The organism is Streptomyces sp. NPDC020884, from assembly GCF_044333935.1.
GTDB lineage: Bacteria > Actinomycetota > Actinomycetes > Streptomycetales > Streptomycetaceae > Streptomyces.
This window is the reverse complement of sequence record NZ_JBIRRY010000014.1, coordinates 114,808-172,478: the sequence shown is the minus strand read 5'-3', so window position 1 is coordinate 172,478 and position 57,671 is coordinate 114,808. Positions and strand designations below refer to the sequence as shown.

48 protein-coding genes (2 of these 48 only partly in view) are annotated in these 57,671 nt (G+C 71.8%); 30 read left to right on the top strand and 18 right to left on the bottom strand.

The genetic code is table 11. The features are described 5' to 3' along the window. The 9 genes from ACH4UK_RS34940 to ACH4UK_RS34900 all read right to left on the bottom strand — a co-directional run. Positions 1–535: the 5' portion of a hypothetical protein gene (locus ACH4UK_RS34940; RefSeq protein ID WP_398362972.1), read on the bottom strand. Its footprint begins 113 nt before the window's first position; only the first 535 of its 648 coding nucleotides appear in the window; its start codon is at positions 533–535; the stop codon falls past the left edge of the window. A 214-nt stretch (positions 536–749) separates the two neighbouring features. Then, positions 750–1,193 (bottom strand): rhodanese-like domain-containing protein, encoded by a 444-nt coding sequence (locus tag ACH4UK_RS34935; protein ID WP_398362970.1) that lies wholly within the window; start codon positions 1,191–1,193, stop codon positions 750–752. Further along, positions 1,190–1,771 carry a cysteine dioxygenase gene (locus tag ACH4UK_RS34930; protein ID WP_398362969.1) on the bottom strand — a complete coding sequence of 194 codons (582 nt, stop codon included), beginning with the start codon at positions 1,769–1,771 and terminating at the stop codon, positions 1,190–1,192. Before ACH4UK_RS34930 ends, ACH4UK_RS34935 begins: the two co-directional genes overlap by 4 nt. Before the next feature lie 73 nt (positions 1,772–1,844). After that, on the bottom strand, positions 1,845–1,931 hold the full coding sequence (locus ACH4UK_RS34925) for a putative leader peptide (RefSeq protein ID WP_311605579.1): 87 nt from the start codon (positions 1,929–1,931) through the stop codon (positions 1,845–1,847). A 32-nt stretch (positions 1,932–1,963) separates the two neighbouring features. After that, the gene (locus tag ACH4UK_RS34920; RefSeq protein ID WP_398362967.1) at positions 1,964–3,667 is read right to left on the bottom strand and encodes an FAD-dependent monooxygenase; all 1,704 of its coding nucleotides are present in this window, start codon (positions 3,665–3,667) and stop codon (positions 1,964–1,966) included. A gap of 166 nt (positions 3,668–3,833) precedes the next feature. After that, a complete protein-coding gene (locus ACH4UK_RS34915; protein ID WP_398362965.1) occupies positions 3,834–4,775 on the bottom strand; it encodes an amino acid ABC transporter permease in 942 nt (313 codons plus the stop codon). After that, entirely contained in the window at positions 4,772–5,419 is a 648-nt protein-coding gene (locus tag ACH4UK_RS34910) for an amino acid ABC transporter permease (protein WP_398362963.1), read from the bottom strand. Before ACH4UK_RS34910 ends, ACH4UK_RS34915 begins: the two co-directional genes overlap by 4 nt. Before the next feature lie 185 nt (positions 5,420–5,604). Further along, positions 5,605–6,528 (bottom strand): glutamate ABC transporter substrate-binding protein, encoded by a 924-nt coding sequence (locus tag ACH4UK_RS34905; RefSeq protein WP_398362962.1) that lies wholly within the window; start codon positions 6,526–6,528, stop codon positions 5,605–5,607. Positions 6,529–6,560: 32 nt separating this feature from the next. Then, positions 6,561–7,346: an amino acid ABC transporter ATP-binding protein gene (locus ACH4UK_RS34900; RefSeq protein WP_398362960.1), complete on the bottom strand. Its 786-nt coding sequence runs from the start codon at positions 7,344–7,346 to the stop codon at positions 6,561–6,563. Between the two features lie 402 nt (positions 7,347–7,748). Here ACH4UK_RS34900 and ACH4UK_RS34895 point away from each other — a divergent pair, with 402 nt between their 5' ends. Both ACH4UK_RS34895 and ACH4UK_RS34890 read left to right on the top strand, forming a co-directional pair. Next, a complete protein-coding gene (locus ACH4UK_RS34895) occupies positions 7,749–8,441 on the top strand; it encodes a response regulator transcription factor (protein WP_398362958.1) in 693 nt (230 codons plus the stop codon). Between the two features lie 20 nt (positions 8,442–8,461). Beyond that, the gene (locus tag ACH4UK_RS34890; protein WP_398362957.1) at positions 8,462–9,859 is read left to right on the top strand and encodes a sensor histidine kinase; all 1,398 of its coding nucleotides are present in this window, start codon (positions 8,462–8,464) and stop codon (positions 9,857–9,859) included. 91 nt (positions 9,860–9,950) lie between these two features. Here the strand turns inward: ACH4UK_RS34890 and ACH4UK_RS34885 are convergent, their stop codons facing one another. Next, a complete protein-coding gene (locus ACH4UK_RS34885; protein WP_398362955.1) occupies positions 9,951–10,952 on the bottom strand; it encodes a TAXI family TRAP transporter solute-binding subunit in 1,002 nt (333 codons plus the stop codon). A gap of 117 nt (positions 10,953–11,069) precedes the next feature. On the opposite strand from ACH4UK_RS34885, the gene miaB reads away from it, so the two are divergent. Together miaB and ACH4UK_RS34875 are read left to right on the top strand one after the other, a co-directional pair. Continuing rightward, positions 11,070–12,590: a tRNA (N6-isopentenyl adenosine(37)-C2)-methylthiotransferase MiaB gene (gene miaB / locus ACH4UK_RS34880; protein ID WP_398362953.1), complete on the top strand. Its 1,521-nt coding sequence runs from the start codon at positions 11,070–11,072 to the stop codon at positions 12,588–12,590. Positions 12,591–12,832: 242 nt separating this feature from the next. Next, positions 12,833–13,552 carry a class III extradiol dioxygenase subunit B-like domain-containing protein gene (locus tag ACH4UK_RS34875; protein WP_398362951.1) on the top strand — a complete coding sequence of 240 codons (720 nt, stop codon included), beginning with the start codon at positions 12,833–12,835 and terminating at the stop codon, positions 13,550–13,552. 64 nt (positions 13,553–13,616) lie between these two features. On the opposite strand, the gene ACH4UK_RS34870 is transcribed toward ACH4UK_RS34875, so the two are convergent. Continuing rightward, positions 13,617–13,862 (bottom strand): antitoxin, encoded by a 246-nt coding sequence (locus ACH4UK_RS34870; protein WP_030080154.1) that lies wholly within the window; start codon positions 13,860–13,862, stop codon positions 13,617–13,619. Between the two features lie 202 nt (positions 13,863–14,064). Here ACH4UK_RS34870 and miaA point away from each other — a divergent pair, with 202 nt between their 5' ends. The 6 genes from miaA to hflX all read left to right on the top strand — a co-directional run bounded on the left by miaA (position 14,065) and on the right by hflX (position 22,144). Beyond that, positions 14,065–15,003 (top strand): tRNA (adenosine(37)-N6)-dimethylallyltransferase MiaA, encoded by a 939-nt coding sequence (gene miaA / locus ACH4UK_RS34865; RefSeq protein ID WP_398362950.1) that lies wholly within the window; start codon positions 14,065–14,067, stop codon positions 15,001–15,003. A gap of 107 nt (positions 15,004–15,110) precedes the next feature. Further along, positions 15,111–15,563, top strand: coding sequence for a hypothetical protein (locus ACH4UK_RS34860; RefSeq protein WP_398362949.1), 453 nt, complete (start codon positions 15,111–15,113; stop codon positions 15,561–15,563). Positions 15,564–15,665: 102 nt separating this feature from the next. Next, on the top strand, positions 15,666–16,538 hold the full coding sequence (gene dapF / locus ACH4UK_RS34855) for a diaminopimelate epimerase (RefSeq protein ID WP_398362948.1): 873 nt from the start codon (positions 15,666–15,668) through the stop codon (positions 16,536–16,538). 206 nt (positions 16,539–16,744) lie between these two features. After that, positions 16,745–18,922, top strand: a complete 2,178-nt coding sequence (locus tag ACH4UK_RS34850) for a RelA/SpoT family protein (protein WP_398362947.1) — start codon at positions 16,745–16,747, stop codon at positions 18,920–18,922. 124 nt (positions 18,923–19,046) lie between these two features. Next, the gene (locus ACH4UK_RS34845; protein WP_398362946.1) at positions 19,047–20,492 is read left to right on the top strand and encodes a M1 family metallopeptidase; all 1,446 of its coding nucleotides are present in this window, start codon (positions 19,047–19,049) and stop codon (positions 20,490–20,492) included. A gap of 131 nt (positions 20,493–20,623) precedes the next feature. Continuing rightward, on the top strand, positions 20,624–22,144 hold the full coding sequence (gene hflX / locus ACH4UK_RS34840) for a GTPase HflX (protein ID WP_398362944.1): 1,521 nt from the start codon (positions 20,624–20,626) through the stop codon (positions 22,142–22,144). Between the two features lie 76 nt (positions 22,145–22,220). Here the strand turns inward: hflX and ACH4UK_RS34835 are convergent, their stop codons facing one another. Both ACH4UK_RS34835 and ACH4UK_RS34830 read right to left on the bottom strand, forming a co-directional pair. Continuing rightward, the gene (locus ACH4UK_RS34835; RefSeq protein ID WP_398362943.1) at positions 22,221–23,393 is read right to left on the bottom strand and encodes a trypsin-like serine peptidase; all 1,173 of its coding nucleotides are present in this window, start codon (positions 23,391–23,393) and stop codon (positions 22,221–22,223) included. 183 nt (positions 23,394–23,576) lie between these two features. Beyond that, on the bottom strand, positions 23,577–24,746 hold the full coding sequence (locus tag ACH4UK_RS34830; protein WP_398362941.1) for a trypsin-like serine peptidase: 1,170 nt from the start codon (positions 24,744–24,746) through the stop codon (positions 23,577–23,579). Between the two features lie 355 nt (positions 24,747–25,101). Here ACH4UK_RS34830 and ACH4UK_RS34825 point away from each other — a divergent pair, with 355 nt between their 5' ends. From ACH4UK_RS34825 to ACH4UK_RS34805, 5 genes are all read left to right on the top strand, one after another. Further along, a complete protein-coding gene (locus tag ACH4UK_RS34825) occupies positions 25,102–26,496 on the top strand; it encodes a diaminobutyrate--2-oxoglutarate transaminase family protein (protein WP_398362939.1) in 1,395 nt (464 codons plus the stop codon). A 28-nt stretch (positions 26,497–26,524) separates the two neighbouring features. Further along, positions 26,525–28,447, top strand: coding sequence for an IucA/IucC family protein (locus tag ACH4UK_RS34820; protein ID WP_398362938.1), 1,923 nt, complete (start codon positions 26,525–26,527; stop codon positions 28,445–28,447). Positions 28,448–28,529: 82 nt separating this feature from the next. Next, the gene (locus tag ACH4UK_RS34815) at positions 28,530–29,330 is read left to right on the top strand and encodes a GNAT family N-acetyltransferase (RefSeq protein WP_398362937.1); all 801 of its coding nucleotides are present in this window, start codon (positions 28,530–28,532) and stop codon (positions 29,328–29,330) included. A 60-nt stretch (positions 29,331–29,390) separates the two neighbouring features. Then, positions 29,391–31,325: an IucA/IucC family protein gene (locus ACH4UK_RS34810; protein WP_398362935.1), complete on the top strand. Its 1,935-nt coding sequence runs from the start codon at positions 29,391–29,393 to the stop codon at positions 31,323–31,325. A gap of 38 nt (positions 31,326–31,363) precedes the next feature. Beyond that, positions 31,364–33,334, top strand: coding sequence for an ATP-dependent DNA helicase (locus tag ACH4UK_RS34805; RefSeq protein WP_398362933.1), 1,971 nt, complete (start codon positions 31,364–31,366; stop codon positions 33,332–33,334). A gap of 109 nt (positions 33,335–33,443) precedes the next feature. Here ACH4UK_RS34805 and lexA read toward each other — a convergent pair whose 3' ends face one another. Then, the gene (lexA, locus tag ACH4UK_RS34800) at positions 33,444–34,241 is read right to left on the bottom strand and encodes a transcriptional repressor LexA (protein WP_365005187.1); all 798 of its coding nucleotides are present in this window, start codon (positions 34,239–34,241) and stop codon (positions 33,444–33,446) included. A 491-nt stretch (positions 34,242–34,732) separates the two neighbouring features. Here lexA and nrdR point away from each other — a divergent pair, with 491 nt between their 5' ends. Both nrdR and ACH4UK_RS34790 read left to right on the top strand, forming a co-directional pair. Further along, positions 34,733–35,245 (top strand): transcriptional regulator NrdR, encoded by a 513-nt coding sequence (nrdR, locus tag ACH4UK_RS34795; protein ID WP_382776207.1) that lies wholly within the window; start codon positions 34,733–34,735, stop codon positions 35,243–35,245. Between the two features lie 175 nt (positions 35,246–35,420). Beyond that, a complete protein-coding gene (locus tag ACH4UK_RS34790) occupies positions 35,421–38,318 on the top strand; it encodes a vitamin B12-dependent ribonucleotide reductase (RefSeq protein ID WP_398362931.1) in 2,898 nt (965 codons plus the stop codon). A 210-nt stretch (positions 38,319–38,528) separates the two neighbouring features. Here ACH4UK_RS34790 and ACH4UK_RS34785 read toward each other — a convergent pair whose 3' ends face one another. Continuing rightward, a complete protein-coding gene (locus ACH4UK_RS34785) occupies positions 38,529–39,065 on the bottom strand; it encodes a TerD family protein (protein ID WP_398362929.1) in 537 nt (178 codons plus the stop codon). A gap of 247 nt (positions 39,066–39,312) precedes the next feature. Between ACH4UK_RS34785 and ACH4UK_RS34780 the strand changes: the two genes are divergently transcribed. The 6 genes from ACH4UK_RS34780 (at position 39,313) to ACH4UK_RS34755 (ending at position 45,115) form a co-directional block, all read left to right on the top strand. Next, on the top strand, positions 39,313–39,918 hold the full coding sequence (locus ACH4UK_RS34780) for a YdbC family protein (RefSeq protein ID WP_398362928.1): 606 nt from the start codon (positions 39,313–39,315) through the stop codon (positions 39,916–39,918). Between the two features lie 108 nt (positions 39,919–40,026). Continuing rightward, positions 40,027–40,686, top strand: a complete 660-nt coding sequence (locus ACH4UK_RS34775; protein ID WP_398362926.1) for a histidine phosphatase family protein — start codon at positions 40,027–40,029, stop codon at positions 40,684–40,686. A gap of 12 nt (positions 40,687–40,698) precedes the next feature. Then, entirely contained in the window at positions 40,699–41,607 is a 909-nt protein-coding gene (locus ACH4UK_RS34770; RefSeq protein WP_398362925.1) for an ADP-ribosylglycohydrolase family protein, read from the top strand. A 221-nt stretch (positions 41,608–41,828) separates the two neighbouring features. Further along, positions 41,829–43,544, top strand: coding sequence for a DUF4153 domain-containing protein (locus ACH4UK_RS34765; protein WP_398362923.1), 1,716 nt, complete (start codon positions 41,829–41,831; stop codon positions 43,542–43,544). 168 nt (positions 43,545–43,712) lie between these two features. Next, positions 43,713–44,423 (top strand): ribonuclease HII, encoded by a 711-nt coding sequence (locus ACH4UK_RS34760; RefSeq protein WP_398362922.1) that lies wholly within the window; start codon positions 43,713–43,715, stop codon positions 44,421–44,423. Between the two features lie 62 nt (positions 44,424–44,485). Continuing rightward, positions 44,486–45,115, top strand: coding sequence for a hypothetical protein (locus tag ACH4UK_RS34755; protein WP_398362920.1), 630 nt, complete (start codon positions 44,486–44,488; stop codon positions 45,113–45,115). Between the two features lie 136 nt (positions 45,116–45,251). Here the strand turns inward: ACH4UK_RS34755 and ACH4UK_RS34750 are convergent, their stop codons facing one another. Beyond that, positions 45,252–45,893 carry a hypothetical protein gene (locus ACH4UK_RS34750; protein WP_398362918.1) on the bottom strand — a complete coding sequence of 214 codons (642 nt, stop codon included), beginning with the start codon at positions 45,891–45,893 and terminating at the stop codon, positions 45,252–45,254. A 216-nt stretch (positions 45,894–46,109) separates the two neighbouring features. Continuing rightward, complete coding sequence (locus tag ACH4UK_RS34745; RefSeq protein WP_398362917.1) at positions 46,110–48,281, bottom strand: RecQ family ATP-dependent DNA helicase; 2,172 nt, start codon at positions 48,279–48,281, stop codon at positions 46,110–46,112. A gap of 110 nt (positions 48,282–48,391) precedes the next feature. Here ACH4UK_RS34745 and ACH4UK_RS34740 point away from each other — a divergent pair, with 110 nt between their 5' ends. The 6 genes from ACH4UK_RS34740 to ACH4UK_RS34715 all read left to right on the top strand — a co-directional run bounded on the left by ACH4UK_RS34740 (position 48,392) and on the right by ACH4UK_RS34715 (position 56,424). Further along, on the top strand, positions 48,392–49,771 hold the full coding sequence (locus ACH4UK_RS34740; RefSeq protein WP_398362915.1) for a DUF4192 domain-containing protein: 1,380 nt from the start codon (positions 48,392–48,394) through the stop codon (positions 49,769–49,771). Between the two features lie 127 nt (positions 49,772–49,898). After that, positions 49,899–50,657: an NUDIX domain-containing protein gene (locus ACH4UK_RS34735; RefSeq protein WP_398362913.1), complete on the top strand. Its 759-nt coding sequence runs from the start codon at positions 49,899–49,901 to the stop codon at positions 50,655–50,657. Positions 50,658–50,802: 145 nt separating this feature from the next. Then, positions 50,803–52,539 carry an ATP-binding cassette domain-containing protein gene (locus tag ACH4UK_RS34730; protein WP_398362911.1) on the top strand — a complete coding sequence of 579 codons (1,737 nt, stop codon included), beginning with the start codon at positions 50,803–50,805 and terminating at the stop codon, positions 52,537–52,539. 181 nt (positions 52,540–52,720) lie between these two features. Next, positions 52,721–53,587 (top strand): FadR/GntR family transcriptional regulator, encoded by an 867-nt coding sequence (locus ACH4UK_RS34725; RefSeq protein WP_398363020.1) that lies wholly within the window; start codon positions 52,721–52,723, stop codon positions 53,585–53,587. A 323-nt stretch (positions 53,588–53,910) separates the two neighbouring features. Further along, the gene (locus ACH4UK_RS34720) at positions 53,911–55,458 is read left to right on the top strand and encodes an RNA polymerase sigma factor (protein ID WP_398362909.1); all 1,548 of its coding nucleotides are present in this window, start codon (positions 53,911–53,913) and stop codon (positions 55,456–55,458) included. A 135-nt stretch (positions 55,459–55,593) separates the two neighbouring features. Then, complete coding sequence (locus ACH4UK_RS34715) at positions 55,594–56,424, top strand: S1 family peptidase (RefSeq protein WP_398362907.1); 831 nt, start codon at positions 55,594–55,596, stop codon at positions 56,422–56,424. Between the two features lie 121 nt (positions 56,425–56,545). Here the strand turns inward: ACH4UK_RS34715 and ACH4UK_RS34710 are convergent, their stop codons facing one another. Continuing rightward, entirely contained in the window at positions 56,546–56,779 is a 234-nt protein-coding gene (locus tag ACH4UK_RS34710; protein ID WP_007449803.1) for a hypothetical protein, read from the bottom strand. Positions 56,780–57,225: 446 nt separating this feature from the next. Between ACH4UK_RS34710 and ACH4UK_RS34705 the strand changes: the two genes are divergently transcribed. Continuing rightward, positions 57,226–57,671, top strand: partial view of a type IIA DNA topoisomerase subunit B gene (locus tag ACH4UK_RS34705; protein WP_398362905.1) — the start only. Its footprint extends 1,681 nt past the window's final position; the window shows 446 of its 2,127 coding nt (coding positions 1–446); it begins with the start codon at positions 57,226–57,228; its stop codon lies beyond the right edge, outside the window.

Sequence of the window (57,671 nt, the reverse complement as noted above, 5' to 3'; positions counted from 1 at the left end):
GCGCGCGCAGCTCCGTGATCAACCAGGCGCCGGCCCGGTCCACGGTGTCGAGGGAGCCGTAGCCGAGGCGGTGTGCGGAGATCAGGGCGCCGCAGAGGCAGCGTGCGCCCCGGATGTTCCGCAGCCGGTACGGAGTGTTCTGCCAGCCCCACTCGACCAGGATCTGCCGTGCGTAACCGAGGTGGGTCGAGGGCCGCAGGTCGCCCTGCCCGACCCGCCGCCACAGGTGGACGCGGTCGGGCAGCATCGCACCCAGCCGACCGGGCAGGGGACGCTCGTGCGGGGATGCCGCGGGCAGTGACCGCAGGGTGTCGTCGACCAGTCGGTCCACGGGCACGGACAGCAGATCCCGCCAGTCGGAAGGCTCTGCGGGAGAGGGCCGTGCGAGCGCGGGCTCCCTCGGTGTCGCCGGGGTGAGCGCGGGCTCGGGGGTGGTGTGCTCCCAGCCGGTGACGATCTGCTGCCACGCCTGGGTGTCGTGCAGTCGCGAGGCCTGGCCGTCGAGCTGTTCGGGGGTGAGGACAGCGATCACCATGAATGCGTCATCTCCGTACATTTCGGTCCTCTGTGTGAGGCGAATGTCGGTCACGCACGGCGATTGCTCTAGTGGAACGTGGCGTTCGGGTGTGTGGGCAGGCGTCGGAGAACGGCTGGACGTCGAGATCATGGGGGGCCGGTGACCTGACACCCGACGTCAGGTCACCGGCCTCAGGCCGCGGCAGGCATCAAAGCCTCAAGGCCTCAAGGCCTCATGCCTCGGACGCAGAGGCGACCGGGAGTCCCGCGGCGCGCCACGCCTGGAAGCCGCCGATCAGGTCGGTGGCCCGGTGCAGTCCCAGCTGTCGCAGCGAGGCGACCGCGAGGCTGGAGGCGTATCCCTCGTTGCAGATGACCACGACGTGGAGGTCATGGCCGACCGCCTCGGCGGCGCGGTGGCTGCCTCGGGGGTCGAGCCGCCATTCCAGCTCGTTGCGTTCGACGACCAGCGCGCCCGGGATCAGCCCGTCCCGGTCGCGGAGCGCCGCGTACCGGATGTCCACCAACAGGGCCCCGGACTCCGCCGCCGCGGCAGCCTCGAGCGGGCCGATCCGGTCGTAGCCGGACCTGACCCGCTCCAGCAGTTCGTCGATGCCCACGGGCGGCGGGTCGTCCGTCACGGCCTCGCTCCGGTTCCTGCTCGGGTCCTCGCTCACTGCCAGTCCTCCGGGCTCTCGGTCTGCTCCAGCCGGAGCACCGGGCCGGTGCGGCTGAACCGGCGGATCCGCGGCAGAGGCGGGTAGTAGGCGTGGACGGAGACGGCGTGCACGCCCTCGGACTCGTTGAGGACCTCATGGACGTGGTGCTGCCCGAAGGCCCTGCCCTGACCGGTCGTCAACTCTCTCGACCGGTCCACCCCCTCCGTCAGCTCCAGCGTCCGCCAGCCGTCGGTGGGCAGCCGCACGGCCAGCGAGTGCTCCTTGAGGGCGCCGGCCGCCGTGGTGAACGCGCCGAACGAGTCGGCGTGGTCGTGCCAGCCCGTGCCGGTGCCCGGCGGCCAGCCGATCAGCCAGGCCTCGCTGCCGCCCGGACCGTCGAGCCGGATCCAGGTGCGGCCCTCCGGATCGAGGGGGAGCGAGGCGATGAGCGCCTCGTCCCGGGCCGTACGGCGGACGAAGTCCAGCAGCTCCGCGACCGTCGGCGCGGCGGAGGACGGAGCGGAGACCCCGGCCACGGGGGCGGCGGGGGAGGGAACGGAAGCAGCCGTGGGCACGGCGGAGTGAGGGAAAGACACGAGGACCGTCCTGAGAGTTCGCGCGGGGCTCCGGCCGTGCGGAAAGCGGCACGGACCGGCAGAGGGAGGCGATTCAGCAGGACGGGCGACACACGCAGCCCGCGTAACGGACGAGGTCCATATGGACCCTCCGCCACAGGCGCACATCGGTGTCGGTCATGATCTGGAGTACACCATGTGCGCCCGTGGCGGTCAATTGATCCCGGCGGTCCCGTCGGCGTGGACCCGGGCCCGGGGCCGCTGCTCGCGCCCCGCGCCCTGCTCGCCCCCGCGCTCCGTCGGCTCCACGGGCTCCCGCTCACCGCCGGGCGCACCGCCCAGCGCGGCCCGTGCCGCGGTGAACAGCTCCGCGGGCCGTACGCCGCCGAAGGCCGCCACCAGATGCCCGTCCGGCCTGACCAGCAGGACGGTATGGGCCGAGGCCCCCGGGTAGCTCTCGGTGACCAGCAGCTCCGTCGTACCGGGGAGCGCCGCCACGGCCTCGGTGAGGCGGGGCATCACGCCCGCGGTCTGCCAGTGCCGCCGGTCCCAGACGCCGGTCCCCGGCGCGACCAGGACCACCAGCGGATGACCCTGCCCGAGCCGCTCCCGCAGCCGCGCCGTCGTTCCGTCCGGCGCGGTCACCGTCACATCGGCTACCGGCGCACCGGGGGGCGTACCGACCGCGGTGTGCGCCTCCGCGTGTGGCGGTGCAAGGGGGGAGTGCGAGTACGAGGGCGGCGCACCGAGTGCTCCGCAGCCCAGATGACCGTCGGAGAGCAGGGTGTCGTGTCCGCGTGCGGAGCCCGGGACCAGGGTCCGCAGGCCGCCTCCGCCGCGCAGTATCGGCAGCGACTGGTCGGCGGCGCGCAGCCGGGCGGCCACCGCTGCCCGGCGCTCGGCCTGGTAGCTGTCGAGCAGCCGGTCGGCGGGGCCGTGGTGCCAGGCGTGGGCCAGCTTCCAGGCGAGGTTCTCGGCGTCCCGGAGGCCCTCGTCGAGCCCCTGCGTGCCCAGCGCGCCCAGCAGGTGCGCCGCGTCCCCCGCCAGGAAGGAGCGCTGCTTGCGCCAGCGCCGGGCGAGCCGGTGGTGGAGCGTGTGGACGCCGGTGTCCAGCAGTTCGTACGCCGGGGTCTCGCCGCACCAGCCGGCCAAGGTGTCCCGGATACGGGCGATCAGGGCTTCGGGGGTGACCAGCTCACCGCCCGCCGGCAGGAGCCAGTCCAGCCGCCAGACGCCGTCCGGCAGCGGCCGGGCGGAGACCTCGGCCCCGCCGGTCCGCCAGGGGGGCTGCCGGTGCAGGACGGCCTGGTCGGGCCAGGGCAGTTCGGCCCGGAGGGCGGCGACGGCGTGCCGCTCCACCGCCGTACGGCCGGGGAATCTGATGTCCAGCAGCTTGCGCACGGTCGACCGGGCGCCGTCGCAGCCGACCAGATAACTCCCGCGCCACCAGGTCGATCCCGGCCCCCTGGTGTGCACGGTGATGCCGTCGGGGTCCTGCTCCAGCGTGTCGATCCGGCTCACCGGCACCAGCTGGATCAGCGGCGCCCGGTCCACCGCCGCCCGCAGGGCAGCGCTCAGAGCGTGCTGCGGAAGATGGAGCGGCGCGGGAAGCAGCCCGGGGAGCGGGGCCCCGTCCTCATCCGTCCGGCCCTCGCCCAGCGGGACGTTCCGGACCAGCTGCTTCCGGCGCATCGAGCGCCAGCCCGCCCAGCGAAGACCGACGCGGTCCAGCTCCCGGCAGCCCAGGCGGCCCACCAGGTCGGCGGTGTCCTCGCGCAGCACGACCGTGCGGGCGGGACGGGGCTCCTCCGCGCCGGGGCCCTCGTCGAGGACCACCGAGGGGACGCCCTGGGCGGCGAGGGCCAGTGACAGCGTCAGGCCGACGGGCCCGGCGCCGACGACGATCACCGGGTCCACGGCGCGTACCCTCCGGCCCGTACGGTCATGCGGAGCGTGGCTGGGGAAGCCGGGTGCGTGATCACAGAACGTATGCAACCCACTGGTGGTGCTTGCGTCAAGTGACCGAGGCAGCGACGCGTGCGCCGCTGCCTCGAATGCTCCTGCCGGGAACGTCCCGGGGAGGTCAGTCCTTCGTCACCCCGGCCCCACCGGCACCGTCGGCCGTCGAGCCCGCGCCCCCTGCGCCCCCCGCGTCGGGGGCCGTCATGGCCTCCACCGTGGGGATGCCGGCGGCCGGGGCGCCGGGCGCCACCTTGATGCCGGTCTTGGCGCGGCGGCCGCGCTTCTCGATCCACGTCGCCAGTGCCGAGAGCAGCAGGCACATGGTGATGTAGATCGTGCCGATGACGGCGATCGTCGAGACGTACGGGTACTGGCCGTTCACCTGGGTGTTGGAGGCGATCAGACGCGCGGTCTGCAGCAGCTCCGGGTACAGGATGATGAACCCGAGCGAGGTGTCCTTGAGGGTCACCACGAGCTGACCGATGATCGTCGGCAGCATGGACCGGACGGCCTGCGGCATCAGGACGCTGACCATGACCTGCGTCTTGCTCATGCCGAGCGCGTACGCCGCTTCGCTCTGTCCCTTGGGCACCGAGTTGATGCCGGCCCGCAGCACCTCGGCCTGGACGCAGCCGTTGTAGACGGACAGGCCCGCCGCCAGCGCCCACATCGAGTAGTCGGTGAGGAAGCCGACCCAGATGGCGTAGATGGTGATCAGGAGCGGGAGCGAGCGGAACAACTCGATGAAGGTGGTCGCCGCCCAGCGCACCGGCTTGTGGTCGGAGAGCCGGCCCACCACCAGGAGCACACCGAGGACGAGCGAGCCGATCGCGGCCAGCCCGAACGCCTTGAGCGTGGCGACCAGGGCGTCGGCGATGTTCTGCCGGATCCCCGTGTAGTTGAAGATGTCCCACATCTCGGGGGCGAGGTGCCCCTTGTCGGCGAGCCGCACGATGCTGACGGCGATCAGCGCCGCGATGGCGAGCGTGCCGACGACGGCGTAGATCCGGTTGCGGACGACGGCCTTGGGACCCGGGGCGTCGTAGAGAACGCTGGCGCTCATCGGGCGACCTCCATGCGACGCTCCAGCAGCCGGAAGAGGCCGCTGATGGTAAAGGTGACGACCAGATAGCCGAGGGCCACCCAGATGAAGACGGGGACGATGTCGTAGCCCTTGTCGCTCATCAGCTTCTGCCAGCCGAACAGCTCGGCGACGCTGAAGGCGCCGGCGATCGCGGAGTTCTTGGTCAGCGCGATGATGATGCTGCTCAGCGGCGGGATCACGGTCCGGGTCGCCTGGGGGAGCACCACGATCTGGAGCGTCTGCGCGAACGTCATGCCGATCGAGCGCGCGGCCTCGGCCTGTCCCAGCGGCACGGTGTTGATGCCGGAGCGGACGGCTTCGCACACGAAGGAGGAGGTGTAGAAACCGAGCGCCAGCGAGCCGAGCACGAACGGGCTCATCCCCGGGAAGAGGATCTCGGGCACGACGAAGAAGAAGATCAGGAAGAGCAGCGTCAGAGGGGTGTTGCGCATGAGCGTCACCCAGGCGGTGCCGAAGTACCGCAGCGGCGGCACCGGCGAGACGCGGAATCCGGCGATGACGACACCGAGGACCAGGGCGATAACCGAGCTGATGGCGGTGATCGACACGGTTCCTATGAAGCCGTCGCGGAACTCTGGAAAATTGTCGAGCAGTACGTTCATGAGGTCTCCGCGTCGGCGGTCAGCGGCATCAGGGCAGGGGAAGGGGCGCCCCGTACGGCCGCCGTACCCGAGGACTCCGGGACAGCGGCGGCGTACGGGACGCCTGGGTCACGCGGGGCGTCGGTGACGGAGTGCGTCGGCCGGCGGACGGCGGGCGTGAGCCGGCCGTCCGACGGCAGGCTGCGTCAGTAGCGCTCGATGGCCGGCGGGTCGACGTACGCCGAACCCGACAGGCCCAGCGTGGCCTCGTAGATCTTCTTGTACGTGCCGTCCTTGACGCGCTCCTCCAGCGACTTGCTGATGGCCTCGCGGAGCACCTTGTCGCCCTTGTCCAGGCCGACGCCGTAGGGCTCCTCGGTGAACGGCTCGCCGACGACGTGGAGCTTGCCGGAGTTGGCGGCCGCGTAGCCCTTGAGGATCGAGTCGTCCGTGGTGACGGCGTCGATCTGCTTGGTCAGCAGCTGCTGCACGCAGTCGGAGTACTTCGCCAGCTCGACGACGCTCGCGCCGTACTCGGGCTTCTTGATCTCCTGGAGCGGCGTGGAGCCGACGATCGAGCAGACCTTCTTGCCCTTCACCGACTCCTTGCCGGTGATCGACTTGTCGTCCTTGCGCACCAGGAGGGCCGCGCCGGCCTTGTAGTACGGCCCGGCGAAGCCGACCTGCTTCTTGCGCTCGTCGTTGATCGTGTAGGTGCCGACGTAGTAGTCGACCTGGCCCTTGGAGATGGCCGTCTCACGGACACCGGAGTCGACGGTCTTCCACTCGATCTGCTTCTCCGTGAAGCCGAGGTCCGCCGCGACCATTCTCGCGACCTCGATGTCGAAGCCGGAGCGCTCCTTGGTCGACTGGTCCTCGAAGCCCAGGTACGGCTGGTCGGCCTTGGCGCCGATGATCAGCTTGCCGCGCTCCTTGGCCTTCTTGAAGACCGGGGAGTCCAGGGTGACGTCCTTGGCCACGGTGTACGTGGGCAGCTCGGGGGCCTCGGAGGAACCGGGCTTCGTGCCGCCCGGTTTGTCACCGGCGGAGCCCTCCTTGCCGCCACACGCGGTCGCGGTCAGGGCGAGGACGGCGATGGCCGCGACGGCGGCGGACTTACGGAGCTTCATGTGAACAATCCTTAGGTCGTAGGTCGTTGTCGTCAGTGGTGAAGGATCTTCGACAGGAAGTCCTTGGCCCGGTCGCTGCGCGGATTGCTGAAGAACTGGTCGGGCGTCGCCTCTTCGACGATCTTCCCGTCGGCCATGAACACGACGCGGTTGGCGGCGGAACGGGCGAAGCCCATCTCGTGGGTGACGACGATCATCGTCATCCCGTCCCGGGCCAGTTGCTGCATGACCTCCAGGACCTCGTTGATCATCTCCGGGTCGAGCGCCGACGTGGGCTCGTCGAAGAGCATGACCTTCGGGTCCATGGCCAAGGCCCGTGCGATCGCGACGCGTTGCTGCTGGCCGCCGGAGAGCTGCGCCGGGTACTTGTCGGCCTGTACGCCGACGCCCACCCGGTCGAGCAGGGTCCGGGCCTTCTCCTCCGCCGCCTTCTTGTCGGCCTTGCGGACCTTGATCTGGCCCAGCATGACGTTCTCCAGCACCGTCTTGTGTGCGAAGAGATTGAACGACTGGAAGACCATGCCCACGTCGGCACGCAGCCTCGCCAGCTCCTTGCCCTCCTGGGGCAGGGGGTTGCCGTCGATCGAGATCGCTCCCGAATCGATCGTCTCCAAGCGATTGATCGTGCGGCACAGCGTGGACTTGCCGGACCCGGAAGGCCCGATGACGACCACGACCTCGCCACGGGCGATGGTCAGGTCGATGTCCTGGAGCACATGCAGCGCGCCGAAGTGCTTGTTGACGTTGCTCAGTACGACCAGGTCGTTCGCCGCAGGCGCGGCACCCTCGGCGTCCTTGGTCACTGAAACTCCGCTCATCGGCTTCTTGCTCCGTCCTCCTCGGTTGACCAGGACCCTAATGACGCAGTGCGACCAACGTCATTACATCTGAGCGGAAATTGAGCATAACGATCCGGCGGCAACCGGACACTCCGTGTGAACGGGACGCCTCGCGCATCCCCGGGGCGTACCGGGTGCATAACGGAAACCCTGCTGTAACCGGCAGGGTCTTGACTGGTGGGCCGCTCATCGGCGTGGATGCCTTGAGCGAGGAAGACGTGAAGCGCCGGCGAACGGGCAGCCTCGACGGGGATCCCGTGGATGAAGCGCGGGTTAATGTCGGGCTTCACCCGGTGACGCCGTGCGACGGTGATGCCTGCGAGGCGGCGACGCGAACGACCCGAGGGCCTCAGGGCCCTGGGAGACACGGAGAGGAGGGCCATGAGACTGCTGCTCGTCGAGGACGACGACCATGTCGCGGCGGCCCTGTCCGCCGTGCTCGCCCGGCACGGATTCCAGGTCGTGCACGCCCGCAACGGCGAGGAGGCCCTGCGTGCGCTGCTGCCCGCCGAGAAGGAGCCCTTCGGGGTGATCCTCCTCGACCTCGGCCTGCCCGACCAGGACGGCTACGAGGTCTGCGGGAAGATCCGCAAACGCACCGCGACCCCCGTGATCATGGTCACCGCCCGCGCCGACGTGCGCTCGCGCATCCACGGACTCAACCTCGGCGCCGACGACTACGTCACCAAGCCGTACGACACCGGCGAGCTGCTCGCCCGTATCCACGCGGTCGCCCGGCGCACCACCAGCGGTGAGGACACCGCGCCGACCCCCGCCGCCGCCCTGCGCCTGGGCCCGGTCGCCATCGAGCTGCCGACCCGCCGGGTCAGCGTCGGCGGCGAGGAAGTCCAGCTCACCCGCAAGGAGTTCGACCTGCTGGCCCTCCTCGCCCAGCGCCCCGGCGTCGTCTTCCGCCGGGAACAGATCATCAGCGAGGTCTGGCGCACCAGCTGGGAGGGGACCGGGCGCACCCTGGAGGTCCACGTCGCCTCCCTGCGCTCCAAGCTGCGGCTGCCCGCCCTGATCGAGACCGTGCGGGGCGTCGGCTACCGGCTCGTCGCGCCGTCCGCGTAACCGACGGGTACGTTTCCCCGGTGCGCTCCCGTCTGCTCCCGCTGCTCATCGTCCTGATGGCCGCCGTCCTGCTCACCCTCGGCTTTCCGCTCGCGGTCAGCGTGGCGGCGGCCGAACAGCAGCGCCTGGTGATCGACCGGATCGACGACACCGCACGGTTCGCGGCCCTGGCGCAGGCCATCACCGACACCTCCCCGGAGAGCGAGGAGCGCCGCCGCACCCTCCAGACCGACCTGGAGGTCTACGCCTCGGTGTACGACATCCGCGCCGGCGTCTTCTTCCGGGACGACCGGGCCCTGGCCAAGGCCCCCGGCTTCTGGAGCCTGCCCGCCGAGGGGGAGGGGCGCACGGCCTTCAACGAGGCGCTGCTGGGCCGCCGCTCGCACGACCCGCCGCAGGTCTGGCCCTGGCGCGACGGCCGGGTCGTCGTCGCCTCGCCCGTCGTGCGCGACGGCGACGTGGTCGCCGTGGTCGTCATCGACTCGCCCACCGGGGAGATGCGGTCCCGGATCCTGCGCAGGTGGCTGTTCATCGGCCTCGGCGAGGCGCTGGCCATGCTGGTGGCCGTCGGTGCGGCCGTCCGGCTCACCGGCTGGGTCCTGCTGCCCGTACGGACCCTGGACGCGGCCACCCACGACATCGCCGGCGGCCGGATGCGCTCCCGGGTCGCCGCCTCCGCCGGGCCGCCGGAGCTCAGACGTCTGGCGCGCTCCTTCAACGAGATGGCGGACAACGTCGAGGACGTGCTGGAGCAGCAGCGCGCCTTCGTCGCCGACGCCTCGCACCAGCTGCGCAACCCGCTCGCCGCCCTGCTGCTGCGCATCGAGCTCCTCGCCCTGGAGCTGCCCGAGGGCAGCGAGGAGATCGCCGCCGTGCGCACCGAGGGCAAGCGGCTGGCCCGGGTCCTCGACGACCTCCTTGACCTCGCGCTGGCCGAGCACGCCGAGGCGGACCTCCAGCTGATCGACATCGTCCCGCTCACCGCCGAGCGGGTCGCCTCCTGGCGACCGATGGCGGAGCGGGAAGGCGTGGGCCTCACCCTGGACGGGGCCCTGGCGGCCACCGCCTGGGCCGACCCCATCGCGCTCTCCAGCGCCCTGGACGCGGTGATCGACAACGCCCTGAAGTTCACCCCCGCCGGTCAGGACGTCCAGGTCACCGTCGCCGCCGGAGCCGCCATGGCGACCGTCGTGGTCGCCGACCGGGGCCCCGGCCTCACCGAAGCGGAGCTGGCGCGGGTCGGGGACCGCTTCTGGCGCAGCACCCGCCACCAGAACGTCAGCGGCTCGGGCCTGGGCCTCTCCATCTCCCGGGTGCTGCTCGCGGCGGGCGGCGGCTCGATCGCGTACGAACACCACGAGCCGAACGGTCTGCGGGTGACCGTCTCGGTGCCCCGCGACCTGCCGGGCGGCGGCTGAGCCCAGGGGCCGCCGGGGGCCGCGCCGGGGCCGCCGGGGGCTCAGGAGGAGCGACCCCTCACGGCCTCACCGGGGGTTCCGGCTCACCGGCTCACGGCTTCACCGAGCGGTAGTAGTCCTTCGCCCCGTCGTGCACGTCCAGCGGATCCGTGTAGATCGCCGTCCGCAGATCCACCAGCTGCGCCGCGTGCACCTCGCGGCCGATCCGGTCCCGGCTGTTGATCACCGTCCGGGTGAAAGCCTCGGTCATCGCCGCGTCCGTACGGTCGGTCGTGACGAGCAGGTTGGAGACGGCGACCGTGGGAACCGACTGACCCTGCTGGGCCTGTGGATAGGCGTCGGCGGGCATCATGGCCGACCGGTAGAAGCGGGTGGGGCCCGTCGCCGCCTGCAGATTCGCGACCAGGGCGGCCTCCAGCGGCACCAACCGGATGTCGAAGCGCTGCGACAGCTCCTGCACCGCGGCGGTCGGCAGCCCGCCCGACCAGAAGAAGGCGTCGAGCCGGCCCTGCGTCAGCCGTACGGGCATGGTGTCGATGCCCACCGGCACCGGCGTGATGTCGTCGGCCGGATCGAGCCCTGCCGCCGCCAGCAGCCGGTCCGCGACCAGCCGCACCCCGGAGCCCTCCTGGCCGACGCCCACCCGCTTGCCCCGCAGGTCGGAGACCTTGCGGACGTCGGAGTCGCGCGGGACGACCACCTGCACGTAGTCGTCGTACAGCCGGACGCAGCCCCGCAGCCGCTGGGCCCCCGGCCGGCCGTCGCGCAGATAGGTGGCCACGGCGTCGGCGGTGGCGATGGTGAAGTCCGCCTCGCCCGTCGCCACCCGGGCGAGGTTCTGCTGCGATCCCTCACTGGTCCGCAGCCGTATGGACACCTCCGGCATGTCCTTGGCGAGCGCGCCCTCGAGCCGCTCCCCGTACCGCTGGTAGACGCCGCTGGGCACGCCGGTGGAGAAGGTGAGGGACCCGCTCGGGTCCCCCGCGTCCCTCTGGGGCTGCAGCCACCACGCGAGCAGCCCGAGCACGACCGCGAGGACGGCGCCCGTCTGCAGGGTGCGTCGGCGGCCGAATCGGGACAGAGCGTGGAACATGCGCGCGATCCTGCCAGCTCACCCGCCTCCCTGGCCAGGTCTCCCCGTGAGGCCCGGCCCACAGCGCCCGGGAAGGGGACGGGAGGGGGCCGCCCGGCAACCGCCTACCCTTGTCCCATGAGCAGCGGCAACCGGAGCGAAGCAGTGGACGTCCAGAAGAGCTACGAGGTGCGCACCTACGGGTGCCAGATGAACGTCCACGACTCCGAACGGCTGTCGGGTCTCCTGGAGGGCGCCGGTTACGTCCGGGCGCCCGAAGGCTCCGACGGCGACGCCGACGTCGTCGTCTTCAACACCTGCGCGGTGCGGGAGAACGCCGACAACAAGCTGTACGGGAACCTCGGCCGCCTCGCGCCCATGAAGACCAAGCGCCCCGGGATGCAGATCGCCGTCGGCGGCTGTCTCGCGCAGAAGGACCGCGACACCATCGTCAAGCGGGCCCCCTGGGTCGACGTCGTCTTCGGCACCCACAACATCGGCAAGCTGCCGGTCCTCCTGGAGCGCGCCCGCATCCAGGAAGAGGCGCAGATCGAGATCGCCGAATCCCTGGAGGCCTTCCCCTCCACCCTCCCCACCCGCCGCGAGTCGGCCTACGCCGCCTGGGTCTCCATCTCGGTCGGCTGCAACAACACGTGCACCTTCTGCATCGTCCCGGCGCTGCGCGGCAAAGAGAAGGACCGCCGCACCGGCGACATCCTCGCCGAGATCGAGGCCCTGGTCGCCGAGGGGGTCTCCGAGATCACCCTGCTCGGCCAGAACGTGAACGCGTACGGCTCCGACATCGGCGACCGCGAGGCCTTCTCCAAGCTGCTGCGTGCCTGCGGGGCCATCGAGGGTCTGGAGCGCGTCCGCTTCACCTCGCCGCATCCCCGGGACTTCACCGACGACGTCATCGCCGCCATGGCCGAGACGCCGAACGTGATGCCGCAGCTGCACATGCCGATGCAGTCCGGATCGGACAGCATCCTGAAGGCGATGCGCCGCTCCTACCGCCAGGAGCGCTTCCTGGGGATCATCGAGAAGGTGCGCGCCGCGATGCCGGACGCCGCCATCTCCACCGACATCATCGTGGGCTTCCCCGGCGAGACCGAGGAGGACTTCGAGCAGACGATGCACGCCGTCCGCGAGGCACGGTTCGCCAACGCCTTCACCTTCCAGTACTCCAAGCGTCCGGGGACCCCGGCGGCCGACATGGACGGCCAGATCCCCAAGGAGGTCGTCCAGGAGCGGTACATGCGCCTGTCCGCCCTCCAGGAGCAGATCTCCTGGGACGAGAACAAGAAGCAGGTCGGCCGCACCCTGGACGTCATGGTCGCCGAGGGCGAGGGCCGCAAGGACGGCGCCACGCACCGCCTCTCCGGTCGCGCCGCCGACAACCGCCTGGTCCACTTCACCAAGCCCGCCCAGGACGTGCGCCCCGGCGACGTGGTGACCGTCGAGATCACCTACGCCGCCCCGCACCACCTGCTCGCCGAGGGCACGCCGCTCGCCGTGCGCTCCACCCGCGCGGGCGACGCCTGGGAGAAGCGCACCACCGAGGCCGCCGCCAAGCCCGCCGGAGTGATGCTCGGCCTCCCCGGCATCGGCGCCCCGGACCCCCTCCCGGCAGTCGCGGCCCCGGCTTGCGGCATCGGCTGACGGCTCGGCATCGGCCGGCTGCTCGAGCGCGGCCGGCGGCTCCGGTGTGACTCGAGGCTCCGGTGCGGTCGGCGGCTCGGCATCGGCTGACGGCTCCGGTGCCGCTGGTGGCTCCGGAGCGACCGGCGGGCCGCCGCCTGCACGGGGCTTCCCGGCCGCACGCCTCCTCGCGGCCGACCGGCCCCGCTCACGGCTCCTGCCCACGCCGTCGGCCCCGGCTCCCGGCCAGTACGCTGACCGGCATGCTTGTCGCCGCCGCCGTGTGCCCCTGCCCGCCGCTCCTGGTGCCCGAGGTCGCCGCCGGGGCCGCCCCCGAACTCGAAGCCGCGCGTGACGCGTGCCTCGACGCCGTGGGCGTGCTCGCCGCCTCGCGCCCGGACCTGCTCGTCGTCGTGGGGCCGGGCGACGACCGGTCCGCCGGGCCCTACCCGGCGGGTGCGCACGGCACCTTCCGGGGCGTCGGCGTGGACCTCGACGTGAGGCTCGGCGACGCGCCCCCGGACGCCGCCGCCCCGGACCGGCCGCTGCCGCAGTCCCTCACGGTGGGCGCCTGGCTGCTGGGCCGGGCCCACTGGGCGGGCGCCCCCGTGGAAGGGCTCGCGGTGGCGGAGAGGGAAGCCGCCGAGGAGTGCGCGGAGGCCGGACGTGCCCTGGCCCGACGGGCCGAGCGCGTCGCGCTCCTGGTGATGGGCGACGGCAGCGCCTGCCGCACCCTCAAGGCACCCGGCTATCTCGACGAGCGGGCCGCCGCCTTCGACGTACGGGCCACCGAGGCGCTCGGCTCGGCGGACCTCGACGCCCTCGCGGCGCTCGACGCCACGCTCGCCCACGAGCTCAAGGTGGCCGGGCGGGCCCCCTGGCAGCTGCTCGGCGGCGCGGCGCGGGGCAGCCGTCTGGCCGGACGGCTGCTGTACGAGGACGCCCCGTACGGAGTGGGCTACACCGTCGCCGCCTGGTCCTGAACAGACCGGCGACGGGTGCGGGGCACGCGGCCTCCGCACCCGCCGCCGGGGCACGACCGCCGCGTCAGGAAGCGGGCGGCGGCGGAGGAGGGGTGCCCCCGTCCTTCTGGCCCAACTTGTCCACGGCCTCCTTGGCCTTGCGCGTACCCGAATCGATCTTGTCGCTGTACTTGCCCTTGGTCTTCTGGTCGACCGTGCGCGCGGCCTTGTCGAGGCCCTGCTCGATCTTGCCCCCGTGCTGCTGCGCGAGGTCGCCGACCTTGTCCTTGGCCGGTCCCAGCTTGGCCTTCAGGTTGTCCAGGAACCCCATTGGGTCACCTTCCGTGCAGTGAGGACTGTTCGCGGGAGCGTTCTCCCGCCCCCATTGTCCGTCACCTGTCCGTTCCTGCCGTTTTTACTCGCCCTATAGCGTTTCCGAGCGCATCCTTGACGTCGCCCTCCGTGCCCGGAACGCGTCTCCCACGACAGTCGGCGTGTGCGGGAGGGCCCCGGATATTTGGGAGACTGTCCCGGTGACCCCTCCCGCTCCCGCCCCCCGCGTCATCACCGTCGTAGGCCCCACCGCAGCCGGAAAATCGGATCTGGGGGTCTTTCTCGCCCAGCGGCTCGACGGCGAGGTGATCAACGCCGACTCCATGCAGCTCTACCGGGGGATGGACATCGGCACCGCGAAACTGACGTTCCCCGAGCGCGACGGCGTGCCGCACCGACTGCTGGACATCTGGGACGTCACCGAGGCCGCCAGCGTCGCCGAGTACCAGCGGCTGGCCCGCCTGGAGATCGACCGGCTGCTCGCCGAAGGGCGCACGCCCGTCCTGGTCGGCGGCTCCGGGCTGTACGTGAAGGGCGCCATCGACGCCCTGGAGTTCCCCGGTACGGATCCCGAGGTGCGCGCCCGCCTCGAAGCGGAGCTGGCCGAGCGCGGCTCGGGCGCCCTGCACGCACGGCTCGCCGCCGCCGACCCGGACGCCGCCCGGTCCATCCTGGCGACCAACGGCCGCCGCATCGTCCGTGCCCTCGAAGTCATCGAGATCACCGGCAAGCCCTTCACCGCCAACCTCCCCGGCGACGAGCCCGTCTACGACGCCGTGCAGATCGGCGTCGACGTGGACCGCCCCGAACTGGACGAGCGCATCGCCCTGCGCGTCGACCGGATGTGGGAGGCGGGGCTCCTGGAGGAGGTGCGCGCCCTGGAGGCGTCCGGGCTGCGCGAGGGCCTCACCGCCTCGCGGGCCCTCGGCTACCAGCAGATCCTCGCGGCGCTGGCGGGGGAGTGCACCGAGGAGGCCGCGCGGGCCGAGACCGTGCGCGCCACCAAGCGCTTCGCCCGCCGCCAGGACTCGTGGTTCCGCCGCGACCCGCGTGTCGTGTGGCTCGGCGGCGGACACCGTGACCGGGCGGAACTCCCGCACCGGGCGCTGACGTTGGTCGAACGGGCGGTCACAGCCTGATCACGTGATGGCATCGGGAAGCTCCGCCCGTCAATTCGGCACCCGTGATCGTGCCATCATCGAGCATCGATCCACCAGTGGAGTCCGAGTTGGGAGGGCGCGTGGCGATGGAGGCCGGCCCTCGCAACACGGAGCAGCGCGACACGGAGCACGACGTGCCGTCACCGCGGGAGACCGCGGGACGGCTGAGCCCGGACGGGCCCGACGAGCAGGACGTGACCCCCGAGGTCGAGGTCGAGCTGCGGCCCACCCGCAAGCTGCGGATCTGGCAGCTCGCGCCCATCGTCGTGCTGGCCGCGGTCGGTTCGCTGATGTTCGCCTTCCCCCTCGCCTTCGAGTTCGGTGACGGTGGAGCCATCGTCGCCATGCTGGGGCTCCTGATCAGCTGCTGCGCGGCCGGCTGGGGCATGATGGCGGCCCGCCGCGTCGGCCACACCTGGCCGGGACTGCCCTCCCGCGGCTCGGGCGACCGCCCCGACTGGCGGGTGATCGCGCTGTACGCCGCGACCGGCGTCGCCCTGGTCGCCCTCGCCGTCTGGCGCGTGGCCCGACTGCGCTGACGGCCTCGCGCCCGGACGCCGGAAACCGGTGGCGCCGCCCGCGGACCCCGGACCTCCGGTCCGATCGTGCGGGTTGTCGGCGCCGCCTCGTACAGTTGGCGTGTGAGCACCTCCCAGATCGCCTTCCTCAAGGGTCACGGCACCGAGAACGACTTCGTGATCGTCCCGGACCCGGACAACGCCCTCACGCTGCCCGCGGCCGTCGTGGCCCGGCTCTGCGACCGCCGGGCCGGCATCGGCGGGGACGGCCTCCTGCACGTCGTGCGGTCCGCCGCCCACCCCGAGGCGCGGGACCTGGCGGACGCGGCCGAGTGGTTCATGGACTACCGCAACGCGGACGGCTCGATCGCCGAGATGTGCGGCAACGGCGTCCGCGTCTTCGCGCACTACCTCCAGCGCGCCGGGCTCGTCGAGGAGGGCGACCTCACCGTCGCCACCCGGGGCGGCCCCAAGCGCGTCCACCTGGCCAAGAACGGCGACATCACGGTCTCCATGGGACGCGCCCTGCTGCCCGAGGAGAGCGTCACGGTCAGCGTCGGCGACCGCAGCTGGCCCGCCCGCAACGTCAATATGGGCAACCCGCACGCGGTCGCCTTCGTCGACGACCTGGACCATGCGGGCGACCTGCTCACCGCCCCGCCCGTCCGACCCGAGGCCGTCTACCCCGAGGGCGTCAACGTCGAATTCGTCGTCGACCGGGGCCCGCGCCACGTCGGCATGCGCGTCCACGAGCGCGGCTCCGGCGAGACCCGCTCCTGCGGCACCGGCGCCTGCGCGGTCGCCGTCGCCGCCGCCCGCCGGGACGGCGCCGACCCCGCCGGGACCGGCCTCCCCGTCACGTACCGGGTGGATCTCCCCGGCGGCACTCTCGTCATCACCGAACATCCCGACGGCACGATCGACATGACCGGCCCCGCCGTGATCGTCGCCGAGGGCGTCATCGACCCGGCCTGGCTCGACACCGTGACCGGCTGAGAACCGGCCGTCGAGGGGTGTGCGAAGCGGCCATCGGCCGGTTTCGCTCGAAACGGTGATCGGCTCGAGCTTCGCTCGAATGGGTGATCCGTTTCACGCTGGGCGAGAGCTGGACTGCGCCACGTGGTGGGGTCGATAGCATCAAGCACCGGCCCCGAAGGGCATCCGCTCCTCCCCAGCGCCGGTCGACGTCGCCGGAGGTGCCCATGAGTGCAGAGGCCGCCGATCCGGGCGCTCCCCTTCGCAGGCGGAGCCGCCCCCGGATCGATCTGCGCAGACTGGGCCGGGTGGCGCTGCGCGGCCCGGTCTCCCGCGACCGGCTGCCCGACGCCATCGGCCATGTCGCCGAGGCGCACCGGGCCCACCACCCCGATGCCGACCTGACCATCCTGCGCCGGGCCTACGTCCTCGCGGAGTCCTCGCACCGCGGCCAGATGCGCAAGAGCGGCGAGCCGTACATCACGCACCCGCTGGCCGTCACCCTGATCCTCGCCGAGCTCGGCGCCGAGACCACCACGTTGACCGCTTCGCTGCTCCACGACACCGTCGAGGACACGGAAGTGACGCTCGATCAGGTACGCGAGCAGTTCGGTGACGAGGTGTGCTATCTCGTCGACGGCGTCACCAAACTGGAGAAGGTCGACTACGGCGCCGCCGCCGAACCGGAGACCTTCCGCAAGATGCTCGTCGCCACCGGCAACGACGTCCGGGTCATGTCGATCAAGCTCGCGGACCGGTTGCACAACATGCGCACCCTCGGTGTGATGCGCCCCGAGAAGCAGGCCAGGATCGCCAAGGTCACCCGGGACGTCCTCATCCCGCTCGCCGAACGGCTCGGCGTGCAGGCGCTCAAGACCGAGCTGGAGGATCTGGTCTTCGCGATCCTGCACCCCGAGGAGTACGAGCACACCCGCGCCCTGATCGCCGCCGCCGCGGGCCCGGACGCCCCCCTCGAAACCATCGCCGACAACGTGACGCACACCCTGCGGGACGCGGGCATCAGCGCCGAAGTCCTCATCAGGCCGCGCCACTTCGTCTCCGTGCACCGGGTCCGCAGGAAACGCGGCGAGCTGCGCGGCACCGACTTCGGACGGCTGCTCGTGCTGGTCGGCGAGGACGCCGACTGCTACGCCGTCCTCGGTGAACTGCACACCTGCTTCACCCCGGTGATCTCCGAGTTCAAGGACTTCATCGCCGCCCCCAAGTTCAACCTGTACCAGTCGCTGCACACCGCGGTCGTCGGCCCCGAAGGCGCCGTCGCCGAAGTCCTCATCCGTACGCACCGGATGCACAAGGTCGCCGAGGCGGGCGTCGTCGCGCTGGGCAACCCGTACGCCCAGGACGGCACCGCCGCCCAGCAGACCGAGCCGTCCGACGAGCGCGCCGACCCGACCCGGCCCGGCTGGCTCTCCCGGCTGCTGGACTGGCAGGAGTCCGCCACCGACCCGGACACCTTCTGGACCACCCTGCGCGACGACCTCGCCCAGGACCGCGAGATCACCGTGTTCCGCACGGACGGCGGCACCCTCGGCCTGCCCGCCGGGGCCAGCTGCGTCGACGCCGCCTACGCGCAGTACGGCGACCGGGCCCACACCTCCATCGGGGCCCGGGTCAACGGCCGCCTCGCCACCCTGAGCACGGCCCTCAGCGACGGCGACACCGTGCAACTGCTGCTCGCCCAGGACACCGCGTCCGGTCCCTCGCCCGACTGGCTCGACCATGTCCGCACCCCCGCCGCCCGGATCGCGATCACCGGCTGGCTCACCGACCACCCCGACGAGGCGAAGCCCACCCCCTCGACGATGACGTCCGTGGTCGCGGGCGGACCGGGCCAGGGCGAGCCCCCCGCCGGCGCCCCGGAACGCGACGCTCCGGGGGCTGCCGCACCGGCGCGCACCCGCTCCGGCCCCCGCGCCACCGGCGTCGTCGTCGACGGGCCGGGCGCTCCGGTGCGGCTGGCCGGCTGCTGTACGCCGGTGCCTCCCGACGAGCTGGCCGGCTTCGTCGTCCGCGGCGGCGCGGTCACCGTGCACCGCCGGGAGTGTCCCGCCGTCGCCGCGATGCAGGAGATCGGCCGCGCCCCGGTCGGGGCCCGCTGGGCGGACGCCGGGGGCCGGGAGGCCGACGCGGGCTGCCGGGTCACCCTCGTAGCCGAGTCCTTCGGCCGCCCCCGGCTCCTCGCCGACCTCACCGAGGCCATCGCCACCGCCGACGCGGCGATCGTCTCCGCCACCGTGGAGCCGCCGAGCGAACAGCGGGTCCGCCACACCTACACCCTCCAGCTCCCCGACGCGGCGGGCCTTCCCGCCCTGATGCGCGCCATGCGCGAGGTCGCCGGGGTCTACGACGTCAGCCGCGCCCAGCACCCGGCCCCGGCCGGCTGAGCCGCCCCCGGAGGCGACCCGCCCCGGCCGGCCGCGTCGCGCCCCCACGGGCGGCGCGTTCTCGTTCGAGTGGTGCGGCGCGCGGCTCCCCGCCGGGGCGGCGATGCGCTGATAGCGGTAGTCCATGCCGCTCCTCACCCGCCGCCTGCGCGCCGCCCTGCTGGCGACCGCCTCGGCCACCCTCGTCGCCGCCACCCTGCCCGCCCCCGAGCCCCTGGGCATCGGCGACCGCCTCTTCCCCGAGCTGGGCAACCCCGGCTACGACGTGTCCGCGTACGACATCGCCCTCACGTACCACGGCAGCAACACCAAGCCCCTCGACGCCGTCACGAAGATCAGGGCCCGCACCACCGCCCCGCTGGACCGGATCAACCTCGACTTCGCCCGGGGCACCGTCCACGCGGTCGAGGTCAACGGACGGGCCGCCGACTTCGCCGGCAAGCGCGAGGACCTGGTCGTCCGGGCCCCCCACCGCCTCCCCGCGGGCGTACCGCTGGACATCACCGTCCGGCACACCAGCGACCCGAGCGGATCCGGGGACGACGGCGGCTGGGTCCGCACCGCCGACGGGCTCGCCATGGCCAACCAGGCCGACGCCGCCCACCGTGTCTTCCCGAGCAACGACCACCCCTCGGACAAGGCGTACTTCACCTTCCGGATCACCGCGCCCGAGAAGCTGACGGCGGTCGCGGCCGGACTGCCCGCGGGGAAGACCCGGCACGGGGCCACGACCACCTGGACCTACCGCACCGAGCACCCCATGGCCACCGAACTGGCCCAGGTCTCCATCGGCAGCTCCGCCGTCCTGCACCGCACCGGCCCGCACGGACTGCCGGTGCGCGACGTCGTCCCGGCCGCCGACCGGAAGAAGCTGGAACCCTGGCTGAAGAAGACCCCGGCCCAGCTGGAGTGGATGGAGAAGCAGGTCGGCCGCTACCCCTTCGAGACGTACGGGGTGCTCGTCGCCGACAGCCCCCTCGGCTTCGCCCTGGAGACCCAGACCCTCTCGCTCTTCGGGAAGTCCTTCTTCACCGAGCCCGGCTACCCGGAGTGGTACGTCGAATCGGTGATGATCCACGAGCTGGCCCACCAGTGGTTCGGCGACAGTGTCTCGCCCGCGACCTGGTCCGACCTGTGGCTCAACGAAGGACACGCCAGCTGGTACGAGGCCCGGTACGCCGAGGAGAACGGCGGCGGGACCCTGGAGCGGCGGATGCGCGAGGCGTACAAGCTCTCCGACGGCTGGCGCGCGGACGGCGGTCCGCCGGCGCACCCGGACGGCCCGGCCCCGGGGCAGAAGCTCAGCCTGTTCCGCCCGGTCATGTACGACGGCAGCGCGCTGGTGCTCTACGCCCTGCGCCAGGAGATCGGCGCGGCCGCCTTCGACCGGCTGGAGCGCGCCTGGGTCCGGGTGCACCGGGACTCCACCGCGACCACCGGCGACTTCACCCGGCTGGCGTCCGGTATCGCGGGACGGGACCTGACCGCCTTCTTCGACGGCTGGCTCTACGGGAAGAAGACCCCGTCGATGCCCGGACACCCGGACTGGAGCAGCGCGAAACCCGCGTGACGGGCCGGGCGGGGCCGTGCCAGTATCGACACGTCGGCGCGGCGGACCGCACCGGAGTTCCCGGCAGGGAATCATCCGGGAAGATCACACGTTGTGACCGACGTAAAGACTTCTCTCGACGTAAGGATCCAATGACCTCCTCTTCTTCCCTTCCCCAGGACGCGCAGGACGCGCAGAGCGCCACGGAGAACACCCCCGAGAGCCTCACCGAGAGCCTTCGGGCCGACGCCCTGATGGAAGAGGACGTCGCCTGGAGCCAGGAGATCGACGGAGCACGGGACGGCGACCAGCTGGACCGCTCCGAGCGTGCCGCGCTGCGACGCGTGGCCGGTCTCTCCACGGAGCTCGAGGACGTCACCGAGGTCGAGTACCGCCAGCTGCGCCTGGAGCGCGTCGTGCTGGTGGGCGTCTGGACCTCGGGGACGGTGCGCGACGCGGAGATCTCCCTCGCGGAGCTCGCCGCACTCGCCGAGACGGCGGGCGCCCAGGTGCTGGACGCGGTGTACCAGCGGCGCGACAAGCCGGACCCGGCGACCTACATCGGCTCGGGCAAGGCGCTGGAGCTGCGGGACATCGTGCTCGAGTCCGGTGCCGACACCGTCATCTGCGACGGTGAGCTGAGCCCCGGCCAGCTGATCCACCTGGAAGACGTCGTCAAGGTGAAGGTGGTCGACAGGACCGCCCTGATCCTCGACATCTTCGCCCAGCACGCCAAGTCCCGAGAGGGCAAGGCGCAGGTCTCGCTGGCCCAGATGCAGTACATGCTGCCGCGGCTGCGCGGCTGGGGTCAGTCGCTCTCCCGTCAGATGGGCGGCGGCGGTTCCAGCGGCGGTGGCGGCATGGCCACCCGTGGACCCGGTGAGACCAAGATCGAGACGGACCGGCGACGGATCCGCGAGAAGATGGCGAAGATGCGCCGGGAGATCGCGGAGATGAAGACCGGCCGCGAGATCAAGCGGCAGGAGCGCAAGCGCAACAAGGTGCCTTCCGTCGCCATCGCGGGATACACCAACGCGGGCAAGTCCTCGCTGCTCAACCGCCTGACCGGGGCCGGCGTCCTGGTGGAGAACTCGCTGTTCGCCACCCTGGACCCGACCGTCCGCCGGGCCGAGACGCCGAGCGGCCGCATCTACACCCTGGCCGACACCGTCGGGTTCGTCCGGCATCTGCCGCACCACCTCGTCGAGGCGTTCCGCTCCACCATGGAGGAGGTCGGCGAGTCCGATCTCATCCTCCACGTGGTGGACGGCTCCCACCCGGTGCCGGAGGAGCAGCTCGCCGCGGTGCGCGAGGTGATCCGGGACGTCGGCGCGGTGAACGTACGAGAGATCGTCGTCATCAACAAGGCGGACGCGGCGGACCCCCTGGTCCTCCAGCGGCTGCTGCGCAACGAGAAGTACGCCATCGCCGTCTCGGCCAGGACCGGCGCCGGCATGGACGAGCTGCTCGCGCTCATCGACGCCGAGCTGCCCCGCCCGTCCGTCGAGATCGAGGTGCTCGTGCCGTACATCCAGGGGGCGCTGGTCTCCCGGGTGCACGCCGAGGGCGAGGTGCTCTCCGAGGAGCACACCGCCGACGGCACCCTGCTCAAGGCCCAGGTCCACGAGGAGCTGGCCGCGGAGCTCGGGACGTTCGTCCCCGCCGCGCACTGACGGCGGCGCGACCGCGCGAAAGCCGAAGGCCCGGCCCCGGAAAGGGCCGGGCCTTCGGCGTGGTCGGCGGCCGGGATCAGCGGCCGGCGAACTTGTCGGTCATCATCGTGAAGGTGCTGCGGGCGTCCTCACCGAGCTGGGGTCCGGCCAGCCAGCCCGAGGTGACCGGGCCGATCGAGGTGTTGGACACCAGCATCGACTTCCCGTCCGGCCCGGCGACGAACCAGCCGCCGCCGGAGGAGCCGCCGGTCATGGTGCAGCCGATCCGGTACATGGTCGGGGTGCCCGGGGCGATCGAGAGCCGGCCGGGACGGTCGACGCACTGGTGCATCAGCAGGCCGTCGTACGGCGGACCGGCCGGGTAGCCCCAGGCGCCCATGCCGCTGATCTGCTGGACCTCCGGAGCGTCGAAGGAGACCGGCAGCGCGTTGCCCACCGTCTCCTCCAGGGACTTGGTGCCGCTCTCCGGCTTCACGTGCAGGATCGCGTAGTCGTACGGCGCGCCGTCGCCGCCCGTCGGGCCGCCGCCGGAGATCCACTCGCCGGAGGACGCGGCCCAGTCGGCCCAGTAGGTGCCGTAGGGCGCGATCTCCTGCGGCTGCGCGGTCCGCAGCTGGGCCGCGGACTTGCCCTGGTCGTTGTACGAGGGCACGAAGACGATGTTGCGGTACCAGCCGCCCCCCGCGCCCGCGTGCACACAGTGCCCCGCGGTCCACACGAGGTTCGACCGGCCGGGGTTCTTCGGGTCCTTCACGACCGTGCCCGAGCACACCATGGAGCCCTTGGGGGAGTCGAAGAAGACCTTGCCGACCGGGGCGGCGTGCTGGTGGTAGGGCAGCTTCTCGGGCTTGGCCTGCACCGGCGCGGGCTCCGGGTCGCTGACGTCCTGCCCGGCGGAGAGGTCACCGGCCGCCATGGTCTTGGCGGGTTCCTCGGCCGAGGACATCCGGTCCGGCTTCCAGAGGCCCTCGATGACCGGGTTGACGAAGTCCTCGGCCTTGCGCAGCCAGCCGTCCTTGTCCCAGTTCTTCCATTCGCCCTTCTTCCACTTCTCCGGGTCCACCCCGTGCTTCTCCAGGGCGTCGCCCAGATCACCGGGAAGACCGGCGGCGGGGCCCTTGTCGGCCGCCCCGTCGGTGGCGGACGGCTTGGGAGCGGCGGCGTCCTCGTCCGGGCCGCAGGCCGTGGCCGTCAGTGTCAGCGCCGCCAGGAGGCCGGTCGCGGCCAGCAGCGGACGTATCGATCGCATGGAAGAGATCCCCCTGAATGCCTGAGTCGTGCGGTGGTACGTATCTGTATGCGTGGGCAGTCTGTCATGTGCTTGTCATGCGCGGTCCGGGGTCCGCCGCCGGTCATCCGCGGCCCCCGGCCGGCGACTGCCGTGCCGGGGGCCGCGGAGAAGATCCGATCCCGTGCGGAGGAGCCGCCGGTCCTACTGACCCGCGTACTTCTCACTGACCGAGCGGTAGACGCCCTCGGCCTCCTTGCCGAGCCGCGGACCGGCCAGCCAGCCCGCCGTGACCGGGCCGATCGAGGTGTTCGAGACCAGGGCGGGCTTGCCGTCCTGCCCCGCCGCGACCCAGCCGCCGCCGGAGGAGCCGCCGGTCATCGTGCAGCCGATGCGGAACATCGTGGGCTGGTCCTTGGTGAGGGACAGCCGGCCCGGCTTGTCCTTGCACTGGAGCAGCTTCTGACCGTCGAACGGCGGCGCGGCCGGGTAGCCGGTGGCCGTCATGTCGGTGATCTGGGGAGCGGCGGGAGCGTTGAACTCGACCGGCAGCGCCGAACCGACGGTCTCCTCCAGCGACTTGCCGCCCGCGCCCTTCTCCGGCGTCACGTGCAGCACCGCGAAGTCGTACGGGGCGCCCTGGCCGCCGACCGCGGCGCCCTCGGCGATCCACTGCTCGGAGGTCTGGGCCCACTGGCCCCACCACACGCCGTAGGGAGCGATCTTCTCCTTGGGCGCGGTCTCCAGCTCGCTCAGGGACAGGCCGTCGTTGTTGTACGCCGGGACGAAGGCGATGTTGCGGTACCAGCCGCCCTTCTTGCCCGCGTGCACGCAGTGCCCGGCGGTCCACACCATGTTGGACTTGCCGGGGTTCGCCGGGTCCTTCACCACGGTCGCGGAACAGACCATCGACCCCTGCGGGCCGTCGAAGAGCAGCTTCCCGGCCTCCGGGGCGTTGTCGTGGTACGGCGTCGCCACACCGGCGGCCTGGACCGGAGCCGGGGTCGGGTCCGTCACCCCGTCGTCGCCGGAGATGTCGTTGTCGACCGGGTTCTCCGGGGGCTTGTCGGCCTCCCGCATCCGGTCCGGGTCCCACAGGCCGTCGATGATCGGGTTGACGAAGTCCTTGGCCTCACGCAGCCACTTGTCCTTGTCCCAGTTCTTCCACTCCCCGTCACGCCACTTGTCGGGGTCGATACCGTGCTCCTTGAGCCGGTTCTTCAGATCGTCCGGGATGGCGACCTTGCCGTCGGACGACTGGTCGGCCGAGGCGCTGGGCGTGGAGCCCGCGTTGTCCTCCTCCGGGCCGCACGCGGTGGCGGTGAGCGCCAGCACGGCGGCGACGGCCGTCGCGGCGAGCGCGCTGGAGGGCATGCGCCGTGCGCGCCTCCCGCGGCGTGCGGTATCGGTCGGGCGAATGGGTCGCATCTGGTGATCCCCCTGGGACTTCGTCACTCGGTACACGTGCTGTATTGCGGACACTTCGGGCGCCGGAGCAGGTGCTTGCGCGCCGCTGTGCGGCCCCCACTATGCCGGTGCCGATGGTGACGGTACGCGGCAGGTCCGCGGTTCCGTCGCCGCGAGGATGTTCCGATTTACCCGTGATCCATCGCGGTCGGCGTCGTTGGTACGTACGGGGGACACCAGGACAGCGTTCACTCTCCCGGTGCGTCCGCGCGGAATCGTACCGACGTGCAACGCAACTGTTACCGCAGGAGGATCAAGAGCCGTGTCCGTGACCGAACCCGCTCCGGTGGCGCCGCCCTCCGCACACGAAGGCATCCTCCGCCGCCAGTCCCTGCGCGAATCGGCGGCCCGCACCTACGCGCGGTCCCTGCCGATCGTCCCGGTGCGCGCCCGCGGGCTCACCATCGAGGGCGCGGACGGACGGCGCTACCTCGACTGTCTGTCGGGAGCGGGCACCCTGGCGCTCGGGCACAACCACCCCGTCGTGCTCGAAGCCATCCGGAAGGTCATCGACTCCGGCGCGCCGCTGCACGTGCTGGACCTCGCCACCCCGGTCAAGGACGCCTTCACCACCGAGCTGTTCGCCACCCTGCCTCGGCAGTTCGCCGACAACGCCCGCATCCAGTTCTGCGGCCCCGCGGGCACGGACGCCGTCGAGGCCGCGTTCAAGCTGGTCCGCGCGGCGACCGGGCGCACCGGCCTGCTGACCTTCACCGGCGCGTACCACGGCATGACCGCCGGGGCGCTGGAGGCCTCCGGCGGCGCGACCGACGTACGGGTCACCCGGCTGCCCTTCCCGCAGGACTACCGCTGCCCCTTCGGGACCGGCGGCGAGCACGGCGCCGCACTCGCCGCCCGCTGGACCGAACACCTGCTGGACGACAGCAAGGGCGGGGTGCCGGCCCCGGCGGGGATGATCGTGGAGCCGGTCCAGGGCGAGGGCGGCGTCAACCCCGCCCCCGACGCCTGGCTGCGCCGCATGCGCAGGATCACCGAGGAGCGGTCCATCCCGCTCATCGCCGACGAGGTGCAGACCGGGGTCGGCAGGACGGGCGCGTTCTGGGCCGTCGAGCACAGCGGCATCGTGCCCGACGTCATGGTCCTGTCCAAGGCGATCGGCGGTTCCCTGCCTCTCGCTGTGATCGTCTACCGCGCTGAGCTGGATCTTTGGCAGCCGGGCGCGCACGCGGGTACGTTTCGTGGCAACCAGCTCGCCATGGCGGCGGGCGCGGCCACGCTCGCGTACGTCAGGAAGAACCAACTGGCCGACCGTGCGGCGGTCCTGGGGGCCCGGATGCTCGCCCGCCTGACGGAGTTGCGGGCGCATCACCCGGGAATCGGTGACGTACGGGGGCGTGGACTGATGATCGGCCTGGAGCTGGTGGATCCCGAGCGCGCACCCCTGCCCGCCGAAGCCGGCGACCCCACCCCGGCTCCGCCGCCGGACCCGGCCCTCGCCCTCGCCGTCCAGCAGGAATGCCTGCGCCGCGGCCTCATCGTCGAGCTGGGCGGCCGGCACGGTGCCGTGGTCCGTCTCCTGCCGCCCCTCACCCTCACCGACGAACAGGCCACCGCCGTCGTCGACCGTCTCGCCGACGCGCTGGCAGCCGCGACACGCTCCCCGCACCGTCGGACCATCGCCGGGCCGACCACCTGAACCCGGAATCCCCACAAGGAAGAACGCCGTGAACCCCACCCCCGCGTCCGAGGCCGACGGCCACGGCACCCCCCAGCACCGAGGGCAGGACGGACCGGCCGTCCCCGGCACGGTCGAGGCGACGACGGTGCCCCGCCAGAAATCCGCGCACCACGGCGACCCCAACCCCTCTTCCTACGGGCCGGGTTCGGCCCCCGGGATGCCGACGGACCGGGACCAGGGCCGGGACCGGGTGCCGGACGCCCTCGACGACCCGGACCCGCTGCGGGCCGCCGACGCGGCGGGCACGGAGAACCTTCTGCGCTGCTGGACCCGGGAGAGCGACCTGCCCCGCCCCGACGGCGACACCCTGCGGATCGCCTTCCCCGCCAGCGGCACCGCCCTGCTCGTCCCCGTGCGCTACTGGTCCGCCACCGGGGCCCACCGCTTCGGCGCACCCGTCCTGGAGAACGCCCCCGCCGACGCCCCGCCCGCCGACGCGGCCACCGTCGCCGTCCTCATCGGCCGCGAGGGCGGCGAGAGCGGCGCGGGCGATCTGGTCGGCCGGGTCGCCGACTCCGTACGCCACACCGCCGGCTTCATCGACCAGCGGCGGCGCAGCCCGGCGGACCCCGCCGAGGCCGATCTGTTCCTCACCGCCGAACAGTCCCTCCTGCTCGGCCACCCCCTCCACCCCACGCCCAAGAGCCGCGAAGGCCTCTCCGACGCGGAGTCCCGCCGTTATTCGCCGGAGCTCCACGGGTCCTTCCCGCTGCACTGGTTCGCCGTCGACCGGTCGCTGATCGCCACCGACTCCGCCTGGACCGAGGGCGGTCCGGCCACCGCCGAGGAGCTGCTCGCCCCGCACGCCGAGGGGCTGAGCCTGCCCCCCAACACGGTCGCCGTCCCCGTGCACCCCTGGCAGGCCGCCGACCTGCTCCACCGCCCCCAGGTACGGGCCCTCGCCGAGACCGGACTGCTCCACGACCTCGGCCCGCACGGCGAGCCCTGGCACCCCACCTCCTCCATCCGCACCGTGCACCGGCCCGGGGCGCGCGTGATGCTCAAGCTCTCCCTCGGCGTACGCATCACCAACTCCCGCCGGGAGAACCTCCGCAAGGAGCTGCACCGGGGCGTCGAGGTCCACCGTCTCCTGTCGACCGGGCTCGCCGAGCGCTGGCAGCGCGAACACCCAGGCTTCGACATCGTCCGGGACCCCGCCTGGCTCGCCGTCGACGACCCCGAAGGCGCTCCCGTCACGGGGCTCGACGTGATGCTCCGCCACAACCCCTTCGGACCGGGTGACGACGCCGCCTGCATCGCGGGACTCACCGCGCAGCGCCCCCGGCCCGGACAGCCCGGCATGCGCTCCCGGCTCGCGGAGGCCGTATCCCGGCTGACCGCCCGCACCGGCCGCACCTCCGCGGCCGTCTCCGCCGAATGGCTGCGACGCTATCTGGACCACGTCGTGCGCCCCGTGCTCTGGCTCGACGCCCACGCCGGAGTCGCGCTCGAGGCCCACCAGCAGAACACCCTCGTCCTCCTCGACCCGGACGGCTGGCCCGTCGGCGGCCGCTACCGGGACAACCAGGGCTATTACTTCCGCGCATCCCGACGCGCCGAGCTGGAAGCGCGCCTCCCCGGCATCGGCGCCGTCAGCGACACCTTCGTCTCCGACCCGGTCACCGACGAGCGGTTCGCCTACTACCTCGGCATCAACAACGTCCTCGGTCTCATCGGGGCGTTCGGGTCCCAGCACCTGGCAGACGAGCGGGACCTCCTCACCGTGCTGCGCCAATTCCTCACCGAAACCGCGGAACTGGGCTCGCCCCTGCCCGCGTATCTCCTGCAGAACCGCCAACTGCGCTGCAAAGCCAACCTGCTGACCCGGCTGCACGGCCTCGACGAGCTGGTCGGACCGGTCGACACCCAGTCCGTGTACGTCACCATCGCCAACCCCCTCTACAGCTGAGCCCCCACACGGGGCAGACTCCGAGCGCACCGCACCGACGACGCCCACCGACCGCACCCGGTCCAGAGAGGAGAAGGCCACCGTGCCTCCCGCCGACGCCTCAGCGGAATCCGGCGCAGCACCGGTAGACCGGCGCCCCGCCGCGCCTTGCGGCGGGGGCGCGGGCGAGGACGAGGGCGCCTCCGCCGGGGGCGCCCCCGACGGCCGAAGCACCGGCACCGAGGACACCCTCGACCTGAAGCTCACCGAGGAACTCCTCGCCCTGATCGCCGAGGAGCGAAGCGCCCCGGCGGCCCGGCCCCCTGGACCCGGCGAGCTGCTGGGCGACCCGGGAGCCTGGCCGCCCGCGGTCACCGAAGCGGGGGAGCTCCGGCTCCTCCCCGTCCGGCCGGAGCGCGACATCCCCCTCCTCAGCCGCTGGATGAACGATCCTGCAGTGGCGGCCTTCTGGGAGCTCGCCGGACCGGAGTCCGTCACCGCCGACCATCTCAGGACCCAGCTCGAAGGGGACGGACGCAGCATCCCCTGCCTCGGCGTGCTCGCCGGCACGCCCATGAGCTACTGGGAGATCTACCGCGCCGACCTCGACCCGCTGGCCCGTCACTACCCCGCCCGCCCCCACGACACCGGCATCCACCTCCTCATCGGAGGCGTGGACAACCGGGGCCGGGGCGTGGGGACCACCCTGCTCCGCGCCGTCGCCGACCTCGTCCTGGACAACCTCCCGCAGTGCGGGCGGGTCGTCGCCGAGCCGGACCTGCGCAACACCCCGTCCGTATCCGCGTTTCTCAGCGCCGGCTTCCGCTTCTCCGCCGAAGTGGATCTCCCCGACAAACGCGCCGCGCTGATGATCCGCGACCGAACGTGCCGAGCCCAGCTGTGACTTACTCGCCGCACTTTCCACACCGCTCGAACCTCATAGGTTCCCATCGGAGGAGTCCCCGTGCCGACATATCCCGCGAGCCGTGATTCAGCCGAGTCCCCCCAGCTGTTCAGCCCTCCGGAGCTGACCCGACAGGTCTGGGACCGGGCCGCAGCACGGCTCCTCGCCAAAATGCTCGGCGAGTTCGCCTACGAGGAGATCGTCGAGCCCGTGCCGGGGCCCGGGACCGGCGGACGCCACCGCCTGACCCTCGACGACGGGTCGGTGCTCGGCTTCACGGCCCGGCGAGGCGTCTACGGCAGCTGGCGCGTCGACCCCGACTCGATCGAGGTGACCGCACACCCCCCGGCGACCCACGACAACGGCTCACCCACCGCCGCGACCGACAACGGCTCACCCACCAGCGCGCACGGGGACGCACCGTCCAACGGCTCACCCACCGGCCCCCGGCCCTTCCGCGACCCGCTGACCTTCCTCACCCGGGCCCGGGACCTCCTCGGACTCGACGGCACGACCCTCGGCCATCTCATCCGCGAGCTGACCCTGACCCTGTCCGCCGACGCCCGGCTCGACCACACCGCCCTCACCGCGGACCGGCTCGCCGCCCTGGACTACGCGGAGCTCGAAGGCCATCAGACCGGCCACCCCTGGCTGGTGGCCAGCAAGGGCCGGCTCGGCTTCTCCGCCGCCGACGCCGCGCGCTTCGCCCCCGAGACCCGCAGCCCGCTCCGGCTGCCGTGGATCGCGGTCAGCAACCGCATCGCGCAGTACCGGGGCGTGGGCCGCCTCACCACCCCCGACCAGCTGTACGGCGGGGAGCTCGACCCGAGCGTCCGGGACGCCTTCGGCGAGGTGCTGCGGGCGCGGGGCCACGCCCCCGAGGACTACCTCTACCTCCCCGTACACCCCTGGCAGTGGGACGAGTGGATCGTGCCGCTCTTCGCCCCGGCCATCGCCGACGACGACATCGTGGCCCTGCACACCGACGGGGACGCCCGCCTCCCGCAGCAGTCGATCCGCACGTTCGCCAACGTGGAGCGGCCCGAGCGGCACAGCGTGAAGCTCCCGCTCTCCATCCTCAACACCCTGGTCTGGCGCGGCCTGCCGACCGAGCGGACCCTCGCCGCCCCCGCGGTCACCGCCTGGGTGCAGGGACTGTGCGCGGACGACCCGTTCCTGCGCGACACCTGCCGGGTCATCCTCCTCGGCGAGGTCGCCTCCGTCACCGTCGAACATCCGCTGTACGACCACCTCCCCGAAGCGCCCTACCAGTACAAGGAGGTCCTCGGCGCGATCTGGCGGGAGCCCCTGCCGCCCCGCCTCGACCCGGGCGAGCGTGCCCGCACCCTCGCCTCCCTCCTCCATACGGATCCGGCGGGCCGCGCGTTCACCGCGGAGCTGGTCGAGCGCTCCGGGCTGAGCCCGGAAACCTGGCTGAAGCGGCTCTTCGCCGCGCTGCTGCCGCCTCTGCTGCACTTCCTCTACCGCTACGGCACCGTCTTCTCCCCGCACGGCGAGAACGCGATCGTCGTGTTCGACGAGAACGACGTGCCCGTACGGCTCGCCATCAAGGACTTCGTCGACGACGTCAACATCAGCGCCCGCCCGCTGCCGGAGCACGACACCATGCCCGACGAGGTGCGCGCGGTCCTCCTCACCGAGGAGCCGTCCTTCCTCACTCAGTTCATTCACTCCGGCCTCTTCGTGGGCGTCTTCCGCTATCTGTCCCCCCTCTGCGAGGAGCAGCTCGGGGTGTCCGAGGACGCTTTCTGGTCACTCGTCCGGGCGGAAATCGTGCGCCATCACGCCCGCTTCCCCGAGCTGAAGGAGCGGTTCGAGATGTTCGACATGCTCACCCCCGAGATCGAACGCCTCTGTCTGAACCGCAACCGTCTGCATGTCGACGGCTACCGGGACCGTGCCAGCCGTCCGCACGCGGCGATCCACGGCACGGTTCCCAACCCCCTGCACCCCTCCGTACGCGTCCGGGAGTGATCGCCGTTGTCGGTGGTGCGCCGTAGGGTGGTCGGGCTATGACGAAGCCATCCCTCCCCGAGCTCCTGCACGCCGCCGTCACCGCCGTCGGCGGTACGGAACGGCCCGGCCAGGTCACCATGGCCGAGGCCGTCGCCGAGGCCGTCGACCACCAATCCCACCTGCTCGTCCAGGCCGGCACCGGTACGGGCAAGTCGCTCGGCTATCTGGTGCCGGCCCTGGCGCACGGGGAGCGGGTCGTCGTGGCCACGGCCACCCTCGCCCTCCAGCGGCAGCTCGTGGAGCGTGATCTTCCGCGTACGGTCGACTCCCTGCATCCGCTGCTGCGCCGGCGTCCGCAGTTCGCCATGCTCAAGGGCCGGTCGAACTACCTCTGCCTGCACCGGCTCCACGAAGGGGTTCCGCAGGACGAGGAGGAGGGGCTCTTCGACCAGTTCGAGGCGGCGGCCCCGTCCAGCAAGCTGGGGCAGGACCTGCTGCGGCTGCGGGACTGGTCGGACGAGACGGAGACGGGCGACCGGGACGATCTGACCCCCGGCGTCTCCGACCGGGCCTGGGCGCAGATCTCGGTCTCCTCGCGCGAGTGCCTCGGCGCGACGAAGTGCGCGTACGGCGCGGAGTGCTTCGCCGAGGCGGCCCGCGAGCGCGCGAAGCTCGCGGACGTGGTCGTCACCAACCACGCACTGCTCGCGATCGACGCCATCGAGGGCGCGCCGGTGCTGCCGTCGCACGAGGTCCTGATCGTCGACGAGGCCCATGAGCTGGTCTCCCGGGTCACCGGCGTCGCCACCGGCGAGCTCACTCCCGCCCAGGTCAACCGGGCGGTCCGGCGGTCCGCGAAACTGGTCAACGAGAAGGCGGCCGACGCCCTCCAGACAGCGGCCGAGGGCTTCGAGCGGGTGATGGAGCTGGCGCTCCCGGGGCGTCTGGAAGAGGTGCCCGAGGACCTCGGGTACGCGCTGATGGCGCTGCGCGACGCGGCGCGGACGGTGATCTCCGCGATCGGCGCCACCCGGGACAAGTCGGTCGAGGACGAGAACGCCGTACGCAAGCAGGCCCTGGCCTCGGTCGAGTCGATCCACGGCGTCGCCGAGCGCATCGCCCAGGGCTCCGAGTACGACGTCGTCTGGTACGAGCAGCACGACCGGTTCGGAGCCTCCGTCCGGGTCGCCCCGCTCTCCGTCTCCGGGCTGCTGCGCGAGAAGCTCTTCGCCGAGCGGTCCGTGGTGCTGACCTCCGCCACCCTCAAGCTCGGCGGGGACTTCAACGGGGTGGGCGCCTCCCTCGGCCTGGCCCCCGAGGGCACCGCGGGCGAGGACGTCCCGCAGTGGAAGGGGCTGGACGTCGGATCCCCGTTCGACTATCCGAAGCAGGGCATCCTCTATGTCGCCCGGCATCTGAACACCCCGGGGCGCGAGGGATCGCGTACGGACATGCTGGACGAGCTCGCCGAGCTGGTGGAGGCGGCCGGCGGGCGCACGCTGGGGCTGTTCTCCTCCATGCGCGGGGCCAAGGCGGCGGCCGAGGAGCTGCGGGGCCGCATGGACAGGCCGATCCTGCTCCAGGGCGAGGAGACCCTCGGCGAGCTGATCAAGAACTTCGCGGCGGACCCGGCGACCTGCCTCTTCGGCACCCTGTCCCTCTGGCAGGGCGTCGACGTCCCGGGACCGAGCTGTCAGCTGGTGGTCATGGACCGGATTCCGTTCCCCCGGCCGGACGATCCGCTGATGAGCGCACGGCAGAAGGCGGTCGAGGAGGGGGGCGGCAACGGCTTCATGGCGGTGGCGGCGACGCACGCCGCGCTGTTGATGGCCCAGGGCGCGGGCCGGCTGGTCCGGGCGACGGGCGACAAGGGCGTCGTCGCCGTGCTCGACCCGAGGCTCGCCAACGCGCGGTACGGAAGTTATCTGCGCGCCTCGCTGCCGGACTTCTGGTACACCACGGACCGGAACCAGGCGCGCCGCTCACTGGCCGCCATCGACGCACGGGCGAAGGAGGACGGGGCCTGAAGGCCGTCCCGTCGTCGCCCGCGGGCACGGCAAAGCCCCGGGACCGACATCATGATCGATGTCCTAGGCAGGGATCCCGGGGCGGGCACGCCGTGACCGACGCTCTTCCTCAGACCCGGCGCAGCACCGCCACCACCTTGCCCAGGATGGTCGCCTCGTCGCCGGGGATCGGCTGGTACGCGGCGTTGTGAGGGAGCAGCCATACGTGGCCGTCCTCCCGGCGGAAGCGCTTGACCGTCGCCTCGCCGTCGAGCATGGCGGCGACGATGTCACCGTTCTCCGCGACGGGCTGGCGGCGGACGGTGACCCAGTCGCCGTCACAGATCGCGGCCTCGATCATCGAGTCGCCGACGACCTTCAGGACGAACAGCTCACCGTCGCCGACGAGCTGGCGGGGGAGCGGGAAGACGTCCTCGACGGACTCCTCGGCGAGGATCGGGCCACCGGCGGCGATCCGGCCGACCAGCGGCACATAGGACGCGGCGGGCTTGCCCGTCGTGTCGGTCGGCTGGGTGCTGGGCTGGTCCGATCCGCGCACCTCGTAGGCGCGGGGCCGGTGCGGGTCGCGGCGGAGGAAGCCCTTGCGCTCCAGCGCCATCAGCTGATGGGCGACGGACGAGGTGCTGGACAGGCCCACCGCCTGACCGATCTCCCGCATCGACGGCGGGTATCCCCGCCGCTGCACGGAGTCGCGGATGACCTCGATGACCCGTCGTTGCCGGTCCGTGAGTCCCGAGCTGTCCGCCCGGATTCCGGGGGGCCTGCCGGGCATGGAACGTCCCGGGCGTGCGGGCTCGGGGCCCTCCGTGTTCGTGACTGAGTCATTCATGGCATGCACCGGCTCAAGTCGGCTCTGGGAGCGGTGGTCCCGGGCGGTGATGGTGGCACTGTCTGCGGTGGTGGTCACGTCGGCCCCTCTCGAATGTTCTCCCTAGCTGGACAACGGTAGTAGCTTTCGAAAGGTTGCGCCAAACACACGTTCGAGTGAAAAACGAATAAAGGGGTGCCGCGGTGCTTCCGGCAGGTGTATGAGCACTCCCGTGGGCGCTGCGCGCGGCCTCCGTGGAGGCGCTCGCCGCGGTCCCGGTCCGAGTCTTTCATCCGCTTCCGCGCGCCGGAGCCCCGGCGGCTCGGCGGCCCCGCGTCTCCCGTACCCTCTTCCCTGGCCCACGCTCCCCCGGGCGGCCTCCGACCGAGGTCCGGCGCGCGACACGCGACAGGGCCGAAAACGCGACCCAACCCTAGATCTAGTGGTTGGATTGCTCCAGTCACCCAGAAGTTGTGGTCTCGGTTCAATCGCGCCGTGGTCATCGCCTATGCTGGGGACTGCTTCCCAGGGGCCCGGACAAGGCCCTGAAGAGGCTATTCAGTCGTGCGTGTGAAGGAGGGTTGGGAGCCATGCACTGCCCCTTCTGCAGGCACCCCGACAGCAGGGTCGTCGACAGTCGCACCACCGACGACGGGACGTCGATCCGTCGCCGCCGGCAGTGCCCCGACTGCTCCCGCCGTTTCACCACGGTGGAGACCTGTTCGCTGATGGTGGTCAAGCGCAGCGGCGTGACCGAGCCCTTCAGCCGCACCAAGGTCATCTCCGGCGTCCGCAAGGCATGCCAGGGACGGCCCGTCACGGAGGACGCCCTCGCCAAACTCGGCCAGCGGGTCGAGGAGGCGGTGCGCGCCACCGGCAGCGCCGAGCTGACCACCCACGACGTGGGACTGGCCATACTCGGCCCCCTGCAGGAACTCGACCTCGTCGCGTACCTGCGCTTCGCGTCCGTGTACCGGGCGTTCGATTCCCTGGAAGACTTCGAGGCCGCGATCGTGGAGCTGCGTGCGCGACGGCCTTCCGCAGAGGACTGCGGGAGCGGCGAGACCCTTGAGGTCCCCGCCCCCGCCATTGCCGCCGACTGAGAGCGGTACCCGCCCGGGACGCCCGTGCCCGCAGACGTATCTCTGCGGACCGGCGGCAGGGCGACATGAGATGTGCTTCCGGCTGCCGAGTGCGGCTTCCGGAGCATCGGACACACATTGTGCCTGGGAAGATCTGGGCACTTCAGGGCGTTTTCGCCCACATATGGGAGGCGGCATGACAGAGACGGCGAGCGGCCCGGCACGAGGTTCCCGCACCAAGGGCGCCAAGGCGAGCAAGGGTCTGCGTATCGAGCGCATCCACACCAACCCCGGCGTGCATCCGTACGACGAGGTCGTGTGGGAGCGCCGTGACGTCGTCATGACCAATTGGCGCGACGGCTCGATCAACTTCGAGCAGCGTGGCGTCGAGTTCCCCGACTTCTGGTCGGTGAACGCGGTCAACATCGTCACCAGCAAGTACTTCCGCGGCGCTGTCGGCACGCCGCAGCGCGAGACCGGTCTCAAGCAGCTGATCGACCGGATCGTGAAGACGTACCGGAAGGCCGGTGAGGAGAACAGCTACTTCGCCTCTCCCGCCGACGCCGAGATCTTCGAGCACGAGCTGGCCTACGCCCTCCTGCACCAGGTCTTCAGCTTCAACTCCCCGGTCTGGTTCAACGTCGGAACGCCCCAGCCGCAGCAGGTCTCCGCCTGCTTCATCCTGGCCGTCGACGACTCCATGGAGTCGATCCTCGACTGGTACAAGGAAGAGGGAATGATCTTCAAGGGCGGCTCCGGCGCCGGCCTGAACCTCTCCCGTATCCGCTCCTCCAAGGAGCTCCTCTCCTCCGGCGGCAACGCCTCGGGACCGGTCTCGTTCATGCGCGGCGCCGACGCGTCCGCCGGAACGATCAAGTCGGGCGGCGCGACCCGCCGTGCGGCCAAGATGGTCATCCTCGACGTCGACCACCCCGACATCGAGGACTTCATCGAGACCAAGGTGAAGGAAGAGGAGAAGATCCGCGCCCTGCGCGACGCGGGCTTCGACATGGACCTGGGCGGCGACGACATCACGTCCGTCCAGTACCAGAACGCCAACAACTCGGTCCGCGTGAACGACGAGTTCATGAAGGCCGTCGAAGCGGGCGGAAAGTTCGGGCTGCGCGCCCGGATGACCGGCGACGTCATCGAAGAGGTCGAGGCCAAGTCCCTCTTCCGCAAGATGGCCGAGGCGGCCTGGGCCTGCGCCGACCCGGGCATCCAGTACGACGACACCATCAACGCCTGGCACACCTGCCCGGAGTCCGGCCGGATCAACGGCTCGAACCCGTGCAGCGAGTACATGCACCTGGACAACACCTCGTGCAACCTCGCCTCGCTGAACCTGATGAAGTTCCTCAAGGACGACGGCCTGGGCCACCAGTCCTTCGAGTCCGAGCGCTTCGCCAAGGTCGTCGAGCTGGTCATCACCGCGATGGACATCTCGATCTGCTTCGCGGACTTCCCCACGCAGAAGATCGGCGAGAACACCCGCGCCTACCGTCAGCTGGGCATCGGCTACGCCAACCTCGGCGCCCTCCTGATGGCGACCGGTCACGCGTACGACAGCGACGGCGGCCGCGCGCTGGCCGGCGCCATCACCTCGCTGATGACCGGCACCTCCTACCGGCGCTCCGCCGAACTGGCCGCGGTCGTCGGCCCGTACGACGGCTACGCCCGCAACGCCGAGCCGCACCAGCGCGTCATGAAGCAGCACTCCGACGCCAATGCCAAGGCCGTCCACGTCGACGACCTGGACTCGCCGGTCTGGGCCGCCGCGACGGAGGCCTGGCAGGACGTGATCCGGCTCGGAGCGAAGAACGGTTTTCGCAACGCGCAGGCCTCGGTCATCGCGCCCACCGGCACCATCGGTCTCGCGATGTCCTGCGACACCACCGGCCTGGAGCCCGACCTCGCCCTGGTCAAGTTCAAGAAGCTGGTCGGCGGCGGCTCCATGCAGATCGTCAACGGCACGGTGCCGCAGGCGCTGCGCCGTCTCGGCTACCAGCCCGAGCAGATCGAGGCGATCGTCGCCCACATCGCCGACAACGGCAACGTGGTCGACGCCCCCGCCCTGAAGACCGAGCACTACAGCGTCTTCGACTGCGCGATGGGCGAGCGCTCCATCTCCGCGATGGGCCACGTCCGGATGATGGCGGCCATCCAGCCGTGGATCTCCGGCGCGCTCTCCAAGACGGTGAACCTCCCCGAGACGGCCACCGTCGAGGACGTCGAAGAGGTCTACTTCGAGGCGTGGAAGATGGGCGTCAAGGCGCTCGCGATCTACCGCGACAACTGCAAGGTCGGCCAGCCCCTCTCCGCCAAGACCAAGGACAAGGAGAAGGAAGAGGTCACCGCGAAGGCCGAGGAGACCATCCGCACGGCGGTCGAGAAGGTCGTCGAGTACCGCCCGGTCCGCAAGCGCCTCCCCAAGGGCCGCCCCGGCATCACCACCTCCTTCACGGTGGGCGGCGCCGAGGGCTACATGACCGCCAACTCCTATCCGGACGACGGTCTCGGCGAGGTCTTCCTGAAGATGTCCAAGCAGGGCTCGACCCTCGCGGGCATGATGGACGCCTTCTCCATCGCCGTCTCGGTCGGTCTGCAGTACGGCGTCCCGCTGGAGACGTACGTCTCGAAGTTCACGAACATGCGCTTCGAGCCGGCCGGTATGACGGACGACCCGGACGTGCGGATGGCGCAGTCGATCGTCGACTACATCTTCCGCCGCCTGGCGCTCGACTTCCTGCCCTTCGAGACCCGCTCCGCCCTCGGCATCCACTCCGCCGAGGAGCGTCAGCGCCACCTGGACACCGGCAGTTACGAGCCGTCGTTCGAGGTGGACGGAGTGGACGCGGACAGCCTGGCCCAGTCGGCCCCGGTCCACGCCGAGCCCCTGAAGGTGGTGGCGGCTCCGCAGGAGCCCGCCGCGAAGCCCGCACCGAGGACGGCGCACACCTCGGCCGAACTGGTCGAGATGCAGCTCGGCATCAGCGCCGACGCCCCGCTCTGCTTCTCCTGCGGCACGAAGATGCAGCGCGCCGGCTCCTGCTACATCTGCGAGGGCTGCGGCTCGACGAGCGGCTGCAGCTGAGAACGGGCGGAGCCGGGTCGCACGCCACGTGCGACCCGGCTCCGCACCCGTAGCCGACGTGCGGCTCACGAAGGGGACCGGCCACCGGCCGGTCCCCTTCGGCATGCCGCATACGGAGGGGAGTCGCCCCGAACCGGCGGGCGCACACCCGAGCACCGCCCTCCGGCAAGTCCCCCGGACCCATACCGGGTTGTCCGGAACTGGCCGATGTCACGCCCCGGCGGCCCGGTTTCCCATCACCGCGGCGAACGCGCCGGGGGCGTCGTCGAATCCGCGTACGGCAGACCGGAATCCCCAGGACCCCGAGCCCTCCCGGGAGAACTCCCCGACGACCGCCGCGGTCGCCCACGCCACGCCGGAGAAGTCGTCCTCGGCCAGGCTCGTGTAGCCCTCGCGGATCTCCATCGCCGTGTTCCCTATGTCGCCGAAGGTCTTGTGACCGTCGCGCTGCTGGATGGCGACGCCGACCACGACCCGCCCGTACCGCTCCGCCAGCCGGTCCAGTTCGATGGTCATGACCTCGTCGAAGCCGAAACCCTGGCCGGTCCGGCTGTCCCGGTTCAGCGTGATGGTGCCGTCGGGCGAGCGGCTGTCGAAGTGCACCAGGTAGGCGGGTGCCCCGTACGGCTCGTCGGCCGGGTAGGTCGCCGCGATGATGTCGAGGTCGTGGGCCGCCGCCCCGTGCGGGCTCGGGTCCCATTTGACCCGCACTTCGACCTTCTCGATTTCCTTGTTCGGAGTGCTCAAGGGGCTTCCCTCCCGGCCGACGGCCCACGGACCGTCCTCATCACCCGATACACGATTCACCCGATCATGTACGGAACCGGCGGCGCAGCCAACTGCCCCGGCCACAGACGGCGGATTCGGGCCATCCGCCGGCTGCCGGTCCGGCGCCCGCGTCCTCGTGATGATCATTGAGCGAGGGGAACGACCGGTTCGGGTGCACCCCTCGGGACCGTGACCCGTGCCACGTTCCGCGCCGTACGATGGCGCCGTGCTGGTGAAGTGGATTCGCTGTTCCGTGGTGGACCGTCATGGTTTCGAACGGGGCCAGCGGAAGTGGGCGGGGCTGCTCGGCGAGCCGGGGTTCAGGGGACAGGCGGGCGGGTGGAGCCGAACGCGCCCCGACGTCGCCCACGTCTTCGCGTTCTGGGAGAACCGCGTCTTCTACGACTCCTTCATGGCCCGTGGGCACGACCGGCTGGCTGCCGGGCAGGCGGGCATGTTCCGCGACATGCAGGTCACGCTCTTCGAGCGCCGCTTCGACGTGAAGACGGGCTTCGAGCCCCACTTCGAGGAGGCCGACGTCGTGCGGGTCGCGCACAGCCGGGTGCACGAGGAGCGTGCCGAGCACTTCGTGCTGATGCAGAAGCAGGTGTGGAACCCCGCCGTGGCCGGATCCCCCGGCATACTGCGCGGCATGTTCGGCGAGGCGCCGGGCCATGAGTTCCTGGCGCTGTCCCTGTGGAAGTCCAGCGCCGAGCGCGGGAAGTACCGCGCGGACGGGGCCGAGCGGCTGGCGGCCCGCGCGCAGACCGAGACGGATGTGATCGCGCTGACGGGAGACGTCGTGGACCTGGAGCCGTCCTGGACGGTGTGACCCGCGCTCCGGTGCGTACGGCTTCCGCCGTCGTCTCGTTGGTCACATCCGCCGGATGGAGGCCGGACGACCGCCCGGACGGACCGGACTCGATCTAGGGTTCGGTGCATGGCACGACCGCAGCGCATTGTCCTCGTCCGGCACGGTGAGTCCGAGGGCAACGCCGACGACACGGTGTACGAGCGGGAGCCCGACCACGCGCTCCGGCTCACCGCCACGGGCCTGCGGCAGGCCCGGGAGACCGGGGAGGGGCTGCGCGAGCAGTTCGGCGGGGAACGGGTGAGCGTCTACATCTCGCCGTACCGCCGCACCCATGAGACGTTCCGGGCCTTCGACCTCGACCAGGAACGCGTCCGGGTCCGCGAGGAGCCCCGGCTGCGCGAGCAGGACTGGGGCAACTGGCAGGACCGGGACGACGTACGGCTGCAGAAGGCCTACCGGGACGCCTACGGGCACTTCTTCTACCGCTTCGCCCAGGGCGAGTCCGGCGCCGACGTCTACGACCGGGTCGGGGCGTTCCTGGAGAGCCTGCACCGGAGCTTCGAGGAGCCGGACCACCCGGAGAACGTCCTGCTGGTCACCCATGGGCTGACGATGCGGCTGTTCTGCATGCGCTGGTTCCACTGGTCGGTCGCCGAGTTCGAGTCGCTGTCCAACCCGGGCAACGGCGAGACGCGGACCCTGCTGCTGGGCGAGAGGGGCCGCTACACCCTCGACCGGCCCTTTCAGCGCTGGCGGACCCCTGAGCCGTACGGCCGAACCGGTTAGAGTGGCAGGGCGATGACCGCTGATTCTGCTTCCGCGCGGCGCTTCGAACGCGCCCTGGCCAGCCTGCGTGGGCTGTCCGTGGGAGACGCCCTGGGCTCCCAGTTCTTCGTTCCGGCCAACTATCCCCTGCTGAAACAGCGGGCCCTGCCGCCAGGGCCCTGGCAGTGGACCGACGACACCGAGATGGCCTGCTCGGTCCTCGCCGTGCTCACCGCGCACGGCCGCGTCGACCAGGACGCGCTCGCCCACTCCTTCGCCGAGCACCATGACTTCGACCGGGGGTACGGCCCCGCCGTCAACCGGCTCCTCAGGCTGGTGCGGGAGGGCGGCGACTGGCGGGAACTGTCCTCGGCGCTGTTCAAGGGCCAGGGCTCCTGGGGCAACGGTTCGGCGATGCGCATCGCCCCGCTCGGGGCCTGGTACGCGGACGATCCCGAGCAGGCCACGCACCAGGCGGAGATCTCCTCGTACACCACGCACCAGCACCGTGAGGCCGTCGTCGGCGCGATGGCCGTGGCCGCAGCCGCGTCGCTCGCAGCCGCCCCCGGCGGACCGCCGAGCCCCGAGGACCTCCTCGACGGTGTCATCGCGCTCGTGCCGCGCAGCGCCGTCGGCGCCGGGCTGCGGCGGGCCCGCGACATGCTGGACTACCGGGACGCCGGAACGGTCGCCGCGGTCCTCGGCAACGGCCGCCGGACCAGCGCCCACGACACCGTGCCGTTCGCGCTCTGGTCGGCCGCCCGGAGCCTGGGGGACTACGAGCAGGCCTTCTGGGTCACGGCCCAGGCGGGCGGCGACGTCGACACGACGTGCGCCATCGTCGGCGGCGTCGTCGCCTCGGGCGAGGCGGGAGCGCCACCGGCCGACTGGCTCGCCCGGACGGAGGAACCGCCGGCGTGGCTGGCCCCGTTCCTGCGCTGATCCCGCCCCCGCGCTGACCGCCGACCGCCCTTCGCGCCGGGGGCGGCGGTCGTCTGTCACGGTCCTGCCACAGGACCACCCTGCGTGTCTGCGAACGCGAGTTCGGGATTACTCTTTCGGCCACGCCGTCCCTGGTTGATCTTGAGGGCGTGCGCCGAATGAGACGCCGGGACGCGCGTACGGCCTCGGGCCGCGGGTGGACCCGGTGGGGGAGGGGTCCCATGTCCGATCAGCCGTCCGAGGCGTCCAGACCGCCGCAGAAGTCCCAGGAATCCGGTGCGCCCCGGCCACCGGAACCACCAACGGTCTCCGAGCCCGCCCAACCGCCGCCTGCCGGAACGCAGGCCGGAGCACGTCAGCCGGCCGGCCGGTCGGACAGCCCCTGGCAGTACGCCGCGGGGGCGCCCGGCGCCAAGGACGACGGCCCGACGGCCCGGCTCCGCCCGCCCGCTCCGCCCCTGATCCGGCCCGCCGTCCTCTGGGCGGTCCTGGCCACCGCCGTCCTGAGCGCGCTCCTCCTGGGCGACGGACTCGGGGCGAATCTTCTGATCGTCGCGGTGCCCGCCGCGCTGGCCGCGTTCTTCGCCGCACAGTCGGCCGGCCGCCGGCTGCGGCCCTGGACCGCCACCTGGGCGGTCGGCGGCCTCGCGCTGCTCGCGGTGCCCGCACTCCGCGACGCGGGCTGGCCCACCTTCCTCGCCGTGGTGTCGGCCTTCGCGCTCGGCTCGCTCGCGCTGCACGGCAGCCGCAGCTGGCCGGGCGTGTTCATCGGCTCGCTGGGCCTGTTCGACTCGGTCGTCCCCGGCATCATCTGGGGCGTGCGGGGCGTACGGGAACGGGCCGACGGCTCCCGGGCGCGCTGGGGCGTCGCCCTGCGCACCACGGCGGTGGCCCTCGTGCTGCTGGTGGTGTTCGGGACCCTCTTCGCCGGCGCGGACGCCGCGTTCGCCGATCTGCTGGGCAGCCTCATGCCCGACGCGTCGGTCGGCGAGGGGCCCTGGCGGATCTTCCTGTTCACCCTCGGGCTGGCAGGCGCCCTCGCCGCCGCGTACGCGGCAGCGGCCCCGGTGCGCTGGGACGGGATCACCGTACGGCCCGGCAAACCCCGGGGGCGGGCCGAATGGGCCCTCCCGCTGATCGTGCTCAACCTGCTCTTCGCCGCGTTCATCACGCTCCAGCTCGTCGTCCTCCTCGGCGGCTACGACAAGGTGAGGAAGGAGACCGGGCTCGACCACGCCGAGTACGCCCGCCAGGGCTTCTGGCAGCTGCTGTGGGCCACGTTGCTCACCCTTCTCGTGATCGCCCTGGCCCTGCGCTGGGCGCCGCGCGGCGGCACCCGGGACCGCACGCTGGTGCGCGCCGTCCTCGGGACCCTCTGCGTGCTCACCCTCGTCGTCGTCGCCTCCGCGCTGCGCCGCATGGACCTGTACGTCCACGAGTACGGCCTGACCAGGCTCCGGATATCCGTGGCCACGATGGAACTCTGGCTCGGGGTGGTGCTGGTCCTCATCCTGGCGGCCGGGTTCTTCGGCGCCCGGTTCCTGCCACGGGCCATCGCGGTGAGCGCGGCGGCCGGGGTCCTGGCCTTCGGGCTGCTCTCGCCGGACGGATTGATCGCCGAACAGAACGTCCAGCGCTTCGAGGACCGCAACGCGGCGGGCATCGACATCGACTACGTCAAGGACCTGTCCGCCGACGCCGTACCGGCCCTGGACCGGCTGCCCGAACCGGAACGCTCCTGCGCACTGCGGATCATCCAGAACGACGTGCTCCACGCCGACTCCCCCTGGTACGCGACGAGCTGGGGAGAGGCACGGGCGAAGGAGATCCTGGAGAAGCGTCCGGTGACGGGTGACGGCCGCGAGTGTTACGGCCTTGGCCGGGACGGGCGCCGCGACGGGTATGAGCCGGACGACGACGGGTACGACCCGTACTGATCCGCCGCATGGAGCCCGCGGGCCTGTTGAGCCCGCGGGTTCAGGGTCCGCGAGCTCGGGATCCGGGGCCCTGTGGGGCCGCGAACCCGCCTCCGGAGGGGGATTCGCGGTACGCACGGCGCCCCGGGGTGTTGTTGCCGTGGCTCTCGGCGTACGCTGGCTGGCGCCATGCCGTACGAACCACCCACGCACACCGTCGAGCGCTCGCTTCGCGCTACCACCGGTGCCAGGACCGTCGCCGGAGTCGACGAGGTCGGACGCGGTGCCTGGGCCGGACCCGTCACCGTGTGCGCTGCGGTCACCGGCCTGCGCCGACCGCCCGAAGGCCTCACCGATTCCAAGCTGTTGACCCCCCGTCGGCGCGCCGAGCTCGCACCCGTCCTGCGGAGCTGGGTCACCGCCTACGCGCTGGGCGACGCCTCGCCGCAGGAGATCGACGACCTCGGTATGACCGCCGCGCTCCGGCTGGCCGCCGTGCGGGCCCTGGACGGGCTGCCGGTACGGCCCGACGCGGTGATACTCGACGGCAAGCACGACTACCTGGGCGTTCCCTGGAAGGTCCGCACCGTGATCAAGGGCGATCAGTCCTGTATCGCGGTCGCCGCGGCCTCGGTGATCGCCAAGGTGCACCGTGACCGGATGATGGCCGAGCTGGGCGCCGCGTCCGAGGACTGCACCGACTTCGCCTTCGGTGCCAACGCGGGGTATCCCTCGCCCGTGCACCGGGCCGCACTGGAGGAGCGGGGGCCCACGGCCCATCACCGCCTCTCCTGGGCGTATCTGGACGCGCTGCCCCGGTGGCAGCACCTGAAGAAGGTCCGTATTTCCGCCGAGGCGGCCGCACTCGAAAGCGGGGGCCAGCTCGGCTTCGAATTCTGATCGCGCACAAGCGCCCCTTTTACCGACGCCGACGACATCGGCGTCGAACACAGACCACCGTCATGCCTCTGATCCCCGAGGAGCCTCAGATTCCCGAGAGCGCCCAGGGTCCCCGCGTCACTCCGGCCGCCGGCCGCACCGCGCCGACCCCTCGTCCCGTACCCGGTCCGCGTTCCGCGGCCACCCCGCGTCCCGGCCGTCCGGGTCCCGGACCCGCGCGTCCCGCGCCCCCGGCGCAGCGCGCCCACCCCGCCCCCGCAGCTCCGGCGCCCGTGCGCCCGGAGCCGACGGAGGACCGTTCCGCGCCGCAGATCCAGCTGATCCCGGCCCCGGCGGCCGGCGCCCTCGACGCAGCCGAGGAAGCCGTCGACCTGCTGCTGGACTCCGGTCGTGCACCGGGCGACATCCTGGTGCTCACCACCGGCGAACAGCACCCGTGGGCCGCCCACGAGCTATCCTTCGGCGAAGCCGCCTACTGGGCCCAGCACGACGCGGGCGACGACGTCTTCTTCGCCGACGTCTCCGCGGCGGACCGGGCCCGATCCCGGCCCGTGGTCGTCGTCGCGGTCAACGGCGACGCCGACCCGGCCGTGGCCCGCACCCTGCCCGCCGCTCGTGACCGGGCGGCCGCGCTGCTGATCGTCTGCGGAGACCCGCAGACGATCAACTCCGCACTCGGCGCCGGGGTCTGAACGTGCCCCACCGGCGCCCCCGGCCGCCCGCGAGGGCAGCCGGGGGCGCCGCCGTCGGTCCCCTCCCGGCCACGACGAGGGCCGACCGGCAGCTGATCGGCGTCCCCCTCGGCGGGGCCGGCTGATCAGCGCCCGCTCAGCGGGCCGCGGTGCGGCGCAGTGCCTCCACCGAGCCGCCGCCCGACCGCGTCGGGGTGGTCAGGTGGTCGGCGACGGCGTCGGCCAGGGGTGAGGGCTCCGACAGCGAACTGGGCCGCCGCCCGCCCCTTCCCTCGCCGAGCACCTGCCAGCCCCCGCGCGTGAGCGTGATGTAGGCGCCGCAACGGAGCCCGTGCAGGGTGCAGGCGTCCCGGAGACCCCACATCCAGGCACCGTCCTCCTCGGTCCACCGCTCGTCGCCGTCGCGGCAGTACAGCAGGACGGCCGTACGGACCGGAGTGCGGCGGCGCAGATCGTGCGGGATCACGCGCCGCAGATGCGCCAGCAGGGCATTGCGGAACTCCCAGCCGTCCGCGGCCACCGTCGCCCGGCGGGCGAACGAGGCGCTCGCCGTGAGTCGTTCCTCGTGGTCGAGGACCGCGACCACGGCGGTGGCCGGCGTCGGCCGGTGCCGGGAGTGCAGCCCGCTGACGACCTCCCGCGGACTCCGGAGCAGGGGTATGCCCGCCGAGGCCCACTCCGCTGGTTCGAGCATCCGGGCAAGGCGGTTGACGGAGTCGGCGGAAACCGCGGACGCCGCTGTCGAAGTGGCTGCGGACGGGGCGAATCCGAAGGTCACGGTCCTCCCTTCGCTACGCGCCCATGGTGCGGGCAGGGTCGAGTGAGGGCGCGCCGCGACACAGCCCTTCCGGGCCCGATGAGGAACTGTGCGGGGGCAGCCCCAATTCTCCCTGGCCCACCGGCAGGCGGCAACGAGCAATTGCTGTGGCTGACGGGAATCAGCCGGAATGACACTGATATCCCTGCCCAGACCCGCCCGGGATGACTCCTTCCGTCACCCCTGAACCGCGAGGACCAGCGGAAACACCCCAGGTGCTCCGGCCCGTCGCAGCAGCCGCCCGGCCACGGCCAGGGTCCAGCCGGTGTCCGACAGGTCGTCCACCAGCAGAACGGGGCCGCCCGCGGACGCCAACGCCTGCGCCAGCTCCGGCTCCACGACCAGGGTCTCGTGCAGCGCCCGCACCCGCTGCGCGCTGTTGGTCTGGGACATCCGCACCTCCTCGGAGCCCGGTGCGTAGGAGACCGTGCCGAGCAGGGGCATCCGGCCGATCTCCGAGATGCGCCGGCCGAGCGACTCGATCAGGTGCGGCCTGCGGCGGGAGGCGACGGTCACCACGCCGACCGGCCGCGGAGCGGCGTCCGCCGCCCCGGAAGCCCAACCGCCGGGCCCCTTCGCCCAGTCGGCGAGCACGGTGACCACGGCGTCCGTGACATCGTCCGGCACCGGAGCGTCCGGAGCCTGCGCCGCGAGCATGGGACGCAGCCGGTTGCCCCAGCCGATGTCGGAGAGCCGGCCGAGCGCCCGGCCGGTGAAGGACAGCTCGCCCGCGGGGATGCGGCCCTTCAGATCGACGCCCACGGCGGGCAGCCCGGTGGGCCACATCTTGCGGGGATCCACCTCGACACCGGGCCGCCCGAGCTCGTTGCGCGCTCCGTCCAGGGCGGCGGTGGAGACCTTGTCGTCGAAGCGGGCGCCAGCGCAGTTGTCGCAGCGCCCGCACGGCGCGGCCTCCTCGTCGTCGAGACGCAGCCGCAGGAACTCCATCCGGCACGCCGTCGTCGAGGCGTAGTCGCGCATGGCCTGCTGCTCGGCCTCCCGCTGCCGGGCGACCCAGGCGTACCGCTCGGCGTCGTAGACCCAGGGGGCGCCGGTGGAGATCCAGCCCCCCTTGACGCGCTTCACCGCACCGTCGACGTCCAGCACCTTGAGCATCGTCTCGAGCCGGGTCCGCCGCAGATCCACCATGGGCTCCAGAGCGGGGAGGGAGACCGGCCGTTCCGCGTGGGCCAGGACGTCCAGGGTGCGCCGCACCTGCTCCTCGGGCGGGAAGGCGACGGAGGCGAAATACTGCCAGATCGCCTCGTCCTCCTTGCCGGGGAGCAGCAGCACCTCGGCGTGCTCCACGCCGCGCCCCGCACGCCCGACCTGCTGGTAGTAGGCGATGGGGGAGGAGGGCGAGCCCAGGTGCACGACGAAGCCGAGGTCGGGCTTGTCGAATCCCATGCCCAGTGCGGACGTGGCGACCAGGGCCTTGACCCGGTTCGCCAGCAGATCGTCCTCGGCCTGCTGCCGGTCCGCGTTCTCGGTCCGCCCGGTGTAGGAGGCGACCGCATGGCCGTTCTGGCGCAGATAGGCCGTGATCTCCTCGGCCGCCGCCACGGTCAGCGTGTAGATGATCCCGGAGCCGGGAAGCTCGCCGATGTGGTCGCCCAGCCAGGCCAGCCGGTGCGCCGCGTTGGGCAGTTGCAGCACGCTCAGGCTCAGGCTCTCCCGGTCCAGCGGTCCCCGCAGGACCAGCGCGTCGGTGCCCGCGCCGGTGCCCAGCTGCTCCGCTACGTCCGCCGTCACGCGGGCGTTGGCCGTGGCGGTGGTGGCGAGCACCGGGACGCCCGTCGGCAGATCGGCGAGCATCGTCCGCAGCCGCCGGTAGTCGGGCCGGAAGTCATGCCCCCAGTCGGAGATGCAATGGGCCTCGTCGACCACCAGAAGGCCGGTCGCCGCCGCCAGCTTCGGCAGCACCTGGTCGCGGAAGTCGGGATTGTTGAGCCGCTCGGGGCTCACCAGCAGGACGTCGACCTCGCCGGCCGCCACCTCGGCCTGGACGCTCTCCCACTCCTCCGTGTTGGAGGAGTTGATCGTGCGGGCGCTGATTCCGGCCCGTGCCGCCGCCGCGACCTGGTTGCGCATCAGCGCCAGCAGCGGTGAGACGATCACGGTCGGACCGCTGCCCTGCGCGCGGAGCAGCGAGGTCGCCACGAAGTAGACGGCGGACTTGCCCCAACCGGTGCGCTGCACGACCAGGGCTCTGCGCTTGTCGGCGACGAGCGCTTCGATGGCCACCCACTGGTCCTCGCGCAGCACGGCCGTACCGGTGGCATCGCCCACGAGGCGGGCGAGGACGGAATCGGCCGAAGCCCTGAGTGCCGCACGATCTGTGTTGGTCATGCCCCCATGCAACCCGATGGCTACGACAAACCGCGAACGACAGGGCGAGCCTGTGGATAACGTTATCCACAGGGGTCGCGGGATTCGGCGGGCCGCGGGACCGTCGAGCCATGAACAAGCACCACGAATCCACCGGCCCGGCCGGGGAACAGCAGATCACCCTGCGCGGCCCCGCCGAGCTCGCCGACGCCCTCCCGTATCTCATGGGCTTCTATCCCAACGACAGCGTCGTGATGGTTGCCCTGCACGGCGGCAGGGGCCGGTTCGGCGGCCGGCTCCGGCTCGGAATCCCGCAGGCGCCCGGCGAATGGGGGCCGGTCTCCGATCAGCTGGCGGAGTGCCTGGTCGCGGGCAGTGAGCGCCGTGAAGGACGGCCCGACGCGATCGTGATCTTCCTCTGTCAGGACTCGCCGGACGGCTCGGGCGGCCGGTCGACCATGGAGCGCCTCAGGCCGTTCGCGCAACGTCTGCGCACCGCGTGCGGGGCGCTCGACGTTCCCGTCCTCGAAGCGCTCTGCATCTCCGACGGCCGCTACTGGTCCTACTGCTGCCCGGACCCCCGGTGCTGCCCCGACCAGGGAAATCCCCTGGTCATGCCCGGCACCACGGTGATGGCCGCGGCCGCCGCCTACGCGGGCGTCCACGTCCGGGGCACGCTGCGCGACATGGAGGCGCGGCTCGGGCCCTGGCAGGCCCCGGCAGCCGTGGCCGCGCAGCAGAAGGCCCTGGACACGGCTGTACCAGCGCTGGTGCCCAGGCTTCTGGACGAGCGGGCCAGGCACGAGGTCGCGGCGGAGACGCTCCGGCTGGCGCGCACGCTCATGGGCCGCATCGCGGCGGCACAGCCCGCCCCACCGGTGCTCTCGGACGCCGGGGACGACCAACTCATCGGCCACGACGAGGCCGCCGCCGTCATCCTCGGGCTCCAGGACCGGGAGACCCGGGACAAGGCCGCCGCCTGGATGGAAGGGGCCGAAGCGCAATCCGCCCTGCGGCTGTGGCGGACGCTGGCCCGGCGCTGCGTCGGACCGTACGGGGAGCACGCCGCCGCCCCGCTCACCCTGGCGGGCTGGGTTTCCTGGTCGACCGGCGACGAGCCGGGCGGGCGGGTCGCCCTGACGCTGGCGCTGCGCGCCGATCCCGCCTACACGTTCGCCCAGCTGCTGCACCGGGCCTGCAACGAGGGGCTCGACCCGGAGGCCCTGCGTCGTTGCCTGCGCGAGGCCACGGACGAGGGGACGGGCGCCGGCGCCGCGGCCGCGGCGGAGGTGGTGGACACCGCCGCCGGGCGGAGCACCGCCGGGCTGCACATCCGCAAGGTCCGCCGACTGCCCGACGGGGGCCGACGACGAGGACGCGTTCCCCGGCCGCCGGGGACCGAGCGGGTGAAGGCGTCACCCGGCGCCGTGCGTCCCCGGGCGTCAGGGGCCGGGCGGCGGCCGCACGAGGCCCGGCGGTACGGCCGGCGTGGCAGCAGGCCGCGCCGATGACCCGGGAGGGAGCGGCGGCGACCGAACCCCCCTGCGTCAGACGGTCACCTCGGGGTGCATCGGACGGACTGATCACGAGCATGCTGAAGGGAGTGTTTATCGTCAGGCAGACGACTATGATCGCGACATGCCGCCCTACGACCCGTCGACCTTTCCGCCCTTCGCTGTCACCGTCGACCTGGTCGTGCTCACGGTGCGCCGTCACGCGCTCTGCGCGCTGGTCGTCCGCCGCGGAGAGACCCCGTTCCAGGGCCGATGGGCGCTGCCCGGAGGCTTCGTCAGGATGGACGAGGACCTGGGATCCGCGGCAGCGCGTGAGCTCGTCGAGGAAACCGGCCTCTGTGCGCACGATCCGGCGAAACCGGCTGTGGGCAACGGCGCACACCTGGAGCAGTTGGCCACCTACGGAGACCCGGCGCGCGACCCCCGGATGCGGGTGGTCAGCGTCGCCCACCTCGCCCTCGCGCCGGACCTGCCCGCGCCCCGGGCGGGCGGCGACGCCAACAGCGCGCGCTGGGCGCCGGTCGAGGATCTGCTGCACCCCGGCGCCGGGCGGGAGGGCGAGCAGGCCGCGCCGCTGGCCTTCGATCACGCGCGGATTCTGGCCGACGGAGTGGAGCGCGCCCGCTCCAAGATCGAATACTCCTCGCTGGCCACGGCGTTCTGTCCGCCGGAGTTCACGGTCGGAGAGCTGCGCCGGGTGTACGAAGCGGTGTGGGGCGTGGTCCTCGATCCCCGTAACTTCCACCGCAAGGTCACCGGGACGCCCGGATTCCTGGTGCCCTCCGGCGGAACGACCACGCGGCAGGGCGGCCGGCCCGCGCAGCTGTTCCGGGCCGGGGCGGCCACGGTGCTCAATCCGCCGATGCTGCGGCCCGAGGTCTGAGCCCCCGGGCGTTCCGCTGTGATGGCCCCGCGGAACGCCTGTCGACCCACCCCTGCGCCAAAAGTCGGAAATGTCGCGTTATGTTGCTGCGGTACCCCTCTGCCGCCGAGCGGTCTCACCTTCCGCGAGAGACGCGAGAGAAGCGATGCTCCAGGCCATCGGACTCACCAGCACCCCCCGTCGCGACGCTCCGCCCGCCGTGAACGATCTGACCTTCGAGGCTCCGTCCGGCCGGGTCACGGCCCTGCTGGGCGCCCCGGGCTCGGGCAGGACCACCGCCCTGCGCCTGATGCTCGAACTGGACGCCGGGCGGGGCGTCGCCTACTTCCGGGGGCGGCCGCTGCACCGCATCGCCCACCCCGCACGGGAAGTGGGCGTCCTGCTCGGCGACGTGCCCGGCCATCCCTCCCGGACGGCCCGAGGGCAGCTGCGTATGCTCTGCGCGGCCGCGGGCGTGCCCGCCGCCAGGGCCGACGAGGTGCTCGAGGTCGTCGGTCTCGCCGGGCTCGGGGATCAGCGCCTGGGCACCCTCTCGGTGGGGATGGACCGTCGGCTCGGCCTCGCCTGCGCGCTGCTCGGAGACCCCCACACCCTGATCCTGGACGAGCCCGCGGAAGGGCTGTCCCCGCGGGAGAACAGCTGGCTGTACGGGCTGTTGCGCGCGCACGCGGCCCAGGGCGGCACGGTCCTCTGCGCCACCGGCGACCCCAAGGAGGCGGCCCGCACGGCCGACCGCGTCGTCACCATCGGTGGCGGGCGCCTCATCGCCGACCAGGACGTCGCCGACTTCGCCCGCACCCGGCTCCGGGCCCGGGTCGCCGTCCGCACCCCGCACGCGGCCCGGCTGGCCGCAGTGGTCAGCCGGGAGGCGCGCGCCGCCCAGCGCTCCGTCGAGGTCGTCGAGGAAGCGAGCGGCCGGCTGACGGTGTACGGCAGCAACTGCGCGGAGATCGGCGACACCGCCTACCGGCACGGTGTTCCAGTGCACCAGCTCGCCGACGAGATCGGTGACACCGGACCCGCCGCCCCCGTGGAGGCCGGCAGGGGGCGACGGGACGACGCGGCCGCCGCGCTGTCCGAGCTGCCGCCCCCGATCCGGGTGCGCCCCGCGCGCGGCCCCCTGCGCCCGTTCCGGTACGAACTGCGACGCTCCCTCGGCGTCAGGACAACGGCCATGATCATGGCGGCCGTTCTGGTGGTGTCGGCCGCGGCGTCCGTCCTGCTCGCCCGCACCGACGGCACCGCGCTGCCCCGCACCCTCGCCGCCTGGCCCGCTCTGCTGCCGCTTCCTCCCGCCGCGCTCGGCGCGGGCCTGCTGGGGGCGCTGTCCTTCGGGGACGAGTTCCGCTATCCGGCACTCGCCGCCGCTCGCGGCACCGTGCCCCGGCGGATCGGGCTGCTGCTGGCCAAGCTCACGGTGACCGCGGGCTTCGCCCTGCTGCTCGCCGGCCTAGCCGTGGCGTGCGGCGCGCAGAGCCTCCGGCTCGTGTACGGACCGGACTTGGTCGAGGTGCCGGAGAACGCCGTGGCGCTGGGTGCGAGTTGGGCCGGGCTGACCGTCGGCTGCGCCTGGGCGGGGCTGCTGGCGGCCGGCGTCTTCCGGGTGGCGGGCGCGGGTATTGCCGCGGTGCTGGCCGTTCCGGTGCTCGTCGTCCCGCTGGTGCAGAAGATCTTCGCGGCGTCGTCCGCGCGTTCGGTCGCCGGGCTCCCGGCCCGGCTGCGCGAACTGGCCTGGTGGCAGCTGCCGCAGGAGGCGGACCACTGGGTCCTGGCCGTCGCGCGGGTGGTGGCGCAGCCCGTCGGGACCGCTCTCGCCCTGTCGTTGTCAGCCCTGATCTGCGCGTATCTGTTCACCAGCCTTCGAGGAAGGGCGCGTTGGTGATCGCCGTCGCACCGCTTCGAGGACAGGGGCCCGCAACTCCCTGAGAAATGGCTGCTTTGTAGGGATATGGCGTCAATTGCGGAGTGGACGCCGATCACCCTTTCGTGTGCTTTTCACCAAAGACCTCAAGGGGTGGGCGCGCCGCGCCGACAAAGGATGCGTGAGTACCCTTGCGCACACCATGATGACCGCCGCCCGCACCGTCGATTCCGGCCTGGCCGGCTCGGGCGAACTCGACCGCTATCCCTATACGGAGGCGCAGGCCGGCGAGCGTGCCGCGGCCCGAGCCTGGGGCGGTTCCGACTCCGAGCTGGGACGGGCGAGCCGACGGGGGGCTGCCAGCCGGGGGCGCGGTCTCCACGGCCAACTCGTCCAGCAGCTGGGTCAGATGATCGTCTCCGGTGACCTCGGCGCGGACCGCCCCCTCGTTCCCGAGGAGATCGGCCAGCGGTTCGAGGTCTCCCGCACCGTCGTCCGCGAATCCCTGCGCGTCCTCGAAGCGAAGGGGCTGGTCAGCGCACGCCCCAATGTGGGCACGAGGGTCCGCCCGGTCAGCGACTGGAACCTGCTGGATCCCGACATCATCGAATGGCGGGCCTTCGGTCCGCAGCGTGACGACCAGCGCCGTGAGCTGGCCGAGCTCCGTTGGACCATCGAACCGCTCGCGGCCCGCCTGGCGGCCGGGCACGGCCGGGACGACATTCAGCAGCGGCTCGGCGACATGGTGGAGATCATGGGGCACGCGATGGGGCAGGGGGACGCGATCACCTTCTCCCGCGCCGACGCGGAGTTCCACTCCCTGCTCATCCAGGCAGCCGCCAACCGGATGCTCGAACACCTTTCCGGCATCGTCTCGGCCGCCCTCCATGTCTCCGGTGGTCCCGTCACCGGCTGTGACCGGCCCGGTGAGACCTCGCTCGCCCACCACGCGCGGATCGCCGACGCCCTGGCCGCGGGCGACGCCGGGGCCGCCGAGTCGGCCATGCGTCAACTGCTCGTCGTCCACCCCGACGTCGAGCGGGTGGTTCCCGCCCCGCGCGAGCACTGACCCGGGCGCGGCCGGGGTGCGTGGGCCCGGTGCCGCCGGACCGCCCGGTCCGGCGGCACAATTGTGGGGGGATGCCACCCTTGGCCCCGTTCATCGCAAATGAGGTGTGACTCGGGCCACGCGGATTGGCCGTAACACTCCTCGAAGCAGCGCGATGACTTAAGAGGTGACCGTCGCGGAAGGAATACAGCAACCCATGGGTGCGCTGTGCAGTTCTGAGGCCAAACCCGCGCCGTCGACGACATCCCCAGTCGACGGTCGTCGGTTCCAGCCCCCTCCAGGGCAGGGCCGGAAGCCGTTTCCATCGTTCCGAGAGGTTGTTCGTGTCGGCCAGCACATCCCGTACGCTCCCGCCGGAGATCGCCGAGTCCGAGTCTGTGATGGCGCTCATCGAGCGGGGAAAGGCTGATGGGCAGATCGCCGGCGATGACGTGCGTCGGGCCTTCGAGGCTGACCAGATTCCGCCAACCCAGTGGAAGAACGTTCTGCGCAGCCTCAACCAGATCCTCGAGGAAGAGGGTGTGACGCTGATGGTCAGTGCCGCGGAGTCGCCGAAGCGCGCCCGCAAGAGCGTCGCAGCGAAGAGCCCGGTCAAGCGCACCGCCACCAAGACCGTCGCGGCGAAGACCACCGTGACCAGGACCGTCGCGGCCACCGCCGCCCCGGCGGCCGAGGGTGCGGACGCGGTGGCCGACGACGCCGTCGCGGTCGCTCCCGCCAAGAAGGCGGCAGCCAAGAAGACGGCTGCCAAGAAGACCGCCGTGAAGAAGACGGCGGCCAAGAAGACCGCCGCGAAGAAGTCCGGCAAGCAGGACGAAGAGCTTCTCGACGGTGACGAGTCCGCCGAGGAAGTCAAGGCCGGCAAGGGCGAGGAAGAGGAGGGCGAGGGCGAGAACAAGGGCTTCGTCCTCTCCGACGACGACGAGGACGACGCACCTGCCCAGCAGGTCGCCGTCGCCGGCGCCACCGCCGACCCGGTCAAGGACTACCTGAAGCAGATCGGCAAGGTTCCCCTCCTCAACGCCGAGCAGGAGGTCGAGCTCGCCAAGCGCATCGAGGCCGGTCTCTTCGCCGAGGACAAGCTGGCGAACGCCGACAAGCTCGCCCCGAAGCTCAAGCGCGAGCTGGAGATCATCGCCGAGGACGGCCGGCGGGCCAAGAACCACCTTCTGGAGGCCAACCTCCGCCTGGTGGTCTCCCTGGCCAAGCGCTACACCGGTCGCGGCATGCTCTTCCTGGACCTGATCCAGGAGGGCAACCTCGGTCTGATCCGCGCGGTCGAGAAGTTCGACTACACCAAGGGCTACAAGTTCTCCACGTACGCCACCTGGTGGATCCGTCAGGCGATCACCCGCGCGATGGCCGACCAGGCCCGCACCATCCGTATCCCGGTGCACATGGTCGAGGTCATCAACAAGCTCGCGCGCGTGCAGCGCCAGATGCTCCAGGACCTGGGCCGCGAGCCCACCCCGGAGGAGCTGGCCAAGGAACTCGACATGACCCCCGAGAAGGTCATCGAGGTCCAGAAGTACGGCCGCGAGCCGATCTCGCTGCACACCCCGCTCGGTGAGGACGGCGACAGCGAGTTCGGTGACCTGATCGAGGACTCCGAAGCGGTCGTCCCGGCGGACGCGGTCAGCTTCACGCTCCTCCAGGAGCAGCTCCACTCGGTGCTCGACACGCTCTCCGAGCGTGAGGCGGGCGTGGTCTCGATGCGCTTCGGCCTCACCGACGGTCAGCCGAAGACGCTCGACGAGATCGGCAAGGTCTACGGAGTGACGCGCGAGCGCATCCGTCAGATCGAGTCGAAGACGATGTCGAAGCTTCGTCACCCGTCGCGCTCCCAGGTGCTGCGCGACTACCTCGACTAGATCGCCGCACACGCACCGGCCGAGGGCCCGGAACCCCCAGGGGATCCGGGCCCTCCGGCGTGTCCTCGGGTGCGGACGCGGACCGGCTGGATCACGCTGGGTGGATCCATCGTCACCTCAGCGTCAGGAGCCTCCATGCCCCGTCCCGTCGTCCGTGCCCTGACCGGGGTGCTCGCCCTGACCGCCGCCGCGGCCGTGATGCCCCTCGCCCCGCCCACCCCGGCGCACGCGGACAGCATCATCGTCGGGGGCGGGCCCGCCCCCGTGGCGGACAGCCCCTGGGCCGTGGCGCTGTCGAGCCGGGACCGGTTCGGGGGGGCGCGCTCGGGCCAGTTCTGTGGCGGCGTCGCCGTGGCGCCCACGAAGATCCTTACGGCCGCCCACTGTCTGAGTGACGAGGCGCTCGGCGGACCGGCGGACCGGGTGAAGGACCTGCTGGTCATCGCCGGCCGGGAGCGGCTGAGCGATTCCGGCGGCCAGGAGATCCCGGTCCGGGGCATCTGGGTGAACCCGGCGTACGACCCCGTCTCCAACGCCGGCGACCTCGCGGTGCTGACCCTGTCCCGTGCGCTGCCCAAGGGCGGCGCCATCCCGATGGCCAGGAGCGGGGACGCCGCCTACCGGGCCGGGACCGCCGCGGCGGTCTACGGATGGGGCGACACCACGGGAAACGGCGCGTACGCCTCCGTGCTGCGCTCCGCGCGGGTCCAGGTCCTGCCGGACAGCGACTGCGCGCGGGCCTACCCGGGCGGCCAGGAGGGTACGTACAAGGCCTCGGCGATGCTCTGTGCGGGCGATCCGGCGGGCGGCCGGGATGCGTGCCAGGGCGACAGCGGAGGGCCGCTGGTGGCCCGTGGGCGCCTCGTCGGCCTGGTGTCCTGGGGCAGCGGCTGCGGGCGCGCGGGCAGCCCCGGGGTGTACACGCGGGTCTCCGCCGCCCTGGAATGGGCCGCGGGCCGCATCTGAGCCGTCCCGGGGCGGCGCGGCCGGTCCGGCCGCTACGACGAGAACGGGCGGCTCCCCCGGTGGGGGAGCCGCCCGTCGGCCGGTCCTGGACCGGCCCCTGGCTCGTCGTGGATGCGAGGTGTCAGTGTTGTTCCTCGTCGGCGGCGGCCGCCTGCACGGCCGTGAGCCGATCTGTCTCATCCTGTATTTCCGCGGCGATCTTCTTGAGTTCCGGCTCGAACTTGCGCCCGTGGTGGGCACAGAAGAGCAGTTCACCGCCGCTGATCAGGACGACGCGCAGATATGCCTGGGCGCCGCAACGGTCACAGCGGTCTGCTGCGGTCAGCGGGCTCGCGGGGGTCAGAACAGTAGTCACGTCGCCTCTTCTCTAGCTCGACGAGCTGTCGTACCAGGGTCAACATCCAACCAGGCCGAAAACGTTCCCGCTCGTGGCTTTTCTTCGAAACTTCTTCTCGGTGTGGCTGTCTGTTGCCGGTTGGCGGCGAATGTGCCGTATGCGGAGCGCTACGGTTTCGCATTGCTTGTCTAGGGGGTTGGTCCCGCCGGCCGGCTTGCCGGTTTGTTCAAGAGGACGTGCCCGGAGCCTAAATGGTTCATGCCTCGAAGGGAACGTGATGTGCACGTCACTCCAACGAATGATCGAACACCCATACGAGCCCGGATGAGGCTCGACTAGCATGAGGATTCCCCGAGGGTGGCGTTACAACCGCTCTACCAGGCCTCTGTAGGCTCTCAGCGGCAACCGAAGCCCAGCCCTGTACCCACGGGGGCCCAGATGAAATTCAGCGAGGAGCGAACCGCGTGACCGCCGAAACATCCGTGCCGTCCACCGCGATGCTGACCGGAGCAGGCGGCGACCGGGACAGTTCCAACTACACCGCGCGGCACCTTCTCGTCCTCGAAGGGCTCGAGGCGGTCCGCAAGCGCCCCGGGATGTACATCGGGTCCACCGACAGCCGTGGCCTGATGCACTGCCTGTGGGAGATCATCGACAACTCCGTCGACGAGGCCCTCGGCGGCTACTGCGACCAGATCGAGGTCATCCTCCACGACGACTCCTCGGTCGAGGTCCGGGACAACGGCCGGGGTATCCCGGTCGACGTCGAGCCCAAGACGGGCCTCTCCGGCATCGAGGTCGTCATGACCAAGCTGCATGCCGGAGGCAAGTTCGGCGGCGGCTCCTACTCCGCGTCCGGCGGCCTCCACGGCGTCGGCGCCTCCGTGGTCAACGCCCTCTCCGCCCGTCT

What these genes read in the sequence shown, in the direction of transcription:
- ACH4UK_RS34925 (WP_311605579.1), bottom strand. Translation starts at nt 1,931, where the DNA reads ATGACCGACACCGATGTGCGCCTGTGGCGGAGGGTCCATATGGACCTC.
- ACH4UK_RS34915 (WP_398362965.1), bottom strand. Translation starts at nt 4,775, where the DNA reads ATGAGCGCCAGCGTTCTCTACGACGCCCCGGGTCCCAAGGCCGTCGTC.
- ACH4UK_RS34910 (WP_398362963.1), bottom strand. Translation starts at nt 5,419, where the DNA reads ATGAACGTACTGCTCGACAATTTTCCAGAGTTCCGCGACGGCTTCATA.
- ACH4UK_RS34905 (WP_398362962.1), bottom strand. Translation starts at nt 6,528, where the DNA reads ATGAAGCTCCGTAAGTCCGCCGCCGTCGCGGCCATCGCCGTCCTCGCC.
- ACH4UK_RS34900 (WP_398362960.1), bottom strand. Translation starts at nt 7,346, where the DNA reads ATGAGCGGAGTTTCAGTGACCAAGGACGCCGAGGGTGCCGCGCCTGCG.
- ACH4UK_RS34895 (WP_398362958.1), top strand. Translation starts at nt 7,749, where the DNA reads ATGAGACTGCTGCTCGTCGAGGACGACGACCATGTCGCGGCGGCCCTG.
- ACH4UK_RS34885 (WP_398362955.1), bottom strand. Translation starts at nt 10,952, where the DNA reads ATGTTCCACGCTCTGTCCCGATTCGGCCGCCGACGCACCCTGCAGACG.
- miaB (WP_398362953.1), top strand. Translation starts at nt 11,070, where the DNA reads ATGAGCAGCGGCAACCGGAGCGAAGCAGTGGACGTCCAGAAGAGCTAC.
- ACH4UK_RS34875 (WP_398362951.1), top strand. Translation starts at nt 12,833, where the DNA reads ATGCTTGTCGCCGCCGCCGTGTGCCCCTGCCCGCCGCTCCTGGTGCCC.
- ACH4UK_RS34870 (WP_030080154.1), bottom strand. Translation starts at nt 13,862, where the DNA reads ATGGGGTTCCTGGACAACCTGAAGGCCAAGCTGGGACCGGCCAAGGAC.
- ACH4UK_RS34860 (WP_398362949.1), top strand. Translation starts at nt 15,111, where the DNA reads ATGGAGGCCGGCCCTCGCAACACGGAGCAGCGCGACACGGAGCACGAC.
- ACH4UK_RS34850 (WP_398362947.1), top strand. Translation starts at nt 16,745, where the DNA reads ATGAGTGCAGAGGCCGCCGATCCGGGCGCTCCCCTTCGCAGGCGGAGC.
- ACH4UK_RS34845 (WP_398362946.1), top strand. Translation starts at nt 19,047, where the DNA reads ATGCCGCTCCTCACCCGCCGCCTGCGCGCCGCCCTGCTGGCGACCGCC.
- hflX (WP_398362944.1), top strand. Translation starts at nt 20,624, where the DNA reads ATGACCTCCTCTTCTTCCCTTCCCCAGGACGCGCAGGACGCGCAGAGC.
- ACH4UK_RS34835 (WP_398362943.1), bottom strand. Translation starts at nt 23,393, where the DNA reads ATGCGATCGATACGTCCGCTGCTGGCCGCGACCGGCCTCCTGGCGGCG.
- ACH4UK_RS34830 (WP_398362941.1), bottom strand. Translation starts at nt 24,746, where the DNA reads ATGCCCTCCAGCGCGCTCGCCGCGACGGCCGTCGCCGCCGTGCTGGCG.
- ACH4UK_RS34805 (WP_398362933.1), top strand. Translation starts at nt 31,364, where the DNA reads ATGACGAAGCCATCCCTCCCCGAGCTCCTGCACGCCGCCGTCACCGCC.
- nrdR (WP_382776207.1), top strand. Translation starts at nt 34,733, where the DNA reads ATGCACTGCCCCTTCTGCAGGCACCCCGACAGCAGGGTCGTCGACAGT.
- ACH4UK_RS34790 (WP_398362931.1), top strand. Translation starts at nt 35,421, where the DNA reads ATGACAGAGACGGCGAGCGGCCCGGCACGAGGTTCCCGCACCAAGGGC.
- ACH4UK_RS34775 (WP_398362926.1), top strand. Translation starts at nt 40,027, where the DNA reads ATGGCACGACCGCAGCGCATTGTCCTCGTCCGGCACGGTGAGTCCGAG.
- ACH4UK_RS34770 (WP_398362925.1), top strand. Translation starts at nt 40,699, where the DNA reads ATGACCGCTGATTCTGCTTCCGCGCGGCGCTTCGAACGCGCCCTGGCC.
- ACH4UK_RS34765 (WP_398362923.1), top strand. Translation starts at nt 41,829, where the DNA reads ATGTCCGATCAGCCGTCCGAGGCGTCCAGACCGCCGCAGAAGTCCCAG.
- ACH4UK_RS34760 (WP_398362922.1), top strand. Translation starts at nt 43,713, where the DNA reads ATGCCGTACGAACCACCCACGCACACCGTCGAGCGCTCGCTTCGCGCT.
- ACH4UK_RS34755 (WP_398362920.1), top strand. Translation starts at nt 44,486, where the DNA reads ATGCCTCTGATCCCCGAGGAGCCTCAGATTCCCGAGAGCGCCCAGGGT.
- ACH4UK_RS34745 (WP_398362917.1), bottom strand. Translation starts at nt 48,281, where the DNA reads ATGACCAACACAGATCGTGCGGCACTCAGGGCTTCGGCCGATTCCGTC.
- ACH4UK_RS34740 (WP_398362915.1), top strand. Translation starts at nt 48,392, where the DNA reads ATGAACAAGCACCACGAATCCACCGGCCCGGCCGGGGAACAGCAGATC.
- ACH4UK_RS34735 (WP_398362913.1), top strand. Translation starts at nt 49,899, where the DNA reads ATGCCGCCCTACGACCCGTCGACCTTTCCGCCCTTCGCTGTCACCGTC.
- ACH4UK_RS34730 (WP_398362911.1), top strand. Translation starts at nt 50,803, where the DNA reads ATGCTCCAGGCCATCGGACTCACCAGCACCCCCCGTCGCGACGCTCCG.
- ACH4UK_RS34725 (WP_398363020.1), top strand. Translation starts at nt 52,721, where the DNA reads ATGATGACCGCCGCCCGCACCGTCGATTCCGGCCTGGCCGGCTCGGGC.
- ACH4UK_RS34715 (WP_398362907.1), top strand. Translation starts at nt 55,594, where the DNA reads ATGCCCCGTCCCGTCGTCCGTGCCCTGACCGGGGTGCTCGCCCTGACC.